The sequence below is a fragment of the Acidimicrobiia bacterium genome, assembly GCA_035471805.1.
Lineage (GTDB): Bacteria > Actinomycetota > Acidimicrobiia > Spongiisociales > JAHEDJ01 > JAHEDJ01.
In genome coordinates, this window is record DATIPS010000043.1 from 1 (window position 1) to 56,369 (window position 56,369).

General features: G+C 64.1%; 57 protein-coding genes and 1 pseudogene (1 of these 58 running past the window's edge). 34 read left to right on the forward strand and 24 right to left on the reverse strand.

Annotated features, from left to right (window positions below; genetic code table 11):
• Positions 1-671: 671 nt before the first annotated feature.
• Positions 672-2,636, reverse strand: a complete 1,965-nt coding sequence (locus VLT15_08965) for a M3 family metallopeptidase (protein ID HSR45345.1) — start codon at positions 2,634-2,636, stop codon at positions 672-674.
• Between the two features lie 37 nt (positions 2,637-2,673).
• Here VLT15_08965 and VLT15_08970 point away from each other — a divergent pair, with 37 nt between their 5' ends.
• Complete coding sequence (locus VLT15_08970) at positions 2,674-3,441, forward strand: SDR family oxidoreductase (GenBank protein HSR45346.1); 768 nt, start codon at positions 2,674-2,676, stop codon at positions 3,439-3,441.
• A 5-nt stretch (positions 3,442-3,446) separates the two neighbouring features.
• Here the strand turns inward: VLT15_08970 and VLT15_08975 are convergent, their stop codons facing one another.
• Complete coding sequence (locus tag VLT15_08975; GenBank protein ID HSR45347.1) at positions 3,447-4,187, reverse strand: sulfite exporter TauE/SafE family protein; 741 nt, start codon at positions 4,185-4,187, stop codon at positions 3,447-3,449.
• A 91-nt stretch (positions 4,188-4,278) separates the two neighbouring features.
• Between VLT15_08975 and VLT15_08980 the strand changes: the two genes are divergently transcribed.
• Both VLT15_08980 and VLT15_08985 read left to right on the forward strand, forming a co-directional pair.
• Positions 4,279-4,641 carry a VOC family protein gene (locus tag VLT15_08980; GenBank protein ID HSR45348.1) on the forward strand — a complete coding sequence of 121 codons (363 nt, stop codon included), beginning with the start codon at positions 4,279-4,281 and terminating at the stop codon, positions 4,639-4,641.
• An 88-nt stretch (positions 4,642-4,729) separates the two neighbouring features.
• On the forward strand, positions 4,730-5,827 hold the full coding sequence (locus VLT15_08985) for a CapA family protein (GenBank protein ID HSR45349.1): 1,098 nt from the start codon (positions 4,730-4,732) through the stop codon (positions 5,825-5,827).
• Here VLT15_08985 and VLT15_08990 read toward each other — a convergent pair.
• Complete coding sequence (locus tag VLT15_08990) at positions 5,813-7,393, reverse strand: amidohydrolase (protein HSR45350.1); 1,581 nt, start codon at positions 7,391-7,393, stop codon at positions 5,813-5,815. The genes VLT15_08985 and VLT15_08990 overlap by 15 nt on opposite strands.
• Positions 7,394-7,409: 16 nt before the next feature.
• Positions 7,410-8,204 (reverse strand): inositol monophosphatase family protein, encoded by a 795-nt coding sequence (locus tag VLT15_08995; protein ID HSR45351.1) that lies wholly within the window; start codon positions 8,202-8,204, stop codon positions 7,410-7,412.
• Positions 8,205-8,282: 78 nt separating this feature from the next.
• On the opposite strand from VLT15_08995, the gene lnt reads away from it, so the two are divergent.
• Positions 8,283-9,743, forward strand: a complete 1,461-nt coding sequence (gene lnt / locus VLT15_09000) for an apolipoprotein N-acyltransferase (GenBank protein HSR45352.1) — start codon at positions 8,283-8,285, stop codon at positions 9,741-9,743.
• Between the two features lie 44 nt (positions 9,744-9,787).
• On the opposite strand, the gene VLT15_09005 is transcribed toward lnt, so the two are convergent.
• From VLT15_09005 to VLT15_09035, 7 genes are all read right to left on the reverse strand, one after another.
• Entirely contained in the window at positions 9,788-11,065 is a 1,278-nt protein-coding gene (locus tag VLT15_09005; protein HSR45353.1) for an aminotransferase class III-fold pyridoxal phosphate-dependent enzyme, read from the reverse strand.
• A 168-nt stretch (positions 11,066-11,233) separates the two neighbouring features.
• The gene (purM, locus tag VLT15_09010; protein ID HSR45354.1) at positions 11,234-12,250 is read right to left on the reverse strand and encodes a phosphoribosylformylglycinamidine cyclo-ligase; all 1,017 of its coding nucleotides are present in this window, start codon (positions 12,248-12,250) and stop codon (positions 11,234-11,236) included.
• Complete coding sequence (gene purF, locus VLT15_09015) at positions 12,250-13,665, reverse strand: amidophosphoribosyltransferase (GenBank protein HSR45355.1); 1,416 nt, start codon at positions 13,663-13,665, stop codon at positions 12,250-12,252. Before purF ends, purM begins: the two co-directional genes overlap by 1 nt.
• 63 nt (positions 13,666-13,728) lie before the next feature.
• Positions 13,729-15,930, reverse strand: a complete 2,202-nt coding sequence (gene purL, locus VLT15_09020; GenBank protein ID HSR45356.1) for a phosphoribosylformylglycinamidine synthase subunit PurL — start codon at positions 15,928-15,930, stop codon at positions 13,729-13,731.
• Complete coding sequence (gene purQ, locus VLT15_09025; protein HSR45357.1) at positions 15,923-16,621, reverse strand: phosphoribosylformylglycinamidine synthase I; 699 nt, start codon at positions 16,619-16,621, stop codon at positions 15,923-15,925. The genes purL and purQ overlap by 8 nt, the downstream gene beginning before the upstream one ends.
• Positions 16,618-16,875 carry a phosphoribosylformylglycinamidine synthase subunit PurS gene (gene purS, locus VLT15_09030; GenBank protein HSR45358.1) on the reverse strand — a complete coding sequence of 86 codons (258 nt, stop codon included), beginning with the start codon at positions 16,873-16,875 and terminating at the stop codon, positions 16,618-16,620. The genes purQ and purS overlap by 4 nt, the downstream gene beginning before the upstream one ends.
• Positions 16,872-17,756, reverse strand: coding sequence for a phosphoribosylaminoimidazolesuccinocarboxamide synthase (locus VLT15_09035; GenBank protein ID HSR45359.1), 885 nt, complete (start codon positions 17,754-17,756; stop codon positions 16,872-16,874). The genes purS and VLT15_09035 overlap by 4 nt, the downstream gene beginning before the upstream one ends.
• 92 nt (positions 17,757-17,848) lie before the next feature.
• Here VLT15_09035 and VLT15_09040 point away from each other — a divergent pair, with 92 nt between their 5' ends.
• The gene (locus tag VLT15_09040; GenBank protein ID HSR45360.1) at positions 17,849-18,547 is read left to right on the forward strand and encodes a type 1 glutamine amidotransferase; all 699 of its coding nucleotides are present in this window, start codon (positions 17,849-17,851) and stop codon (positions 18,545-18,547) included.
• 86 nt (positions 18,548-18,633) lie between these two features.
• Here VLT15_09040 and VLT15_09045 read toward each other — a convergent pair whose 3' ends face one another.
• Positions 18,634-19,416, reverse strand: a complete 783-nt coding sequence (locus VLT15_09045) for an ATP-binding cassette domain-containing protein (protein HSR45361.1) — start codon at positions 19,414-19,416, stop codon at positions 18,634-18,636.
• Positions 19,417-19,433: 17 nt separating this feature from the next.
• Positions 19,434-19,880, reverse strand: coding sequence for a Fur family transcriptional regulator (locus VLT15_09050; protein ID HSR45362.1), 447 nt, complete (start codon positions 19,878-19,880; stop codon positions 19,434-19,436).
• A gap of 26 nt (positions 19,881-19,906) precedes the next feature.
• On the opposite strand from VLT15_09050, the gene VLT15_09055 reads away from it, so the two are divergent.
• From VLT15_09055 to VLT15_09065, 3 genes are all read left to right on the forward strand, one after another.
• The gene (locus VLT15_09055; GenBank protein ID HSR45363.1) at positions 19,907-20,806 is read left to right on the forward strand and encodes a metal ABC transporter substrate-binding protein; all 900 of its coding nucleotides are present in this window, start codon (positions 19,907-19,909) and stop codon (positions 20,804-20,806) included.
• Positions 20,803-21,627, forward strand: coding sequence for a zinc ABC transporter permease AztB (aztB, locus tag VLT15_09060; protein ID HSR45364.1), 825 nt, complete (start codon positions 20,803-20,805; stop codon positions 21,625-21,627). The genes VLT15_09055 and aztB overlap by 4 nt, the downstream gene beginning before the upstream one ends.
• A gap of 67 nt (positions 21,628-21,694) precedes the next feature.
• The gene (locus VLT15_09065) at positions 21,695-22,813 is read left to right on the forward strand and encodes an LCP family protein (GenBank protein HSR45365.1); all 1,119 of its coding nucleotides are present in this window, start codon (positions 21,695-21,697) and stop codon (positions 22,811-22,813) included.
• A 2-nt stretch (positions 22,814-22,815) separates the two neighbouring features.
• Here VLT15_09065 and VLT15_09070 read toward each other — a convergent pair whose 3' ends face one another.
• On the reverse strand, positions 22,816-23,475 hold the full coding sequence (locus VLT15_09070) for a DUF3159 domain-containing protein (protein HSR45366.1): 660 nt from the start codon (positions 23,473-23,475) through the stop codon (positions 22,816-22,818).
• Positions 23,476-23,521: 46 nt separating this feature from the next.
• Between VLT15_09070 and VLT15_09075 the strand changes: the two genes are divergently transcribed.
• Positions 23,522-24,415 carry an ROK family protein gene (locus VLT15_09075; protein ID HSR45367.1) on the forward strand — a complete coding sequence of 298 codons (894 nt, stop codon included), beginning with the start codon at positions 23,522-23,524 and terminating at the stop codon, positions 24,413-24,415.
• A gap of 56 nt (positions 24,416-24,471) precedes the next feature.
• Here VLT15_09075 and VLT15_09080 read toward each other — a convergent pair whose 3' ends face one another.
• The gene (locus tag VLT15_09080) at positions 24,472-24,735 is read right to left on the reverse strand and encodes a PLD nuclease N-terminal domain-containing protein (GenBank protein HSR45368.1); all 264 of its coding nucleotides are present in this window, start codon (positions 24,733-24,735) and stop codon (positions 24,472-24,474) included.
• Positions 24,736-24,753: 18 nt separating this feature from the next.
• Positions 24,754-26,079, reverse strand: coding sequence for an adenylosuccinate lyase (gene purB / locus VLT15_09085; protein ID HSR45369.1), 1,326 nt, complete (start codon positions 26,077-26,079; stop codon positions 24,754-24,756).
• Between the two features lie 193 nt (positions 26,080-26,272).
• Between purB and VLT15_09090 the strand changes: the two are divergent.
• From VLT15_09090 to VLT15_09105, 4 genes and pseudogenes are all read left to right on the forward strand, one after another.
• Positions 26,273-26,575: pseudogene (locus VLT15_09090) on the forward strand (YbjQ family protein).
• A gap of 117 nt (positions 26,576-26,692) precedes the next feature.
• Positions 26,693-27,169 (forward strand): heavy metal-binding domain-containing protein, encoded by a 477-nt coding sequence (locus VLT15_09095; GenBank protein ID HSR45370.1) that lies wholly within the window; start codon positions 26,693-26,695, stop codon positions 27,167-27,169.
• Between the two features lie 6 nt (positions 27,170-27,175).
• The gene (locus VLT15_09100; GenBank protein HSR45371.1) at positions 27,176-27,865 is read left to right on the forward strand and encodes a PrsW family glutamic-type intramembrane protease; all 690 of its coding nucleotides are present in this window, start codon (positions 27,176-27,178) and stop codon (positions 27,863-27,865) included.
• Positions 27,862-29,043 (forward strand): crosslink repair DNA glycosylase YcaQ family protein, encoded by a 1,182-nt coding sequence (locus VLT15_09105; GenBank protein ID HSR45372.1) that lies wholly within the window; start codon positions 27,862-27,864, stop codon positions 29,041-29,043. Before VLT15_09100 ends, VLT15_09105 begins: the two co-directional genes overlap by 4 nt.
• Before the next feature lie 41 nt (positions 29,044-29,084).
• On the opposite strand, the gene purE is transcribed toward VLT15_09105, so the two are convergent.
• From purE to VLT15_09120, 3 genes are all read right to left on the reverse strand, one after another.
• Positions 29,085-29,543 carry a 5-(carboxyamino)imidazole ribonucleotide mutase gene (gene purE, locus VLT15_09110; protein HSR45373.1) on the reverse strand — a complete coding sequence of 153 codons (459 nt, stop codon included), beginning with the start codon at positions 29,541-29,543 and terminating at the stop codon, positions 29,085-29,087.
• A 176-nt stretch (positions 29,544-29,719) separates the two neighbouring features.
• Positions 29,720-30,976 (reverse strand): phosphoribosylamine--glycine ligase, encoded by a 1,257-nt coding sequence (gene purD / locus VLT15_09115; protein HSR45374.1) that lies wholly within the window; start codon positions 30,974-30,976, stop codon positions 29,720-29,722.
• Entirely contained in the window at positions 30,973-32,247 is a 1,275-nt protein-coding gene (locus tag VLT15_09120) for an adenylosuccinate synthase (protein ID HSR45375.1), read from the reverse strand. The genes purD and VLT15_09120 overlap by 4 nt, the downstream gene beginning before the upstream one ends.
• A 95-nt stretch (positions 32,248-32,342) precedes the next feature.
• On the opposite strand from VLT15_09120, the gene VLT15_09125 reads away from it, so the two are divergent.
• From VLT15_09125 to VLT15_09170, 10 genes are all read left to right on the forward strand, one after another.
• Positions 32,343-32,951 carry a TetR/AcrR family transcriptional regulator gene (locus VLT15_09125; GenBank protein ID HSR45376.1) on the forward strand — a complete coding sequence of 203 codons (609 nt, stop codon included), beginning with the start codon at positions 32,343-32,345 and terminating at the stop codon, positions 32,949-32,951.
• Positions 32,951-34,153, forward strand: a complete 1,203-nt coding sequence (locus VLT15_09130; protein HSR45377.1) for an amidohydrolase family protein — start codon at positions 32,951-32,953, stop codon at positions 34,151-34,153. The genes VLT15_09125 and VLT15_09130 overlap by 1 nt, the downstream gene beginning before the upstream one ends.
• 15 nt (positions 34,154-34,168) lie before the next feature.
• Positions 34,169-35,368 carry a HAMP domain-containing sensor histidine kinase gene (locus tag VLT15_09135; protein HSR45378.1) on the forward strand — a complete coding sequence of 400 codons (1,200 nt, stop codon included), beginning with the start codon at positions 34,169-34,171 and terminating at the stop codon, positions 35,366-35,368.
• Between the two features lie 121 nt (positions 35,369-35,489).
• Positions 35,490-37,526: a polyphosphate kinase 1 gene (ppk1, locus tag VLT15_09140; GenBank protein ID HSR45379.1), complete on the forward strand. Its 2,037-nt coding sequence runs from the start codon at positions 35,490-35,492 to the stop codon at positions 37,524-37,526.
• Between the two features lie 20 nt (positions 37,527-37,546).
• The gene (locus VLT15_09145; protein HSR45380.1) at positions 37,547-38,425 is read left to right on the forward strand and encodes a CHAD domain-containing protein; all 879 of its coding nucleotides are present in this window, start codon (positions 37,547-37,549) and stop codon (positions 38,423-38,425) included.
• A 116-nt stretch (positions 38,426-38,541) separates the two neighbouring features.
• On the forward strand, positions 38,542-39,285 hold the full coding sequence (locus VLT15_09150; protein HSR45381.1) for a cytochrome c: 744 nt from the start codon (positions 38,542-38,544) through the stop codon (positions 39,283-39,285).
• Between the two features lie 229 nt (positions 39,286-39,514).
• Positions 39,515-39,655: a cytochrome c oxidase subunit 2A gene (locus VLT15_09155; protein HSR45382.1), complete on the forward strand. Its 141-nt coding sequence runs from the start codon at positions 39,515-39,517 to the stop codon at positions 39,653-39,655.
• Positions 39,652-40,164 carry a cytochrome c oxidase subunit II gene (locus tag VLT15_09160; GenBank protein ID HSR45383.1) on the forward strand — a complete coding sequence of 171 codons (513 nt, stop codon included), beginning with the start codon at positions 39,652-39,654 and terminating at the stop codon, positions 40,162-40,164. The genes VLT15_09155 and VLT15_09160 overlap by 4 nt, the downstream gene beginning before the upstream one ends.
• Before the next feature lie 16 nt (positions 40,165-40,180).
• Entirely contained in the window at positions 40,181-41,842 is a 1,662-nt protein-coding gene (locus tag VLT15_09165; protein HSR45384.1) for a b(o/a)3-type cytochrome-c oxidase subunit 1, read from the forward strand.
• Between the two features lie 54 nt (positions 41,843-41,896).
• Positions 41,897-42,265 (forward strand): cytochrome c, encoded by a 369-nt coding sequence (locus VLT15_09170; GenBank protein ID HSR45385.1) that lies wholly within the window; start codon positions 41,897-41,899, stop codon positions 42,263-42,265.
• Positions 42,266-42,379: 114 nt separating this feature from the next.
• Here VLT15_09170 and VLT15_09175 read toward each other — a convergent pair whose 3' ends face one another.
• Positions 42,380-42,811 carry a hypothetical protein gene (locus VLT15_09175; GenBank protein HSR45386.1) on the reverse strand — a complete coding sequence of 144 codons (432 nt, stop codon included), beginning with the start codon at positions 42,809-42,811 and terminating at the stop codon, positions 42,380-42,382.
• A gap of 215 nt (positions 42,812-43,026) precedes the next feature.
• Between VLT15_09175 and VLT15_09180 the strand changes: the two genes are divergently transcribed.
• The 11 genes from VLT15_09180 to VLT15_09230 all read left to right on the forward strand — a co-directional run bounded on the left by VLT15_09180 (position 43,027) and on the right by VLT15_09230 (position 52,889).
• Entirely contained in the window at positions 43,027-43,749 is a 723-nt protein-coding gene (locus VLT15_09180; GenBank protein ID HSR45387.1) for an SCO family protein, read from the forward strand.
• Positions 43,746-44,390, forward strand: coding sequence for an SCO family protein (locus tag VLT15_09185; GenBank protein HSR45388.1), 645 nt, complete (start codon positions 43,746-43,748; stop codon positions 44,388-44,390). The genes VLT15_09180 and VLT15_09185 overlap by 4 nt, the downstream gene beginning before the upstream one ends.
• Positions 44,391-44,403: 13 nt before the next feature.
• Positions 44,404-44,841 (forward strand): copper chaperone PCu(A)C, encoded by a 438-nt coding sequence (locus tag VLT15_09190; GenBank protein HSR45389.1) that lies wholly within the window; start codon positions 44,404-44,406, stop codon positions 44,839-44,841.
• A gap of 120 nt (positions 44,842-44,961) precedes the next feature.
• A complete protein-coding gene (locus VLT15_09195; protein HSR45390.1) occupies positions 44,962-45,357 on the forward strand; it encodes an arsenate reductase ArsC in 396 nt (131 codons plus the stop codon).
• 214 nt (positions 45,358-45,571) lie between these two features.
• Positions 45,572-46,597, forward strand: a complete 1,026-nt coding sequence (locus VLT15_09200) for a substrate-binding domain-containing protein (GenBank protein HSR45391.1) — start codon at positions 45,572-45,574, stop codon at positions 46,595-46,597.
• 55 nt (positions 46,598-46,652) lie between these two features.
• Entirely contained in the window at positions 46,653-47,618 is a 966-nt protein-coding gene (gene pstC, locus VLT15_09205) for a phosphate ABC transporter permease subunit PstC (GenBank protein HSR45392.1), read from the forward strand.
• Complete coding sequence (gene pstA / locus VLT15_09210) at positions 47,615-48,970, forward strand: phosphate ABC transporter permease PstA (GenBank protein HSR45393.1); 1,356 nt, start codon at positions 47,615-47,617, stop codon at positions 48,968-48,970. The genes pstC and pstA overlap by 4 nt, the downstream gene beginning before the upstream one ends.
• 60 nt (positions 48,971-49,030) lie before the next feature.
• Positions 49,031-49,801 carry a phosphate ABC transporter ATP-binding protein PstB gene (gene pstB / locus VLT15_09215; protein ID HSR45394.1) on the forward strand — a complete coding sequence of 257 codons (771 nt, stop codon included), beginning with the start codon at positions 49,031-49,033 and terminating at the stop codon, positions 49,799-49,801.
• Positions 49,798-50,481 (forward strand): phosphate signaling complex protein PhoU, encoded by a 684-nt coding sequence (gene phoU, locus VLT15_09220; protein ID HSR45395.1) that lies wholly within the window; start codon positions 49,798-49,800, stop codon positions 50,479-50,481. Before pstB ends, phoU begins: the two co-directional genes overlap by 4 nt.
• Complete coding sequence (locus VLT15_09225) at positions 50,471-51,169, forward strand: response regulator transcription factor (protein HSR45396.1); 699 nt, start codon at positions 50,471-50,473, stop codon at positions 51,167-51,169. Before phoU ends, VLT15_09225 begins: the two co-directional genes overlap by 11 nt.
• Before the next feature lie 4 nt (positions 51,170-51,173).
• On the forward strand, positions 51,174-52,889 hold the full coding sequence (locus tag VLT15_09230; GenBank protein HSR45397.1) for an ATP-binding protein: 1,716 nt from the start codon (positions 51,174-51,176) through the stop codon (positions 52,887-52,889).
• Between the two features lie 40 nt (positions 52,890-52,929).
• On the opposite strand, the gene VLT15_09235 is transcribed toward VLT15_09230, so the two are convergent.
• The 4 genes from VLT15_09235 to VLT15_09250 form a co-directional block, all read right to left on the reverse strand.
• Positions 52,930-53,604, reverse strand: a complete 675-nt coding sequence (locus VLT15_09235) for a PhoU domain-containing protein (GenBank protein HSR45398.1) — start codon at positions 53,602-53,604, stop codon at positions 52,930-52,932.
• Positions 53,605-53,614: 10 nt separating this feature from the next.
• Entirely contained in the window at positions 53,615-54,760 is a 1,146-nt protein-coding gene (locus tag VLT15_09240) for a Na/Pi symporter (protein ID HSR45399.1), read from the reverse strand.
• Between the two features lie 105 nt (positions 54,761-54,865).
• Positions 54,866-55,612, reverse strand: coding sequence for an amino acid ABC transporter ATP-binding protein (locus VLT15_09245; GenBank protein HSR45400.1), 747 nt, complete (start codon positions 55,610-55,612; stop codon positions 54,866-54,868).
• On the reverse strand, positions 55,609-56,369 hold the 3' portion of the coding sequence (locus tag VLT15_09250; protein ID HSR45401.1) for an amino acid ABC transporter permease. Its footprint extends 37 nt past the window's final position; 761 of the gene's 798 nt are visible here — the last part of the coding sequence; the start codon falls outside the window, past its right edge; it ends in the stop codon at positions 55,609-55,611. The genes VLT15_09245 and VLT15_09250 overlap by 4 nt, the downstream gene beginning before the upstream one ends.

The window sequence follows — 56,369 nt, forward strand, 5'->3', positions numbered from 1 at the left end:
GAATGTCGCGCGAAAAGCGGCCGGCTCGAGGCCTGAATTGCCGAAGCCCCGGGGAGGGTGGGAGTTCCGGGGCTTCGGCTGAAAGGCGCCAGCGGTTGTGGGGAGTGCCGAGGGCGCCAAGTCTGGAAGTACGAGCGGCTAGGTCCCTTCGGTGATGATTCGGCCGCGCACGCGCGGGAATTTCACCGGTGCGTGTGCGTAGCAGTGCTCCCGCCGATTGTATTGGGACAACTTCGTATCGCAGTCCATGTTGGCGCATACACGACCAGAAGTGAAGGTCTTCGAGGGGCGTACTCCGCCTCTCATGCGCCGTCCTTTGAGTGTGTTATCAGCCATGTTGGGCCTCCTTAGGCCGTTGTTCCCCATTCAACCCCGGCGAGTGGGGATCTATTTCCACTATCTCGCCAGTGTTAATCAATGTACCACCTCTATTCGGTGCCGGCGGTACCTTTGGATGACACGATATGGGTTTGATCTAACAGAAGCGTTAACGGCGGATGAAGTTCCCTTAAGAACTACTCCCGGCAAAGAGGAGGTTGCCTCGCCACCCGTCACGGTGGCGCACCGGGTTCCCCTGTGCCTCATATGTGCTTATACGCAGCGGACCCGCAAATGGTTCCCGGATGGGCGGAAACTGCGCGGGTAGGTCCCGTATCCGAGGACCCGTCCGGCTACTCCGTGACGTCTATGCCGAGTTTCTCCAGGAATGCCTCACTCGATGGTTCCCTCCCGAGGAAGGCGCGCAGCAACTCGGAAGCATCTCTCGATCCGTTCGGTTCGAGCACCGTCTCCCGATAGGATCGCCCGACCTCGGGGTTCGTCACACCGGCTTCGGCGAATCTGCTGAACATGTCGTCCCCGAACACCTCGGACCACAGGTACCCGTAGTAGCCGGCGTCGTAGCCGCCCATGAGATGCCCGAAACCGGACGGGAAGAAGGTTCCCTCATGCGGTGGGAAGAGCGTTATGGCCTGCGATTCGCTCAGGATCGCATCGAGGTCACGGTCGTCTCTTGGTCCGTGCATTCCCATGTCCAGCCATCCGAAGGAGATCTGCCGGAGAGTCGTCAGTGCAACATTGAGGTTCCTCGCCGTGACCAACTGCCGGACGAGTTTCTCGGGAATCTCCACCCCCGTCTCATAGTGCCCGGCGAATCGAGCGAGCACTCCGGCGTCCCAGCACCAGTTCTCCATTATTTGAGAAGGCGCTTCGACGAAATCCCATTCCGTGTTGGCGCCCGAGAAGCGAACGAAGTCCGCTTTGGTGAGGGACATGTGGAGTATGTGTCCGAACTCGTGAAAGAGGGTCACGACCTCGTTGTGAGTCAGCAGGGACGGCTTCCCATTCGCCGGCTTGGTGAAGTTGGCGACGATTGCCGAAACGGGGGCTTCGTATCCACCGGAGGGTATTCGATGACCGGGAACCAGGGGGAATGCGGCAGCATGAGTGTACTTGCCCTCCCTGGGGAACAGATCGGCGAAGAAGTGGGCGATCAGGGCATCCGTCGACGAATCACGCACCTCATAGAGCAAGACGTCTTCGTGCCACGCCTTGGTCGTCTCCAGGCGGGAATAGGTGAGTCCAAACACTTCGCCGGTGAGCGCGAACATGCCTTCGATGACTTGCTCGAGGGAGAAGTACTGCGACACCTCGTTCGGGTCGACTCCGTACCTCTCCTTGCGCAAGACCGTGTCGTAATAGCGGAAGTCCCAGCTCTGCAGTTCGCCCGGGTGGCCGTCCCGATGGAGCAGATCTGTCATTTCTCTGAGTTCCTCGGCGCCTTTGGCAGTCAACTTGGGGATGAGGCTCTCATAGAAGGCGAGGACGGCTTCGGGGCGTTTGGCCATCTTCACCTCCATCCCGTGGTGAGCCCAGGAAGGCTGGTCGAAGATGGCGCCTATCCTCTCCCTTATCTGGATTGCCTCTTCGAGGATCGGGCGATTGGACTCGACTGCCTGCGAGTTGAACTTGAACGTGAGTTTCTCCCGCAGGTCTCTTCTGGTGGCGCTCTCCATGAACGGGACGACGTCGGGGTAGTCCATCGAGATCTTCAGGGTTCCCTCTTGCTCCCCCGGCTTCAGGTGGTCTGCATAACCGCCGGGTAGCCCGTCGAGGTCGGCCTCGGTGACTTCGAGGTAATCCTCGTACTCGGCCAGGTTCTTGGAGAAGGCAAGAGAGAGTTCAACCATCCGCTCTTGCAGCTCTTTCAACTCGGATCGGTCGCGCTCGCCGAGTTCATGGCCGGCACGACGGAAGTCCCGCATCATGAACTCGAGAAGCCGCCTTTGCTGAGGTTCGAGTCCCCGGGCTTCATCGGTCTCGGAGAACTCCTTGACGGCGGTGTAGACGTCTTCCCGGAACTCGACGTCGACCTGCCATTTCGTGAGCCGTTCCTCGGCGGCTCGCGCGACGTCGCGCAACTCGGAATCGGTCGACACGTTTCCAAGGAAGGGGCCCCGACCGTAGGCAAGGCTGGTTAGAACCGCCATTTCTTCCAGGGGCTCGATGGTGTTCGAGAAGGTTCGGTCGCCGGATGTTTCGACGACTTTCCTGATCAGTTCGTTTCCTTCGGCGATGGTTCGATCGACGACCGCATCAATGGTCGCGTTGTCTACCGACGTGTAATCGAAAGGCATGCCGGAACGATAGTGTCAATTCGCTACCGTGAAACCTATGGATATGGGGTTGAGCGGCAAACGGATACTGGTCACGGGTGGCGCGGGTGGAATCGGTGCCGCCGTTGTGAGGGCATTCGCTGCCGAAGGTGCGGCAGTGGCCGTTCACTACAACTCGGCGCGCGGCCGGGCCGAAGCGTTGGCGGCCGAGGTCGACGGCGTAGCACTGGCAGCCGACCTCACCGTCGAGGAGCAGGCGGCCGAGTTGATTCCGGCCGCCGTGGCAAGTCTCGGAGGACTCGATGTCTGTGTGGCCAACGCCGGGGCCTACCCGGCCGACCCCACGCCCCTTTGGGACATTCCACTCGACAGGTGGAGAGCGGTGCTCGACGCCAACCTGACGTCGACGTTTCTCACCGCGCGGGCCTTCCTCAGGCATGTACGCCGGACGGGTACAGGGAACCTCGTGCTGGTCGGGTCGACCGCCGGTTTGTTCGGAGAGGCCGGCCATGCGGATTACTCGGCGGCCAAGGGGGCGATTGCATCCGGCTTGCTGGCGTCGTTGAAGAATGAGGTGGTGGCGCTCGGACCGAGGGTTCGGGTCAATGCCGTCGCTCCCGGATGGACGGCGACGCCGAGCCGGATCGAGGCAGGCATAGAGCCGGCCAGCGTCGAGCGTGCGACTGCCACGATGGCACTCAAGAAACTCGCGACCCCGGAGGACGTTGCTGCCCAGATCGTCGTTCTGGCCTCAGACAATGTGTCCGGTCACGTGACCGGGCAGGTGGTGACGGTGGCCGGCGGCATGGAAGGCAGACTCATCTGAGAGAATCAGAAGAAGAGCATTCTTCCCGCGGCCACGAACGCCATCACTATCAGCACCCACCGAATCCATCCCGCACCCTTTGCCACAGCCAGGCGTGTGGCGAGTACGGCCCCGGTTACGTTGCCGATCCCCATGACAAGACCGTACGCCCAGTCGACCTGAGCTGCAGAGGCAAACAGAACCAGTGCAACCGGTGTGTAGACCAGGATCAGGAACACCTTGGCGGCGTTGCCGCGCACCAGATCCAATCCGCCTCCCACCACCAGTGCCGCCAGCAGCAGGAACCCGACGCCCGCCTGTACGAAGCCGCCGTAGAAGCCAACCCCGAAGAACACGAGGCTTCTGAGCGGCTCCCTCATCGACTGCTCGTGTCCGCCGAGCCAGCGCGAAGGCTTGATGAGAACCGACAGCGCCACCAGCACCAGGACAAACGCGAATACCTTGGTCATTGCCTCCGAGTCGAGGCGAGTGGCGATCCAGGCACCCGCGACGGCTCCGGCAACGGTGGCGGGTACCAGAGGCGCGATCTTCCTCCAGTCGAGCTTTCCGGCCCTACGAAACCCGGCCGTGGCAGCGACCTGTGCCATCAGAATCGCGATCCGGTTGGTTCCGTTGGCGAGGCCCGCATCCCCCAGAGCCTCGAGCAGAACCGGGATGGTGATCACGGAACCGCCACCCGCCACGGTGTTGACGAAACCCGCTGCGAAACCGACGGCGATGAGCAGCACTGCGGTTAGCGGTTCCATGAGCCGGGATCATAGGCGCGGCAGGCACCGCCGGTTTCCGTCGGATCGGGAATGAATGGAATCGCCGGCCGAGCCGTCATAGGATCGCGTCATGAGTGACGAGATACGCGTGACGACCGTGATGCACGACACGGTCGACCTCGAAGGTGCGGTTGCCTTCTGGACTGCGATCCTCGATATCGAGGTTCTCGAACGGACCGGAGCCTACGCCTATCTCGGACGTCTCGGCAACGAAGGCCCTCACCTTGCGTTTCAACTGGTCCCCGAGACGAAACAGGTCAAGAACCGGCTTCACCTCGATATCAAGGTCCCAGATCGGGTGGCCTTCGCATCCACGGTCGAGGGCCTGGGCGGCCGGCGTCTCGGCGAGCATCAAGAGGGTGACTTCCCGGCCTGGATCGTCATGGCGGATCCCCAGGGAAACGAGTTCTGCATATACGACGGGAACTCATAGGAGACCCCCTGGGATCGCCGCCCACACCCCAGGGGTCCAAACCGCCGAAACCCTTGGATCGGCGTGCACCTCCGAGCACACTATGAACGTGTCCCGACTTCTCCTGGTGTTTGTGCTGCTGGCCGCCGCCTGCGGTTCCGAAGCGCAGGCTGTGGTGACCGCACCGCCCCCGTTGCCTGTCACGACGACCGTCGTGCTTCCGGCCGAGGCAACGACCACGACTACCACGGTCACCGTTGATCCGGTAACTCTGGTGTTCGGCGGCGACGTTTCGCTCACCCACGGGCTGGTCGACGCAGACCCGTTCGCAGATGTCGCAACGGTGCTCCAGGCTGCGGACCTTTCATGGGTGAATCTCGAAACGGCCGTCGCCGAGGAGAGCTTCGGATTCGCCCACGACAAAGAGTATCTGTTCCGGTCACCGCCGGCCGCGGCCGGGTTGCTGGCGGCAGCCGGCATCGACGGTGTCGCGCTTGCCAACAATCATTCCCTCGATGCCGGCACCGCCGGTCTGGAGCGCACCATCGAACTGCTCGACCAGGCCGGCGTGAAACATGCAGGAGCCGGCATGAATAGCGACCAGGCCTATGCGCCGGTCGTGGCGCAGGTGGGCGACACGACCGTCGCGGTCGTGTCCTTCTCACGGGTCCTGCCCGACTCCTCGTGGGCGGCTACCGCCGGCAGTGCGGGACTGGCGTCCGCATACCATCCCTTCATCGAGCGTTCCGCGGCCGCCGTAGCTGAGGCGGCCGAGGAGGCCGAGGTGGTCGTTGTGATGGTTCACTGGGGAATCGAGCTCTCCGCGTGCCCGGAGCAGTATCAACGGGACCTGGCCGCCCTCTGGTCCGAGGCAGGAGCCGACCTCATCGTCGGCAGCCACCCGCACGTCCTTCAGGGAATCGAGCAGATCGGCGGCACGTGGGTGATGTATTCGACGGGGAACCTCGCCTTTCCTTCCGCCTACTCCGAGGCCACCACCCGGTCGGTGCTGTTCGAAGCCGCGATCATCGGAGACGAGATCTCGCTCATGGTCCGGCCGGTCAGGCTCGTCGATGGGCGCCCGACGCCGGCCGACGAAGCCGACCGGGTCTCGATCATCGAGTCGTTGAACGAGGCATCATGGAGTGCGTCCATCGGTGACGGGGGTCTGGCCGTCTCCGCGGGTGGTGACTCATCCTGCGGTTGAAGGAGCTCTCCAGACGATGGGCTCGGCCGGCACCTGAACGGGCTCACCCTCTATCCAGGTGGCAACCGACCGGGTGTCGCGCAGTTCGTCGGGTGCCACCTCGAGCGGGTCCCGGTCGACGATGGTCAGATCGCACGCTTGTCCGATTTCCAGCGTCGGCGAGCCGATGGCCGCGGCCGCACCCGTCGTGAAGAGGGCGAGAGCCTGAGCCGCATCGAGTTGCTGAGCGGGGGTGAGGCCGCCACGGTCCCGTGCTGCTGCCATTCCCCACCAGGGCGACGGAGGCTCGACCGGGCAGTCGGAGCTGCCGGCGAGTGGGACTCCGGCCTCCAGCAGCGACCGGAAGGCGTAGGTGCGGTCGAGCCGGTCCGGCCCTACGCGCTCCTCCAGCCAGGCCGTTTCGGACATCAGGAAAGCCGGCTGTACGACGGCGGTCACTCCGAGAGCCGCCATGCGACCGAGGTCCCGGCGAGAGAGAACGGAGGCGTGTTCGACGCGCAGGTCGGCCGGGTCGGCCCCATCCCCGATCAGTTCCTCGAACAGGTCGAGCACGGCCTCGTTGGCTCTGTCGCCGATGGCGTGCACGGCGACCCGGCTACCCATGGCCAGGGCCGCCCTGGCCATGCGCTCGGTGCCGGCGTCGATGCGCATGGTGCCGACTGCAGCCCGGTCCGAATACGGGTGGTGCATCGCAGCGGTGTGCCCCCCGAAGCTTCCGTCTGCGAACTGTTTCACGCCCAGGAACCGGATCCAGGGCCCTGCGGACGAGAGTCGGGCGGCTGCCGATTCCAGTGCCTGCGGATCGTTGGTTGTCACCAGTACCGACATGCGCAACGGAAGGTCGGGTCCGATTTCAGTCAGGAGCTCCAGTTCGTTGCCCACCCCGCACCAGAGGTCGCCGCTCAGGTCGATGATGGCCCCTATCGCGGTGAGCCCGAGGGAGGCCAGACCCTGCATGGCGGCGAGCACTTCGCCGGGTTCGAGGTCGCCGGTGCGACTCCCGACCGGGCCGGCCGCAAGTGAGATGGCGGTCTCTCGAAGGACCCCGGTCGGTGTCCCGTCGCCGTCGCGGTCTATCGACCCGCCGGGCGGATCCGGTGTCGAACCGTCGATTCCTGCCAGTTGAAGCGCATGAGTGTTGGCGACGGCCACATGACCGCAGTAGCGGTAGACGAGTACCGGCCTGTCGCGCACGGCAGCATCCAGCTGCGTGCGTGTGGGCAGCCGCCCGAGGAGCTGATCGTTGAGGCGGGTTCCGACGACGGCCCGCCCGGGTTCCAGGTTGGCCGCAGCTGCCTCTATCAGTTCCGCCAGGTCGCTCATGCTCTGTGCGCCATCGAGATTCAAACGGGTCAGGGCCGCCGTGTATCCCAGTGGATGGAAGTGAGCGTCGACCAGTCCCGGCGTGATGACACAGCCCGGATAACGCTCTTCGGTGATGCCGGGGATCCGAATGTCGTCCGCCTCCCCGATGGCATCGATCGAACCGTCCGTCACCCGCACGGCGTTTCCGCGGGCACCGGCGGCGGTCATCAGGCGGTCGGCGACGATCAGGCGCCGGCGCATACAGCCTCCGGCTCGTTCACAGGACTCTCTCGATCGAAGGCTGCAGAAGGATCTCGAGCGAGCGATGGATTCCGCCGTTGGTGGCGATGACGAACCGGTCGTTCACCCCCGAAGGCAGTCCGCTCTCGTTGGTGACGCGCCCGCCGGCTTCTTGCACGATGAGGATCCCCGCCGCGACGTCCCACGGTTTGAGCCCGAACTCCCAGTATCCGTCGAGACGCCCGGCCGCTACCCAGGCGAAGTCGAGCGCGGCAGTTCCGAACCGCCGGACACCCCGTGCCACCCGGAGCGCATCGGTGACGGGTGCCGTGTAGGCGTCGGCGCGGCTCCGGCGATCATATGGAAACCCGGTGACCAGGAGGCTCGATCCGAGGTCGGTCCGTTCCGACACCCGAATCGGTTTGCCGTTGAGCAGCGCCCCCTCTTGGCGGGCGGCTGCGAAGACGTCGTCGCGCATGACGTCGACTATGACCCCGACCAGCGGGATGTCCCCTTCCCACAATCCCACCGAGACTGCAACGTGCGGCACGCCGGAAACGAAGTTCACGGTGCCGTCGAGCGGGTCGATGATCCACCTTCGTCCCGCGCCTTGCGCGTCCCCTCCGCTCTCCTCTCCGAGCACCGTGTCGTCCGGTCGCCGGGCATGAATCACGGTGAAGATGGCTTCTTCCGATTGACGGTCTGTGGCGGTTACGGGGTCGACCACCCCTTTCATCTCCGGGTCCCCCGGTGTTCCGAATCCGTTGCGCACGACCTCGGCGCCGGCCAGGGCGGCCTGAACTCCCACTTCGAGATCAGTTGGTGATGTCATGTCCCCGAGGCTAGGTGAAGTGGAGCCGGGAGGCCTCCGTTGTGGTGTGTGGGCGAAGAAGCCATACAATCTCAGGCCATGGTGTCGTTGCTCGTCGCTCTACTGGCCGCCGTCGTCGCCGTCCTCGGCTTTCCGCCCTTCGGACTCGGCTTCCTGACGGTGCCTGCTGTAGGGCTGCTGCTCTGGGCGCTCCGCCGGGCCCCTTCCGGGTCCGTCGCAGCGCTGGTCGGCGCAGCATACGGGATCGTCTTCTTCGGTCTGCTCATGTGGTGGATCAGCCGGACCGAGGTTATAGCGCTTCTGGCATTGGTCATCACCCAGGCGGCTTTCACAGCCGGGTTCGGCTGGTTTGCGTTTCGCCGGCGCCGGTTGCCGCTCTGGCCCTGGGTCGTGTCGATGACCGGCGGATGGGCCGTGATGGAGCTACTCAGAGGTTGGATCCCGACCGGCGGCCTCGCCTGGGGAGGCCTCGGGTATTCGCTGGCCCCATATGCGCCTGCCCGCGGCGCGGCGGCCCTCATCGGGGTCGCCGGCTGGGGTCTGGTCATCGTGATGACTGCGGCCCTCGCCGTGCAGGTGCTGACGCAACGAGAGGACCGTCGCTGGATCCTCGTGCCGACGGGGATATGGATCGTCCTGCTGGGAGCCGGCTGGTTGTGGCCGGCCGTGGCCGACGGTCCGGAACTGCGGGTGACGGTCGTGCAAGGCAACACGCCGTGTGTCGAGCACTGTGCCGGAGACAGGGTGGCCATCTACGAGAACCATCTGCGCCTCACGGAAACCCTGCCGGCCGGTTCGACCGACCTCGTTGTGTGGGGCGAGAGCGCGACCGGATACTCCACCGACCCCCTCACCGCGCCGACCGTCGCCGCCGAAATCGACGCTCAAGTGCTGCGAACCGGCTCTCATTTCCTCATCGGCGGCGATCGCCCCGTCGGCGATTCCAACTTCGTGAATGCCAACATGCTGTTCGGTCCGGACGGATCGTACGTCGGTGAATACAACAAGCGGCACCCGGTTCCGTTCGGCGAGTACGTTCCCTGGCGACCCGTTTTTGGATTGATTCCCGCCACGAGCCGGGTTCCACGTGACATGCTGCGAGGAGACGGACCGGTGGTGTTCGACATCGGTTCGGGAGTGATCGGCTCGGTCATCTCCTTCGAAGGTTCCTTCTCCAGGTACACGCGCGACCATGTGAGAGAGGGGGCGCAGCTCATGGTCGTGGCTACGAACGAGCGGAGCTATGGAGTCGGACCGGCTGCCGACCAGCTGATCGACATGACGCGCATGCACGCGGCCGAGAACGGAATCGATCTCGTTCAGGCGGCCATCACGGGGAAGTCGGCGATCATCACCGGCGGGGGAGAGATTGCCGAGATCACCGGACTCTACGAGGAGGCAGTAATCAGCGGAACGGTTCGGTTCCGGTCTTCCGGCCGGACGCCGTCGGGCCTCTGGGGGGACTGGGTGTCGGTGGTCGCAGTCGTCGCCCTGCTGGCCACTCTCGGATGGGCCCGCCTCAGCGGGACCCGGGAATAGACAACGACCCGCCGCCCCGGGCGAAGTTGCCGATGAGACCGTGTTCAGCTGCTCTCGTACGCGGTGAGCGCCGCATCCACGACATCGATCGCCGTGTCGAGTTCTTCGACCGTCGCGGTGAGGGGAGGAATGAAGCGGATGACGTTGCCGTCCGGTCCACAGCCGATGACGATCAGTTCGTGTTCGAGTCCGTATGCGGAAACGAACGACATCGCGGCGGCGTCGGGGGTGCGCAGCCGGCGATCGCCGACCAGCTCGACGCCGATCATCAGGCCCAATCCCCGAACATCCCCGATAGTCGTGTGGCGCGTCTGCAAATCTGCGAATCGTTCGAAAGCCCGCTTCGAGAGGTCCCTGGCGTTGGGAAGCAGCGGCTCCATGACGTCCACGACCTTGGCGGCGGCCGCGCAGGCGACCGGGTTTCCACCGAACGTGGTGCCGTGGGCACCCACCGGCCACTGATTGATGATCTCTGCCGAGGCGCCGTACGAACTGAGCGGCAGGCCGTTGGCGATGCCCTTTCCCATCACGAGTATGTCGGGCCGGATACCGTAGTGGTCGGCCGCGAACCAGTTGGCCGTGCGGCCGAATCCGGTCTGCACCTCGTCGAAGACCAGCATGATCCCGTGCTCGTCGGCGAGATCACGGAGAGCCTGGAGGAAGCGCGGCGGGGCCGGGTAGTAGCCCCCCTCTCCCTGGACCGGCTCGACCAGGAATGCTGCGATGTTGTGCGGCAGGACCTCGTGCTTGAACTTCCTGGCGAGTTCGTCGAGTGCTAGATCGGTTGCTTCGTCGGCGGACATTCCCCAGCGGTATGGATGCGGAAACCCGGTGACGAAGACCGAGCCGAGGATCGGGTGGTAGTTCTCCCTGTACTTCGCATTGGAGGTCGTATAGGCGACCGATCCCATCGTCCGCCCGTGGAAGGCGCCGCGGAATGCAACGACACCCTGGCGCTTCGTGAAGTATCGAGCCAGCTTGACGCCCGCCTCGACTGCTTCCGCACCGGAGTTGGCGAAACCGAACTTGTCGATGCCCTCGGGGGTGATCTTCCGAAGACGTTCTGCGAGATCGACCATCGAGTCGTACCGGAACACGCATCCCGCGTGGGCGAGCTTGCCGAGTTGCGCCTGCGCGGCGGCAATCACCTCGGGATGGTTGTGGCCCAGATTGGCCACAGCGGTTCCACAGGCGAAGTCCGCCCACCTGTTGCCGGCCGCGTCGTAGACCCACGGTCCCTCCGCATGGTCGACGTGAACGTCGGTATCGAAAGCCAGCATGGGCGCGACGCTGCCCTCGTACCGGCGCAGTAGATCGCCCATCGTCGGCTCCTTTCGGTCGCCTTCAGGTTCAGCCGTGTGCGGTCGGCGGGACTCGCAGGACCGGGCGGGAAGTGGCCGCCTTCCCTCATTGTGCCACAGGAGAACCTGGGCCGATTCGGCGGTGAACCGGCGGGTGAAGTCCCGGGGGCCTCCGGCTTTCTGACTGCGTCAGCCGATCAGCCGGACTCCGGACGATCCGCCGACGATGGTTCCGATTCTGTGTGTGGGGTGGCCGCGGGTTCCGAAAGCATCCACCACGGCGTCGATTCCGTCGGAGGCCACGACGGCCAGGTAACCGATGCCCATGTTGAACACCCGGTACATCTCGTCATCCGGCACCGCTCCCCAGTGCTGGATGACGTTGAATACGTTCGGCCGCGCCCACGTCCCGGTGTCGATCTCCGCCCCCAGGCCGTCCGGAATGACACGGGCCAGGTTGCCGGGAATCCCGCCTCCGGTCACGTGGGCGAAGGCGTGCACGAATCCGGTGGACGCGGCGTCGAGCACTCCGGGCGCGTAGATGACCGAAGGTTCCAGCAGAACTGCGCCGACCGAGCGCTCATCCCCCGGGAAGGTTGCGTCGAGCGGGCGTCCATCGACCACGGCGCGGACCAGGGAGAACCCGTTGGAGCGCAGATTCGGGCTCTCCACCCCGATGATCGCGTCGCCGGCGTCGACGAGCGAACCGCCTATCTCCCTCCCGGCTTCGACGATCCCGAGAGCCGCGCCGGCCAGGTCGACATGGCCGACGTCCACGACCCCGGGATGCTCGGCGGTCTCCCCTCCGACCAGCGCACAACCGGCCAGCGAGCAAGCGGCCGCCACGGACGCCACGATGACCGTGTCGCGGTCCGGCTCGAGCCGTCCCACCGCCAGATAGTCGGTGAAGGCGATCGGTCGGGCGCCGACCGCGGCGAGATCGTCAACGCACATTGCGACGAGGTCGTGGCCGACCCCCTCGTATCGTCCCGTCCGCCTGGCAAGTTCGAGTTTCGTCCCGACACCGTCCGTGCTCATCATCAGCACCGGGCTGGTGTAGCCGTCGGGGATGGTCACGCCGGTGGCGAATCCGCCGAATCCGCCCACGACGTTCGGCCCCCAGGTGGACGTCACCGCGTCCGCGATCAGGGCCACGTGGCGATCTGCCTGATCGAGGTCGACGCCTGCATCCCGGTAGGTCGCCACTACCGCCTCTCCAGGACGAACTTGTCACCCCGTCCGACGGGTGTCGGATAGGCCCCGCTGAGGCAAGCTTTGCAGAAACCCAGTTCGGTCCCGCCGGCAGCCTGCTCGAGCCCGTCCAGTGAGAGGTAGGCGAGCGAATCGGCATCCAGGAACTCTCGAATCTCATCGGTCGAGAGCTGTGCAGCCAGCAACCCGGAGATGTCGGATGTGTCCATGCCGTAGTAGCAGGGCCAGCGATAAGGGGGCGAGGAGATACGGAGATGCACCTGGACGGCCCCGGCTTCGCGCACCATCCTCACGAGTTGACGGGTGGTGGTGCCCCGCACGATCGAATCATCGACCAGCACGATTCGTTTGCCGTCGAGGTTCTCGGGAATCGGATTCAGCTTGAGCCGGATACCGCGGTCGCGGAGCATTTGCGTCGGCTCGATGAACGTTCGCCCGATATAGCGGTTCTTCACCAGACCGTCGGCATAGGGAATGTTGCTCTCGGCCGAGAATCCCTGGGCCGCCGGAATGCCGGACTCGGGAACGGGGACTACGACATCCGCCTCGACCGGTGCTTCTGCGGCGAGTCTCCTGCCCATCCGCTGTCTGGCACCGTGCACGTTCTGCCCGTACAGGTTGCTGTCCGGTCTGGCGAAATAGACGAACTCGAAGATGCAGAGGCGCGGGTCCACCTCTGTGAACGGATGCAGGCTCCGGACGCCGCCCGCGTCGATCACAACCATCTCCCCGGCCTCGATCTCCCGAACGAAGGCTGCACCCACCAGATCGAGAGCGGCCGACTCCGAGGCGAGGACCCAGCCCCCTTCGGGGAGCGATCCCAAACAGAGCGGGCGGTAGCCGTGGGGGTCGCGTACGCCGACCAGGTGGCCCTGATCCATGACCACGAGGGAGAAGGCACCTTCCAGGTGAGGAAGCACCTCCGTCAGGGCTCTCTCGAGCTGGCGCCCGTCCGATCGTCCGTCGTGAATGGCGCCGGCAACGGCGTCGAGCATGAGCATGGAGTCGGTGGTACTGGCGTCGTCGCCGATCCTGGCGGCCAGCTCGACCGTATTCGTCAGGTTTCCGTTGTGGCCCAGAGCTATACCGGTGTGTTCGACCTGGCGATAGGCCGGTTGCGCGTTCTCCCAGACGGTCGATCCGCTGGTGGAGTAACGGGTGTGGCCGATGCCGAGGTGGCCGGGAAGCGCGGCGAGTGTCGTCTCATGGAACACCTGGGAGACGAGCCCCATGTCCTTGAAGACTGTGATGGTTTGACCGTCCGAGGCGGCGATCCCGGCGCTCTCCTGCCCGCGATGCTGGAGGGCGAGAAGGCCGAACGAGATTATGTGTGCGGCGTCCTGACCCGGCGCATACACGCCGAAAACGCCACATTCCTCGCCCGGGGTGGTCTCGAAGGTCCCGTCCACTTCGACGGCGATTGTAGGCGTCCCGGGGAGAGGAACTGCGCCGGACGCGACCGCCGGCCCGTCTCAGTGGTCCATCCGGTCGCGGATGGCACCGCGCCAGGTGGCTGCCGCCGCATCGAGAGGTACGGAGGCCTCGACCCGGCCATTCCGCGCGAAGTCGATCGATGAGCCTCCGAGCGACCCGATGCGCGCTGCCGCAACCCCGGATTCCTGTGCGGCAGTGCGGATCGAGGCGGCGGCCGCGGGCGGCGCAACTGCGATGAATCGATGCGGATCCTCACAGAACAGGTTGGGCCAGTCCGAGAACGTGATCGTGGCCCCCACATCCGAGCGTATGCAGATTTCGGCAATCGCGACGGCCAACCCGCCCTCGGAGACGTCGTGCAGGACGGGGGCGACTCCGCCGCCGGCCAGGTCGACGGCGAGGCCGATGACGGCGCCGGCCGTCGCCGGGTCGGGTTCCGTCGGCCGGCCCCCCAGGCGGCCCGACACGAGTTTCTCGAATGCGCTTCCGGCCAGGTTGGTCCCGTTTCGTGGCCCCACCAGCCAGACGTCCATGCCTGCCTCACCCGCTTCGAGGCGGGGCGGCGTTTCGGGCAGCGGGTCGGCGAGGCCCAGCATGCCGACTATGGGAGTCGGGTAGATGTCGACGCCGTCCGTTTCGTTGTAGAACGAGACGTTGCCGCCGATCACGGGTATTCCAAGGGACTCACAAGCCTGTGAGATGCCTTCAACGGTCTCAGTGAACTGCCACATCACTTCCGGCTTCTCCGGGTTGCCGAAGTTGAGATTGTCGACAACCGCCATCGGTCGAGCTCCGACCACGGCCACATTGAGGGCGGATTCGAAGACGAGGCGGGCCCCGCCGCGGCGCGGGTCCAGATAACAGAGTCGACCGTTTCCGTCGGTGGAGACGGCCAGGCCTTTCGTGGTGCCTTTGATCCGCAGGAGGTTGCCGTCGTCGCCCGGTCCGACGACGGTGTTCAAGAACAGCATGTGGTCGTACTGCTGATAGACCCACGACGGGTCACCCAGCGAGGGGTCGCCGAGCATTGCCAGCAGGCTCGTCCCGATGTCCGGCGGCAACTGGGAATCGGCCGTGCTCGCCCATAGGTCAGCCAGCCAGGAAGGTTCGGAAAGGGGTCGGTCGTAGACGGGGGCATCCTCTGAAAGCGAGGCGGCCGGGACCTCCGCGACCAGATCGCCGTCCTTGAAGACCCGCAACGTCCCGCCGGGCTTGACCTCGCCGACGACGGAGGCATCGACCTCCCACTTCTCCGCGATCGTCAGCACCTCGCCCAGTTGATCCGGGTGAACGAAGGCCATCATCCGTTCCTGCGACTCCGACATCAGCAGCTCACCGGGAGTCATGTCGCTCTCACGGACATGTACCCGGTCGAGGTCGACGTCCATCCCCACGCCCGCCCGCGCCGCCGGCTCCGACGTCGAACACGACAGGCCGGCCGCGCCGAGATCCTGTATGCCGACGACGAGTTTCTTCTGATACAGCTCCAGGCAGGCCTCGATCAGCTTCTTCTCCTGGAACGGATCTCCGACCTGCACGGAGGGCCGTTTGGTGCTGCTGTCCTCGTCGAAGCCGGCCGACGCCAGAACCGATGCGCCGCCAATGCCGTCTCGACCGGTCGAGGAACCGAGCAAAACGGAGATTGTCCCGGGCTCGCCGGCGGTGCCGAGAACGAGCTGTTCGGAACGAAGGATTCCCAGGCACATGACGTTGACGAGGGGATTGCCCCGATAGCAGTCCTCGAAGGCGACCTCTCCTCCAACCGTCGGCACTCCGACCGCATTGCCGTAGCCGGCGATGCCGGCCACCACCCCTGAGAACAGATAGCGGTTGTGGGGGTCATCCAGGTGTCCGAATCGGATCTGATCCCAGAGCGCGATCGGTCTGGCGCCCATCGTGAAGACGTCGCGCAGAATCCCCCCAACCCCGGTTGCAGCGCCCTGATAGGGCTCCACGAACGACGGGTGGTTGTGGCTCTCGATACGGAGGGCGGCCAGCCAGCCGTCTCCCAGGTCGACAACGCCTGCGTTCTCTCCGGGGCCGACCACGACCCAGGGCGCCTCGGTGGGGAAGCGACCGAGATGCGGGCGGGATGACTTGTACGAGCAATGTTCCGACCACATCACCGAATACATGGCCAGTTCCGCAATCCTCGGCTCCCTGCCGAGCAGCCCGACGACACTGGAGAACTCGTCGTCCGTCATCCCGAGTTCCTGGTGGAGGGGACGCCTATCAGACACGCGCCGGCCGCCCCTCTGCAAAAGCCGCGACGGAGGCGGCAAAGGACCTCAACAGGACCCGACCATCCGTCGAGCCGAGTAGGGAATCGATCGCCCTCTCCGGGTGTGGCATCAGTCCGGCGACGTTGCCCGCCCCGTTGGCGATACCGGCGATGTTGTCCATCGACCCGTTGGGGTTGGTCGCCGGAGATACCTTCCCCGCACGATCCGAATAGGTGAGAAGGACTCCGGCGGCCTCGACAGGATCTGCCGTGTAGTTGCCTTCGTAGGAGTTGAGCGGGACCTCGAGGACGTCGCCGACCGTTGCCAACCTCGTCAGGATCGACTCGGTCGACTCGACCCGCAGGTGAACCGGCCGGCAGATGAAGCGGAGGTCACGGTTGGCCAGCAGCACGCCGGGCAGCAGGCCCGCCTCGGTGAGGATCTGAAACCCGTTGCAGATCCCCAGTACCGGGGCGCCCTCTTCGGCCATGCGGCGGACCTCGGCCATGACGGGGGAGAAGCGAGCGATAGCCCCGGTGCGGAGATAGTCGCCGTGCGCGAATCCGCCGGGCAATACGACCCCGCTGAACCCGGTCAGGTCCACATCCCTGTGCCAGACCAGCTCGGCCTCGCATCCGAGGCTCCCGAGAGCGTATACGACGTCGTGTTCGCAGTTGCTCCCCGGGAACACGACCACGGCAACGGTCATGCCGTGTCTCCGTCCTCCTCCAGGACGATCTCGTAGTCCTCCATAACCGGATTGGCGAGGAGCTTCTCGCACATGGCCTCGATATCTGCCCTGGCCCGAGCCGGGTCGGTGGCGCCGACCTCGAGGGTGATGATCTTGTCGATCCGCACCGATTCGACATTGGAGTAGCCCAGGTCGCGGACGCCGCGCAGGACCGCGGTGCCGGCCGGATCTGCAATGTCCGAGCGTCGCTTCACGCGCACAGTCGCCCTCATGTCCCCATCTCCTGCAGGTATTCGTCGAACCGCCGGCCGGTGATTCGCTCGAATGCCTCCGTGTACTTGGCCCGTGTCTCGGCTACCACCTCAGGCGGTAGTGGCGGGGCCGGCGGCGTGTGGTCCCACTTCACCGAATCGAGCCAGTCACGAACGAACTGCTTGTCGTAGGAGGGGACGGTGTTGCCCGGCTCCCACCGGTCCCGCGGCCAGTAGCGAGAGGAATCGGGGGTGAGCACCTCATCGATCAGCAAGAGGTCGCCGTCGGCGAAGCCGAACTCGAACTTGGTGTCGGCGAGGATGACCCCGCGCTCTGCCGCGAACCGCGCTGCCGTCAGGTATATGTAGATCGATGTCTGTTTGAGGCGCTCGTACAGCTCGTCTCCCAACAACCGTCTGGTGTCCGACTCCGTCAGGTTCTCGTCATGGCCCGATTCCGCTTTGGTAGCCGGAGTGAAGATGGGAACCGGCAACTCGTCGGCCATTCGCAGTCCCTGCGGGAGGTGCTCGGTGGTCGGCCCGCCCCCGGCGCGGTACTCCTTCCAGGATGACCCGTAGAGGTAGCCGCGGACGACACACTCAACCGGGATGACCTCGGCGCGTCGGACGACCATGGCCCGACCCGCCAGCGACTCGCGCTGGTCCGTGGTCAGCTGCTCGATGCCGGACAGGTCTGTGGCCAGCAGATGGTTGGGGACGTCCAGCAGGTCGAACCAGTGCAGCGAGAGCCCGGTCAGCACCCGGCCCTTGTCCGGGATTGGGTCCGGGAGGATGACGTCGTACGCCGAGATCCGATCGGTGGCTACGAATAGGAGCCGTTCCCGGTCGATCTCGTAGATCTCGCGCACCTTGCCCGAGGCGAGATGTTTCAGTGCCAGCACGACGCGAGATGGTAGCGGCCGGTCGGAGCCGGACGGGTGATCGCCCGGTCAGGGCTGGATGAGCCGCAGTCGACGGCGGTAATCTTCCGCCGATGACTGCTACGAATGACTCGATCCTGCTGCTGCACCATTCGGAGGGGGTCGGCCCGGGTTGGCTTGGAGAGGCCATCGAAGCGGCCAGGATCGACACTGTTTCGGTTCGGTTCTTCGCCGGTGATCCTCTTCCGGACTCGATCGACTGGAAAGCCGTCGTCGTGCTCGGCGGGTCGATGGGCGCCTATGAGGAAGCCGACTATCCGCACTTCGTTGCCGAGAAGGCGTTCCTGGCCGAGGCCGTGGCCGCTGATGTGCCTCTCCTCGGTATTTGCCTGGGCAGCCAGCTCCTGGCCGACGCGCTGGGCGGCCGGGCGTACAAAGCGCCGAGTCCGGAGGCGGGCTTGATGGAGATGACGATGACCGACGCCGGGCGAGCGGACCCCGTGTTCGCGAACCTCCCGGACCGGGTTCTGGTGACACACGGCGACACATTCGACCTGCCGCCGGGCGCGGAGCTGCTGGCCTACACGGACGGCTACCAGCACGCCTACCGGTCGGGTTCGGCTCTGGCGGTCCAGTTCCACCCGGAAGCGGGAGCGGATCTGGTCGAGTTGGCGGTCGGTCGACCGGGCGGCGGGAACATCGTTGCGGCCGGCGTTGATCCGATAGGACTGGTCGCAGAGTTGCGTGAGAACGAGGATTCGATGAGGGAACAGGCGCTGCGCTTCTTCGGCGCCTGGCTGGACACCCTCTGATTCGTTTCTCAGCAATACTGTGACTCTCCGGCAACAACAGTATTGCTGAGAAAATATCTGGCGCCCGGGGCGGGTGCTTCTGGCCCTCAGTGCTCGGCGTGTCCCGTCCGGTCGAAATGCTGGTGCCGTTCGTCAACGGGGTGATGGGCAGAGTCGTCGAGTATCGGCACCCCGGCTTCGCTCTCAACTACCTCGATCCCGTAGGCCCGGGCAAGGTGCTGCGAAGTCAGGACCGCGGATGGTTCACCTTCGGCTACAACCCCTCCGGATAGCAGCAGCACGTGGCCCGCTCTGGCCGCTTCGCCGAGATCGTGTGTGGTGGCGATCACCGTCCGGCCCTTGCGCTGCTCTTCGAAGATCACCTCCAGGATCACCTCCTTTGAGACGAGGTCGAGTGCGTTCAAAGGCTCGTCCAGGAGGAGAAGTTCTGCTCGTTGCGCAAGCCCCTGCGCAACGAAGACGCGTTGCCTCTCTCCTCCGGAGAGTTCGCCGAGGTGACGGCTCGCCAGTCTGGCCACGTCGAGGCGCTCGAGAGCATCATCGACGATGTCCCTGTCACTGTTGCGAATCAGTCCAAAGGACCCTTTGTCGACGTACCGGCTCATCGTCACCACCTCACGGACGGTCACCGGCAGGCGGTCGTTCACCTTCGTTGCCTGCAACACGAGCGAGGTCTTCGACCGGGCACCGAGGGGGTCGGTTCCGAGTACCTCCAGTGCCCCGTCGGCCAGCGGGATGAGGCCGGCGATGGCGTTGAGGAGAGTTGACTTCCCGGACCCGTTGGGCCCGATCACCGCCGTGAACTCGCCGGAAGGAACGGCCAGGTCGGAAGAGCGGAACGCGACACGATCCCCATGGATGAGAGTCACGCCGCTTCCGCGTACTGCTATCGGCACTGCGGGCACAGCCCCTCCAAATCGATCCTGTGGCCGGTCACCGCGAAGCCGGCGGTCGCGCCGGCGCCGTCTGAGATGCGCCTTATCGTCGACTCCGTTTCGGAGCTGAAGTCGATGTCCTGTGTCGACCCGCAGTTGCTGCACGTGATGTGGTGGTGGTGCCCGGTCAGCCACTCGGCCAGTTCATATCTGGCAACGCCTGCACCATCGTGGAACCGCTCGAGCACCCCGCTCGCCGTGAGCACGCTCAAGGTTCGATAGAGGGAGGAGAGAGGCACCGCAGATCGAAGAAGTGTGCCGATCTCTTCGGCCGTGTGCGGCCCGTCGACCCGGATGAGCTCCTCGATGACCAGTCGACGCGCCCGGGTCGTTCTGACTCCGGCCGATCTGAGCCTTTCCTCGGCCAGGTCCACCGTCGGTTGGCGTTGCGTGCTCATGGTGGTGATGGTACCGTAGAATGATTATGAGAACAACTCTCATTCTCATGTTGCTCGGGCCGGTGATGATGGTGTCTTCCGGCTGTTCGGCGAGTGACGAAGGAGGTTCCCTTCCGGCCGTCGTGGTGACGACTTCAATTCTGGGAGACGTTGTCACCAATGTCGTAAACGGCGGCGCAGAGGTCCAGGTGATAATGCCGATCGGAGCCGATCCCCACGACTTCGAACCCTCGGCACGGCAAGTGGCCGCCATCAGGTCCGCCGACTTGATAGTCGCCAACGGCCTCGACCTCGAAGAGGGCCTCTCAGAGGTTCTCTCTGCTGCGGTGGAAGACGGCGCCGACCTGCTCGAGATCGGTCCTGATGTCGATCCGCTTCCTCTCGAGGGTTCCGGCGCTTTCGATCCCCATGTCTGGCTCGACCCGATCCGGATGGTGAACGCGGTCGACTTGCTCGTGAAAGCCCTGGAAGATCTGAACGGTTCGATCGACTGGGCGGGTCGGGCCGCGCCCTACCGCCAGGAGTTGCTCGAAACCGACTCATCGATACGCGATAGCCTGGCCTTCATCCCAGGCGATTCGCGAGTCTTGTTCACAGGTCACCAGGCGTTCGGCTACTTCGCCGACCGGTACGACTTCGAAGTCACTGCGACGATTCTCCCCGGGGCGACCACGATGATCGAACCGAGCGCGGCGAGCTTCGCCGAGGTCGTCGAGGCGCTCGAGGAGTCGTCGGCTCCCGCCGTGTTCACAGACCGGGGGGAGAGCCAGGCGCTGGCGGAACAGTTGATCGAGGAGGTGAGCCGGGAGGTCGTGCTGGTGCAGCTGTACACGGGCTCGCTGGGTGGGCCGGGATCGGGTGCCGAGACATACATCGACATGATGAACTGGAATGCCGAGGCGATCGCGGAAGTGTTCTCGCCGTGAGCTGGCTGACAGAACCATTCTCGAACGACTTCATGATGCAGGCGCTGCTGGCCGGTGTTCTCGCCGTCGTCACCACCTCGCTCATCGGCACCTGGGTGGTCCTGCGCGGCTTGAGTTTCATGGGCGACGCGATGGCTCACGGTGTGCTGCCCGGCATCGCCCTGGCGTTCGTGTGGGGTTTCGACCTCACCATCGGTGCGGTCCTGAGCGCGTTGATCATGATTGCCGGCATCGAGTACGTGCACCGGCGTGCCCGGCTCAGCGAAGACACGGCCATCGGGCTCTTGTTCGTGGGGATGCTCGCTCTCGGCGTGATCATCATGTCGAGAGCCCAGTCATTTGCCGGCAGCCTGACGGGATTCCTGTTCGGGAACATCCTCGCCGTCGGTCGATCGGACCTGCTGATTCAGGCAGTCGCCGCGGGTGTGACTGCGCTGGCGGTTGCCGTCTTCTATCGCCCCTTCCTGGTCCTGTCCTTCAACGAGGACAAGGCGGAAGTTCTCGGCCTGCGGCCGCGCCTGGCGCACTCCGTGATGCTGGCGTTGCTGACTCTCGCCATAGTCACGTCTTTTCGCGTGGTGGGCAATCTGCTCGTTTTCGGACTGCTGGTCGCACCTGCCGCATCGGCCTCACTGATCGTACGGCGCGTCCCGACGATGATGATCACCGCGGTGGCTATTGGTGTGGCAACCGTGGCGGGAGGTTTGCTGCTGACCTGGCACGCCGATACTGCCGCCGGGGCCAGCATCGCAGGTGCGTCCGTTGCCGTGTTCTTCCTCGTCCTGATTACCCGCCAGGTCGTCGAAGCGGTTCGCCGTTGATCATCGGTCGATGTGCCGCACTTCTCCTGTGCGTCTACCATCTAGCACTCCCGCTTCGAAGTTCCGCATGACCCCATCGCGAACAACCCGCATCCTGCTTTCCGTCGCCTCCGGCCTCTTGTTCGTCGTGGTCGTTGCCGGCCTCCGCGTCGGAATGGCCTACTGGTCGATCGATCGAGACGAGTTCGATCCCGATGCCGCCCGGGACCGTATCGATGCTGCCGGGGCGGATGTTTCCCGGGGCGGCGAATCAGATGCGGACGGTACCGGGTCGGATTCCGATCCCCCCTTCCTTGCCGACCTGGATTTCGAAATCGCAGACGACGGCCTGTCTCCGGAGAAGCCCGATGCCGGGGAGACCGTCGTGCTGCCCGACATGAGCAGCCCTCCGCTGCCGGACGGGATGTTCACCGCCTATACGCTGATCGGTGCCGACCTCAGCGGCTACCTGGCCGACACCATCATCCTGGTACTGCTGCCGTCCGACGGTTCTGTGCCCATCCTTGCCAGCCTCCCGAGAGATCTGTACCTGCCCACCCCCTGTGGTGGTTCGTACTCACGAATCAACTCGACGCTCGGTGGGTGCAAAGGCGTTGCCTCGGGACCCGAACTCCTCTCGCTGACCATCGAGGATTTCACCGGCATCTCCGTCGACCACTTCGCGATGGTCGGATTCTCCGGTTTCACCCAGATAATCGATGTGCTCGGCGGCGTTCAGGTCTGCGTCGACTATCCGACCAGGGACATCAAGGCCGGGTTGGACATAGAGGCCGGCTGCACACAGGCCGACGGAGCTACGACTCTCGCCTGGGTCCGGTCGCGACAACCGGAGCAGTTGGTCGACGGTGAATGGGGTCGGGTCACCGGAGCCAGTGACTTCTCACGGCAGAGCCATCAGCACGATGTTCTCATGCAGTTGTTCTCGAGGATGACCTCGTTCGGGTCCTTGACCTCTCTCGGTGAGGTTGCCCAGCAGGTCGCCAGTTCGACCCGGCTCGACAGTGCCTTTTCCATCGGCGATGCCGTGTCTCTGGCCTGGTCATATCGGAATGTAGATTCGTCCAGCCTCAAGATCGTCCGGCTCTCCTACGAGGACTACCGCACCGCAGACGGAGCCCAGGTGCTGCTCCCGTCGATCAAGTTCGCCGAAGCTCTGGCCAAGGTGTATCCGGCCGTCTCCGGCTGACGTCAGAAACCCGCCTGCTGTCCCTCCCAGGGGGCCGGGGCGCCGGATTCGAACTCTGCAACCGAAGGTCCGGCCAGGGACCGGAGGAACCGCCGGCCGAGCGTGTAGGAAAAGATCAGGAGAGCCAGCAAGGCGGGCCACCCTGCGACGGTCCGGAAGGCGACCGCCCATCCGGTGGCGTCGATCGTCAGCCACTGACCTGTTGTCTTCAGCGCGAAGAAGGCCAGCCAGATCCAGGAGACCCTGGTGTATGCCGGCCGCACCTGCGGATGCCAGTACCAGCCGATCGGCCAGTCCCGGGCGAGCCAGCTGGTCCACGCTACGAAGGGCCGCCGGATCGTGATGCTGATGAGTATCGCCAACGTCGTCGCAGCTCCGCCGGCGATGGTCGGGATGAAGAACCCATCAGGACCCCACCACGCTGCCGCCGTTGCCGCGATGACGACCCCCGCAAGCCCGGCGAGGGCAAACTTCAGAGACCGGCCCATCGCCAGTCGTCCCGCAACGATCATCAGGGCAGAGAGGACGGCCAGAGCCGCCGCCCAAGACGTTCCGATCGTGGCGTTGCCGATACCGAATACCAGCGGCGGAACGATTCCGTCGACAATCGAGGCGCGACCCAGTACGACCGTACGCATTTCGGCGAGAATCTCTGAAGCCATGTTCTGAGGGTAGGTGACCCCGGCCCATATCAGTAGAGTCCGCCGCATGCGCATCGGAGTTGATCTCGGCGGGACGAAGATCGAGGCGGCTGCTCTCGACGATTCCGGACGGGTGGTAGCCCGATACCGGCTGCCGACACCGGCGCCCGACTACCGGCAGATAGTCGGCACGATCGCCGAACTCGTGGAGCGGCTCGAGAGCGAACTCGGGGGAGCGGAGAGCGTCGGTATCGGTCACCCCGGGTCCATTTCACCAGCCTCCGGCTTGATAAAGAACTCCAACTCGACGGTGCTGCTCGGACGAGCACTCGATCAGGACCTGGAAGCGGCTCTGGGGCGCCCGGTTCGCCTTGCGAACGACGCAAACTGCTTCGCTCTCTCCGAAGCAGTGGATGGTGCGGCCGCAGGAAGCTCTCCCGTTTTCGGAACGATTCTCGGGACGGGCGTCGGCGGCGGGGTGGTGATAGACGGGCGTCTGGTGGGCGGCCCAAATGCCATCGCCGGCGAGTGGGGTCACAACCCGCTTCCGCCCAATGCCGCAGGTCCCGTGGCGCGGCTGAAGTGTTACTGCGGCAAGACGGGGTGCATCGAGAAGTACCTCTCTGGTCCGGGTTTGGCCGCCGATCATGCCCGGGCGACGGGCGAGCGCGTCGATCCCCCCGAGATCGTCCGTGCTGCTCTGCGGGGCGAGGCGGAGGCGGCCGCTTCGCTGGATCGTTACATCGAGAGACTCGCCGCCGGACTGGCGGTCGTCATCAATATCCTCGACCCGGAGGTGATCGTTCTCGGCGGAGGCCTCTCGAACGTCGATGCACTCTACGACGAGGTGCCGGAAAGGTGGGGTGACTACGTGTTCAGCGACCGGGTCGACACGCGAATCGTCAAGAACCTCCACGGCGACTCGAGCGGCGTCCGCGGTGCCGCCTGGCTCTGGCACTGAAGAGGTTCTGGGTTTCGGGTTCGAGTGGTCATGCTCGGACCGGAACCCAGGACCCCCTACTTCTCCCGCCCGGCCATGATGTAGAAGATCAGCCCTATGAGGGGAGCGAATGCCACGACGAGGATCCACAGGACCTTCGTGCCGGTTGACTTTCCCTGAGACCCGACGATATCGACGACGGCCCAGATGATCACGATGAGGTGGATCAGGCCGAAGAAGCCACTGTAGGTATTGGGCCGCAGCGCCTTCGGGAAGGGACTGCACGCCGCCAGAGTCATCGAGGCCGCCGCCAGGCTGAGCGCATACTTGTATGTCTTCACCCGTCCGAGGCTAGCGAATTACGACGAACTGCGTCCGACCCGCTGGGCGGTCGGCTCGAGATCCTCCAACCGTTCAAATACGACTCCCGCGTTGCGCAGGAAACGCTCGGGAGAGAAACACCCGGCGAGGACTTCGGAGGTGAGGTTCACTTCCTCGTCGGCGGCCAGGAGTTCCTGAAGTTCGGCGCTCTCCTCCCAGCAGCGCATGGCGTTGCGCTGGACTATCCGGTAGGCCTCATCGCGGGTCTTGCCCGCTTCGATGAGGCTCAGCAACACGGCCTGGCTGTAGACCAGGCCGTGCGTGGCGGCCAGGTTCGCCCTCATGCGGTCGGCCTCGACCACCAGACCGTCGATCAGATCGTTGAACTTGACCAGCATGTAGTCGAGGGCGAGGCAAGCGTCCGGAAGCACGACCCGCTCCGCGGATGAGTGGCTGATGTCGCGTTCGTGCCAGAGAGCAACGTTCTCGAGACCGACCTGTGCGTAGCCGCGCAGCAGCCTCGCCATGCCCGTCATCCGCTCGGACAGAATCGGGTTTCGTTTGTGCGGCATCGCCGAAGACCCCTTCTGTCCCTTCCCGAAGGATTCGCGTGCCTCACCGACCTCGCTGCGCTGCAGGTGTCTGATTTCGGTAGCGAAGCGCTCGATCGATGCCCCGGTCAGAGCGATTGCCTGAAGGAACTCGGCGTGACGGTCGCGCGGCGTGACCTGTGACGAGGCCGGCTCCGGGAGCAACCCCAGACGGTCACAGACGTACTTCTCGACGCTGGGCGGCGTGTGCGCGTAGGTGCCGACCGCTCCGCTCATCTTGCCGACGGCGACGGCTTCCCTGGCGCGGCGCATTCTGGTCAGATCTCTATCGACCTCGAATGCCCAGGTGGCCAGTTTCAAGCCGAACGTGGTCGGCTCGGCCCAGATTCCGTGAGTTCGCCCGAGCATCAGAGTGTCGCGATGCGCGAGGGCCTTTCGCTTGATCGTCTCGAACAGGGCGTGGATGCGGCCGATCAGCAGATCCGCCGCGGAGGCCATCCGGGCGCCTCCGGCGGTGTCGAGAACGTCGGAGGACGTGAGTCCGTAATGCACCCATTCACCGCCGCTTCCGGCCGATTCCGCAAGGAGGTCGACGAAAGCTGCCATGTCGTGATTGGTTGTCTTCTCGCGTTCGTCGACGTCGACCGCACGGACCGGTGGTGCGGCTCGAACGGCCTGGGCGGCGCCTGCGGGGGCCACTCCGAGGTCGGCCCAGGCCTCGACGACCAGGGCCTCGACCTCCTGCCAGATCTCGAACTTGCGGTCCTCCGACCAGATGGCGGACATCTCCGGGAGCGAGTAGCGCGGAATCATGAGGCCATGATCGCACACCGGGCCGATCCTCCGCCCTCTCAACTCCGATGCGTGGCCGCCTTCCCGATCGGCCTCGCACCGGCCCTTACGGAACGGGTCGCGCGCGAGCAGTCGCTGCACAACGCTCGAAGCACCGGCTGCCCGACGGGAATCAGTTAAGGTTGCCCGAACGTTGCGTTAGCGAAGGATCCACATGATCGTTGTCAATACCGAGACGATTCCCGGCCACGAGATCGTCGAGGTCAAGGGACTGGTACAGGGAAACACGATACGGGCCAAGCATCTCGGAAGGGACATCACCGCCAGCCTCAAGAACCTGGTCGGTGGTGAGCTGACTCAATACACGGAGTTGCTCACCGAGTCGCGCCGCCAGGCAGTCGAGCGGATGATTCAGCAAGCTCAGCAGCTCGGGGCCGACGCCGTAGTGAACGTGCGGTTCACTACCTCGTCGATCGCAGCGGGCGCGGCGGAACTGTACGCCTATGGAACGGCCGTCAACTTGGTCCGGGTCCCGTCTCCGGGGGTGGCACAAGCTGCCTCGGCTCCGGCAGAGCCGCCCCGCGGCGCAGGCGGGGTGGGTTCTGCTCCACCGCCTCCTCCAGTGGTGGGCTGAATGGAAGTCGTCCTCCAGCTGGCGGTTCCGTTGGTGGTGGTCGTCTCGCTGCTGCTGCTCGGATCAACTGTCGGCCGCAGCAGAGAGCGCCGGCACTTCGCCGAGCTCGATAGGCGTGAAGAGGCCAACAGAGGTTTCGTGCTGACCGACCTCAGGACGGTCCCGGTCGGTATGGCGCCGGGGGGTGCAGCCCTCGTGACCGGGGCAACGGTGATCGCCGCCGACTATCTCAAGACGTTTCTGTCGGGATTCCGCATGATCTTCGGCGGCGAGATGCGCTCCTACACGCCGATGATCGAGAGGGCTCGTCGTGAAGCCCGCCTCCGCATGGTGGAGGACGCCCGTCGCGTGGGGGCCATGGCCGTGATCAACGTCAGGTTCGAGACGTCTCCGATCGCCCTCAACTCGGGTCGCAACACGGCCCCGATGGCCGAGATCCTCTGTTACGGAACGGCGCTGCTTCCGGCGGATCGCTGAGTGCCGATGGAGCGGGCACAGGGAGAAGAGCCACAACCCGTCCACCGCGCCGAGGTGCCGGGCGGGGAGAGCTATTGGGAGGCGACCGGGGAAGAACCGGCGCTGCGATGGACCGGGCGGACCGATCTGCCCACCTTCTCCTCGATCTACTCGGCCCGCAGACTCGCAACCCCCACGGCGCGTCGATGGGTCGCCGTGGGCGTCGCAGTCGTCGTGGCGGGCCCTTTTGCGATCCTTGGTGCGCTGGTCGGCGCCGGCGGCACGATCGGGTTCGGCCTGCTGCTCGCGGCGATCACGATCGGTCCTCTGGTCGAAGAGGTGCTCAAAGCTTCCGGTGCGCTCTATCTCGCCGAGCAGCGTCCCTGGCTCGTGCCGGCCGGATGGGTGCTGCCGCTGACTGCGTTGGCGGCAGGCCTGGTTTTCGCCGCCATCGAGAACTCCGTCTACTTGAACGTCTACATCGCCGACCCGACTCCCGAGATCATCAGATGGAGATGGATTGCCGGACCGTTGCTGCACGGTGGTGCGTCGTTGATCGCAGGTTTGGGTGTCCGCAGGATGTGGACGATCACCGATCGAGATCTCACCGCACCGCGGATCAGGCACGCGGCTCCCTATCTGATCGCGGCGGTCGCCGTACACGGGCTCTACAACCTGACGGTCACGCTGCTCGAACTGACGGATGTCATCTTTTGAGGAGCCTCAGTTCCGCGCAGGCTCGGCGAACGGCGCTCGCCGCCCAGGGGTTCGGGGGGCGCCGCCGGAGCGAGCGAGTCGACGTGCGCCATGTCAGAAGGCTGTTTCGCCTGGTCTCACTCGTTCAGATCGACTCGGTCAACGTGACCGTGCGCGCCCACTACATGCCTCTCTTCTCCCGCTTCGGGCCGTACGCAACCGACCTGATGGACGAGTACGCCTACAAGCGAAGGGAGGCATTCGAGTACTGGGGCCACGAGGCGTCCTTTCTGCCGGTCGAGCGCTATCCGCTGATGCGGTTCCGCATGGGTGCGATTCGTCCCTGGCAGCCGGTTCGGGCCCTGAACGAGGAGCACCCCGACTACATGAGGCAGGTGTTCGAAGAAGTCGTCGAGTTCGGCCCGATCACCGTCTCGGATCTCGCAGATCCCGGCAAACGCACGGGCCCGTGGTGGGGATACGGGAAGGGAAAGATTGCGCTCGAATGGCTGTTCGCGACCGGCAAGGTGGCGATTGCCGACCGACTCAACTTCACCCGCTACTACGACCTCCCCGAGCGGGTCCTGCCGGCCGGGGTGCTCGACGTCGAGCCCCCCGGGAAGGAGGAGGCGCAGCGGCAGCTCCTTCTGCTGTCCGCACAAGCGGCGGGAGTGGCGACCGCCGCCGACCTCGCCGACTACTACCGCATCCGCATGCCTGATGCGCGGCCCCGCCTCGGGGAGTTGGTCGAGTCGGGAGCCCTCGTAGAAGTGAGTGTCGAAGGGTGGGACAAACCGGCCTACATGCTGCCGGGGACCAAAGTCCCACGATCGTTTGGCGCCAGGGCACTGGTCAGTCCGTTCGACTCGCTCATCTGGTTCAGAGAACGAACCGAGAGGCTCTTCGATTTCCACTACCGGATCGAGATCTACGTTCCGGAGGCCCAGCGGAGGTTCGGCTACTACGTCTACCCCTTCCTGCTCGGCGATGAACTGGTCGGCCGGGTCGACCTGAAGGCGGACCGAGCTGCCGGCAGACTGCTGGTCAAAGGGTCGTTTGCGGAAGGCGGCCGGGATCCGGTCGGGATTGCGCTCGAGCTGGCCGAGGAGCTACACCTCATGGCCGGCTGGCTCGACCTCGAGGAGGTAGAAGTGGCGAGGAACGGCGATCTCGCCGACCTGCTGCGGAAGATGATCTGACCGTCTCGGGCCGGATACCCGGGACCCTCGATACCCGGGGTCTAACCGTCCAGCGTCTGCCGTCGCAACTCATCCCGGTACTGTCTCAACCCTGCCCCGAGTCTCGCGTCGCTCAAGGCGAGGATTGCCACCGCCAGCAAGGCGGCATTGGTCGCACCGTCGATGGCGACGGTTGCCACCGGGATGCCCGTCGGCATCTGCACGGTGGCGAGGAGAGCATCCATGCCGTCCAGTGACGCCGAGAGCGGTACCCCGATGACGGGAAGAGTTGTCTTGGCCGCCATGACGCCTGCCAGATGGGCGGCCTTGCCGGCCCCGGCAATGATCACCGAGTAGGTGTCCGAGGCCTTCGATGCGAATTCGAGGGCATCGTCGGGCGTCTTGTGGGCAGACAGGACGCGCATGTCCCAACCGACATCGAATAGATCGAGGGTGTCGGCGGCCTTCTGCATGGTGGGCCGGTCTTTGCCTGATCCCATCACGATTGCCACACGCGCCATGACGACTGCTCCCTTTTCGTATTCCACGGATTCATCTTCTTCGGATCCTCCCTCTCTGGCAAACCGGAGGGCGGTCTGTGCCGACGCAGTAGGCAGCTTCCGGTTTCCACCCCGCCGTGCCGGGCGGTGGGGTTCGGGCGGATGAATCAGGGGGCCGATCGCCGATTGCTTCCGGCCTATTTCGCGATATCCCTGCGGTACTGCATGCCGTCGAACGCGATCTTCCCGGCGGCGGCATAGGCGCGAGCGCGGGCGCTCTCTGCGTCGGGTCCGGTTCCCACCACGTTGAGCACACGCCCACCGGCGGTTGCCAGCCGGCCCTGGTGCATTGCGGTCCCGGCATGGAAGATGATGACACCCTCTTCTCGTGCCGCCGCCTCAACACCCGTGATCGGGTCGCCTTTGCGCGGTGCCTCGGGATATCCACTCGCGGCCAGAACCACGTCCACCGCAGTCCCGTCGTGCCAGCTGATCGATCGCCCGCTCAGGGTCCCGTCGAGTGCGGCAAGCAGCAGTTCCAGGAGATCGTCGCTCATGCGCGGCAGTACGGCCTGTGCCTCGGGATCACCGAGGCGGCAGTTGAACTCGAGCACCCTGGGTCCGTCCCCGGTCAGTACGAGCCCGACGTAGATGAAGCCGACGTATGGAGTGCCGTCGGACGCCAGTGTCCGCAGCACGGGGTCGATCACCCCGGAGAGGACGTGTTCGACGAGTCCGTCCGGAAGGTCCGCGACCGGCGAATAGCAGCCCATTCCCCCCGTGTTCGGCCCGGAGCCGCCGTCGGCCAGCCGCTTGTAGTCCCTGGCCGGTTCCAGGGGTAGGGCGGTGGTGCCGTCACAGATGGCGAACACGCTCAGCTCGGGTCCGTCCAGGTAATCCTCGATGATGACCGTGTTCCCGGCTGTGCCGAACCCGCCCTCGAGGCATCTATCGACCCACGCTTCGGCCTCGGTTCGGTCATCCGTGACCAGCACGCCTTTTCCGGCGGCCAGCCCGTCGGCCTTTACGACGTACGGTCCGGCATTGCCGGCAAGGTAGGCGAGGGCAGGTTCCCGATCGGTGAAGGACTGCCAGGATGCGGTCGCCACCCCGGCCCGGTCCATGATCTCCTTGGCGAACTTCTTCGAACCCTCCAACCGGGCCGCGGCCCGCGTGGGTCCGAAGGCCGGGACTCCCTTTTGCCTGAGGGCGTCCACGATGCCGGCGACCAGAGGTGCCTCCGGACCGACGATGACGAGATCGACCTGCTCTGCCGCGGCCACATGAGCGACCGCACCAACGTCGGCAGGGTCGATTCCTTCGATTATTCCGCCGAGTTCGGCCAGTCCGGGATTGCCGGGCAGCGAGATGAGCTCGTGGACGAGCGGGCTCTGCGTCATCATCCAGCCGAGGGCGTGTTCCCTGCCGCCTCCTCCAATGAGGAGGACTTTCACGTTCGCTCCACCAGCTGGCTGCGCTCCGGTCCCACCGATACCCAGCGGACCGGTACTCCGATCGTGTCCTCGATGAAATCTACGTAGTCCCGGGCCTCCGGGGGCAGATCGCCGCTGGAGCGGGCGCCCGTGATGTCCGTGTTCCAGCCGGGGAACTCCTCGTAGACGGGGGTGCAGTTGTAGAGGACCCGTTGCTGGCGCGGGAACTCGTCGTACCGTTCGCCGAGCGACGTATATCCGACCGCAACCTTGATGGTTTCGAAATGTGAGAGCACGTCGAGCTTGGTGAGGAACAGGTCCGTGAGGCCGTTGACCCGCACCGCGTAGCGCAGCGCCACCAGGTCCAGCCAGCCGCATCGACGGCGCCGTCCGGTCACGGTTCCGTATTCACCGCCGATGTCGACCATGCGATCACCGATCTCGTCGGAGAGTTCGGTGGGGAAGGGGCCCGTGCCCACCCGGGAGATGTAGGCCTTGGCGATGCCGACCACGCGGTGGAGATCCTTTGGTCCGATGCCGACGCCGGTGAGCACGCCGCCGGCGGTGGGGCTCGACGACGTGACGAAGGGATAGGTGCCGTGGTCGATATCGAGCAGCGTGCCCTGGGCGCCTTCGAAGATGACCTCCTTGCCGTCGCGGATCGCTTCCCACAACAGCAAAGAGGTATCTGTGACAAGCGGCAACAACCGCTCCGCGTACGCCAGGTATTCATCGGCGATGGGATCGGGATCGATCGGGAGCTGGTTGTAGACGCGGGTCAGGAGCTTGTTCTTGTCCTCGAGCGCCACTTCGAGCTTCTCCCGGAATATCTTCGGGTCGAAGAGGTCCTGCACCCTGATTCCCTGGCGGGCGAACTTGTCGGTATAGGCAGGCCCGATGCCCTTCTTGGTCGTTCCGATCTGACTGCGCCCGAGGAAGCGCTCCATCACGGCATCGAGTTTGCGGTGGTAGGGCATTATCAGGTGAGCATTGGACGAGATACGGAGCCTGCCGGTGTCGATTCCTTTCGTTGCCAGCATGTCGATCTCGGCCAGCAGAACCCTGGGGTCCACCACCATCCCGGAAGCAATCACCGGGACGACTTGCGGATACATGACCCCGCTCGGGATCAGCGACAGGGCGAGCTTCTGGTCGCCCACGATGATCGTATGGCCGGCGTTGTTGCCGCCCTGATAGCGGACGACGTAGTCCGCCTTTTCGGAGAAGTAGTCGGTGACCCGACCCTTCCCCTCATCTCCCCACTGAGCTCCCAGAACTGCCGTGGCGGGCATGGATCCTCCTCGTGAGCCGCCGCAGTCATCGTAGCGACGTGATCCGACCGGGCAGATAAACAGGATGCCACGTACACTGTGTCGCTGGAGGGACGATGCCGAGAATTCGCGCAAGCAACATCGAAGAACACAAAGAACTGACTCGCGTCCAGATACTGGAAGCAGCTCAGGACCTCTTCAGCGAGCACGGCTACCAAGACACTTCGCTCGGCGACATAGCCGCCTTCGTCGGCATAGGTCGCACCACTCTCTATGAGTACTTCAAGGACAAGGAAGACCTGCTGGCCTCGCTCGTCGACGAAACCCTTCCGGAAGTGTTCAAGGAGATGGCCGAGCAACTCGACACGTCCGATTCCTTCCTCGACCAGCTCGCCGATCTGGCGGTTCGGCTCACCGAGTGGGTGGTCACGGACCCGACGCTGGGATTGTTGCTCCACCGAGAGGTACCTCGCCTCTCCGACACGACGCAGGAACGTATTCGCGTTGCCCACGAGAACCTGTCGAAGGAGTACGCGCGGATCTACCGGGGTGGTGTCATGGGCGGCGAGATGCGTCCTCTGCCGTGGGACCTGGCCGGCAGATTCGTTCAGGATGTCGTGATGTCGGCTTCGAAGGTCCTGCTCGATTCCGAGGACCCGCAGAAGCGGATGCGCGAGGTCTGCGATGCCATGGTCGACTTCCTCAAGAACGGCATCGGGACCTGATGCCGCGCACCGTCTTCAGCGGCGGCGCCCTATTCGACGGAACCGGTGCACCGATCACAGCCGCCGATGTCGTGGTCGACGACGGCCGGATTGTGGAGGTTGGTGCGAACCTCGACGCAGACGCGGAGATCGACTGCTCGAACAAGACTCTCCTGCCAGGACTCTTCGATGCCCATGTTCATCTGGCAATCAGCCACATCAACCTGTGGAAGCACATCCAGACCCCCTTCTCCTACCGTTTCTATGAGGCCATTCACAATCTGGCCGCCACCGTCCGGGCAGGAGTCACGGCCGTCCGGGATGCAGGCGGCGCCGATCTGGGTATGAAGGAAGCCGTGCAGAACGGCTTGGTTCTCGGCCCGCGGATGCAGATCTCGCTTGCGATGCTGAGCCAGACCGGTGGTCACGGCGACGGCTGGCTGGCGTCCGGCGCCGAAGCCGAGCTTCTCCCTTCGTATCCGGGCATTCCTTCAACCGTCGTGGATGGGCCCGAGGAGATGCGCCGGGCGGTGCGCGAGCTCGTGAGAGCCGGTGCCGATGTGATCAAAGTTGCCACGTCGGGAGGCGTGCTGTCGCCGCGCGACGAGCCAACTCACGCCCATTTCAGTCCCGAGGAACTGGCGATGCTCACGGCCGAGGCCCGAGCAGCCGGCATCTGGGTCATGGCGCACGCACAGGCAACCGACGGTATCAAGAACGCCGTTCGAGCCGGCATCCGATCGATCGATCACGGCATCTATCTCGACGAAGAAGCCGTTGAGATGATGATCGAGCACGGAACCTACCTGGTCCCCACTCTGGTCGCGCCGAGAGGAGTGACCCGTGCGGTGGCGGCGGGTGCGCAGGTTCCGGAGGCATCGATCCGCAAAGCCGAAGAGGTCGTCGAGGCCCACATGGAATCGTTCCGCCGAGCCGTGCAGGCAGGGGTCAAGATCGCAATGGGCACGGACTCCGGCGTCACTCCCCATGGAGAGAACCTGAAGGAACTGACCCTGATGGTCGAAGGGGGAATGACGCCACTCGAGGCCCTGACCGCGACGACGAAGACGGCCGCCGAGCTGATGGGATTGGATGCCGATCTCGGCACCGTGGAAACGGGCAAGCTGGCCGATCTCGTGGTGGTGGAGGGCGATCCATTCGACTTCGACACGCTGGGGGAAAGGGTCGAGCAAGTGTGGATTGGCGGCTCCCGGGTGGTGTGAGGAGTGGAACACCGAATGCAACCAGACCCGCTTCCGCGGTTGGAGAGGCGCATCACGCCGAGAAGGAGGGCCCCCGGGTGGTTGACCTGGATCGAGCCGATAACTCCCGTATTCCTCTCCGTTCACGGCGCCGTGTTCATGGTGGAGTCTGGAGAAACGGACCCGGCTAAATGGGCGCTGGTCGTGCTGACCGCTCTGGCGGGCACAGCCGGTCTGGCGGGCTGGCGCACGCAGCAAGCCGTCCGGGTGCGTGCCTTCGGGTTGCTGCTGGTCACCTGGGTGCTACTGATCCTCGGCGGCGGCGTTCAGGCCTTCTTCACCCTCTGGTTCTTCATGCTGGCGCCGGTATATGCACTGGCACTCGGTGGTCGAATCGCCTTTGTCTATCCCGTCGTGATCGGCCTCGCCTACCCGGCGCTCACTCTCATCACCGAGGGAGTGCTGCCCGCGTCGGTTCTCTGGGGGCGCACCGGAGTGATTGCCGGAACCGGCCTGATCGTCGCCGCCATCTCCCTGGAGCGTCGCCTCTCCGCGGAGGATGCAATGGGAGCGAAGGATGAGTTCGTTGCATCCGTCTCGCACGAGTTGCGCACCCCGCTCACGGCAGTAGTAGGGCTGTCCGCCGAGCTCAGGGACCGGGTGAGCGATTTGACCGCCACAGAGGTCGCCGAGTTCGCCGGCATGGTGCACCGCCAGTCGATAGAGGTGGTGAACATCGTCGAAGACTTGCTGGTAGCGGCGCGAGCGGAGGCCAGCACGGTCAGCATCAAGGTCGAGGCCGTCGACCTGCGCGTCGAGGTCGATGCAGTCGTGCGGGAAGTCGCCCAACTCAATCCCGCGTTGCCTTTCGACATAGTTGTGCGAGGCGGCGCAGTCACCGGCTCCGGCGACCCCGTTCGAGTCCGTCAGATCTTGAGGAACGTCCTGACCAATGCCGTCAGGTACGGCGGAAGGCAGATCGAGGTGCGCCTGCTCGGTGAACCTCCACTGGCCGTCGTGGAGATAGCCGACGATGGGCCCGGTGTCCCGACGGAAGATCGGGAGGTGATATTCGAACCCTACGGCCGCGCTCATGCCGACTCGACGCAGCCGAGTTCGATCGGCCTCGGGCTGGCCGTGTCACGGACACTGGCCCGGCTCATGGATGGGGATCTCAGCTACGGCCGGGTTGATGGCTGGAGCGTCTTCCGGTTCGAGTTGCCTGGGGCCGACTGACGGCGTTCCGGCGCTCTCCGAGCCGTTGTGCCGGACGCATACCCGCTCTCAGATCAGCGGCACTCGACGGGGCCCTCCCGGATCTGCATTCCTTCCGGTCCGCTAGCTTGGTCGGCAGATCATGACCCGCGCCAGCAAGTTCAACGACAGGGAGCTCTCGTGGCTCGATTTCAACTCCCGGGTTCTGTCGATCGCAGAGGACCCTGAAACTCCCCTGCTCGAGCGGATCAAGTTCCTCGCCATTTTCACGACCAACCTCGACGAGTTCTTCGAGATTCGGGTGGCCGGGATCCTCGAGCAAGTGGCTGCCGGGATCAGGCGCCCGGCCCTCGGCGGCATGTATCCGACTGCGCAGTTGAAGGCCGTCCGTGCGCGCGTCGCGGATCTGTACCAGCGGGTCGACAAGACACTGCGCGACGACATCGTTCCCCGTCTGGCTGCCGCCGGCGTGCACTTCAGGTCATGGGACGAGCTGAGCGACAGCGATAAGGCCTATCTGACCCTGCAGTTCCACTCGCGGGTCTTTCCCGTCGTCACGCCGCTATCGGTAGATCCCGGCCACCCGTTTCCGTACCTCTCGAACATGTCTCTCAATCTGGCCGTCACGGTGCGGGATCCGTCCACGAATGTGGCGCGCTTCGCCAGGGTCAAGGTCCCCCCGATCCTGCCGCGTTTCCTCGTTCTGCCGGGCGGCGACCAGATCGTTCCCCTCGAGGATGTCATCGCCGCTCATCTCGATTCGCTCTTCCCGGGCATGGAGGTCGTGTCGCACGTTGCCTTCCGGGTCACTCGCAATGCCGACCTCGAGATCGAGGAGGAGGAAGCCGACGATCTCCTGGAGTTCATCGAGAGCGAGCTCAGCCGGCGCCGATTCGGACGCGTTGTCCGGCTCGAAGTCGAGCCGAATATCACCGAGGACGCCCTGAGCCTTCTGGTCAGGGAGCTCAATATCGGCCCGGATCAGGTCTACATGACCGACGGTCCGCTCGACATGACCGGCTTCTGGGGACTCTACGAACTCGACCGCCCAGATCTGAAATGGGATTCGTACGTGTGGGTTACTCCCCGGCAGCTGGCCTCCAAACCAGGCGAGCGGATGAACATCTTCGATCGGATCAGGGAAGGAGATATCTTCGTCCAGCACCCCTACGACTCTTTTGCCGCCTCGGTAGAGGAACTGGTGACGCAGGCGGCATCGGACCCGAAGGTGCTGGCGATCAAGCAGACTCTCTACCGGACGACGGCAGACTCGCCTTCGATGCATTCGCTGATCGCGGCCGCCGAAGCGGGCAAACAGGTGGTGGCGCTGGTCGAACTCAAAGCCCGCTTCGATGAACAGGCCAACATCGAGTGGGCCCGGCGCCTGGAGGAATCCAGCGTGCACGTCGTCTACGGTCTGGTCGGCCTCAAGACCCACACGAAGACGACCCTGGTGGTCAGGGACGACGGCGACGAGATCCGCAGGTACTCGCATGTGGGGACGGGCAACTACCACAACAAGACGGCCCGGATCTACGAGGACGTCGGGCTTCTCACGGCAGATCCGGATATCGGGGCGGATCTGTCTGATCTCTTCAACTACCTGACCGGATACAGCAAGCAGGTCGAGTATCGAAAGCTCCTCGTGTCGCCCATGACGCTCCGGAAGCGCATGGTGAAGCTCATCCGCCGGGAAGCCAAGCGCGAAGACGGGCACATCGTCATGAAAATGAACGCTCTCGTCGATGGAGGCATGATCCGGGAGCTGTACAAGGCCTCGCAGGCCGGAACGCGGATCGACCTGATAGTGCGCGGCATTTGCTGTCTGCGGCCCGGTGTGGAAGGACTCTCAGAGAACATCACCGTGCGATCGCTGGTGGGCAAGTACCTGGAGCATTCCCGCATTTACCGATTCGGAACCAGAGAAAGAGGCTACGAATACCTCATCGGTTCGGCGGACCTGATGCCGCGCAACCTCGACCGGCGTGTCGAGGTTGTCGGCCCGGTCACAGACCCGGCGCATCAGGATCGTCTCGACGAGGTCTTCGAGATCCTCTTTGCCGACGATGAGCTCGCCTGGGAGTTGCACCCGGACGGAGTGTGGCGCAAGATCGAGACCGTGCAAGGACTGAATGCACACAAGCGCCTCCAGAGTCTGGCCATCGAACGCACGAGGTGACAGTTCCGGAGAAATGGGGCGTGAACATCGAACCCGATCGGCAACCGACCATTCGCCGGGTCGTGCAGACTTCGATCGCCGTCACGGTTCGCCGCTATCTGGACAACGCCCCCGCCATCGCTCGCCACGATGAGCCGGAGGGAGTTCATCAGGCGAGGGTGGCTACCAGAAGGCTACGTTCCGACTTTCGCACATTCCGCAGGTTCCTCGATCGCGACTGGGCGGACGGGCTGCGCAACGACCTCCGGGCGCTCACCGACCTGCTGGGGCCCGTGCGCGACCTGGACGTGCTGCACATGCACCTGGGCGGTCTCATCGAACAGGTGCCAGACTCCGAACGCCGGGCCGCGGAAGAGATTCTCGAGATTCTCGAAAAGGAGCGTCGGGATGCCCGGAGCCGCCTCGTCCGAGGATTCGCCGAACCGTGGTACCCGGAATTGCTGGTTCGTCTCACCGAAGCCGGCGAAGCACCGCGGATCGTCGAGGCCGCCGACCTCCCCGCCGGTCCGATCCTGGTGAAACTGGCCGGCAAGCCCTTGCGCAAACTGCGCGCGGCGGTGCGTGATCTGCCTGTGGAACCAACGGCCGCCGAGTTGCACCGGATCCGAATTCTGACCAAACGGGCCAGGTATGCGGTCGAGGCGGTTTCGCCGGTTGGCGGAGAGGCGGCGGAGGTTCTCGCCTCTTCGCTCTCCGAGCTCCAGGATGTGCTCGGCGAGCATCAGGACGCGGTGGTGGCGGGCCGGTGGCTGCGGAAGAGTGACTCTTCCCTGGCGCTGGCGGCGGGGGAGCTGATCGGTTTTGAGATCTCCAGGGCGAACAGGGCAGCCGCCGGATGGCGTGACATCTGGGATTCAATCGACGGCGGCCAACAGGCACGCTGGTTGGAGCCGCACTGACCCGCGACGGATGACCGGCGCCCCCGAACCGACATGTTGTCGGTTTCCCCCCATGGCCTTGCGCGATCTATGATCCGCCCAGTCGATTGACCCAGCGCCAGTAGGAAGGGATGCCGATGCCGGTGGCGAGGACAACGTTGCGCAGTGTCGCCGTCCTTGTGTTCGCCCTGCTGCTCAGCGCCGGGCTTGCCTCGATTGCCGTCGCCCAGGACCAGACGACCGGATCGACGTCGGATGGGGCACAGGTTCGAGAGGTCAACGAGGCCGGCCGGGCCGTTTACGAATCTGTGTGCTCGGCCTGCCATCAGCCGGACGGAGAAGGTTCGGCCGTCTTTCCTCCGCTCTATCCGAATCCTCACGTCGATGACGCCGGATATGTCGAGGATGTGATCAGAAACGGCCGCAGCGGCGAGATCGTGGTCGGCGGGGTGACCTACAACGGCCGCATGCCGGCCCAGAACCTGACCGACGAGGAGATCACGGCGGTGATCGACTACGTCCAGTTCGATCTCGGCCGTCTACCTTTCACGCCGGGCGGAGTAGTCGAAGAGGACGCCTTCCCCTGGGGCCTCCTCATCCTGTTTGCTCTCGTGTCGGCGCTGGCGGTCGGGATTGCCTACATTGTCGTTACGCCCGGCGGCGAGGGGTTCACCTGGCCGCGCGCCTGGTGGTTGGCCGTTGTCGTCTTCTTGTACTTCGCGGTCGCCACCGTCTGGCTGCCCGATTACGTGATCAACGAGCCGTCGCTGTCCTCGATGCCCGATCTGGTGAAGGATCTGGCCGCCTCCGGTGCGTGGTTCGTTGCGCTGGCGGCCGGTATCTACTCGCTGCGGATCCTGCAGAAACGCAACCGGATTTGAGCCATCCCCCTCAGCCGAGGGAGGTACTCGATAGCCGGCCCCCGACTGCGGGTGCTGAGGATCCCGCCCCGGCACCGACCGTTTCCGACGCCGTGTTGCCATCGTCGCCGAACGTCCTCTAAGCTCGCTCGCAGCGCGGAGGGGTGAGGATTCGACTACCTGCGAGTCGGGTCGCTCTCGGGCCCGACCCGCGTTTCGGGCAGTGCACGACCGGTGGAGAGCTATCACCATGGAAGAGATCAAGTCCACTGAGGAGGAGTTCCACCCAAAGGGCACGGCTCTCGTTCTCGCCATCTTCGTCGTCGTTCTGATTCTGCTGTGGGGGATCGTGTACCTGATTCTTCTGTCGAGAGGGATGACCACGGTATGAGTGAAGAAACCCCCGAAGTCTCGGCGGAGACCTCACTTCACATTGATCCGTACGAGAGAAACTGGATGCGCCTGACCGTCGTGCTCCTGGTCGTGTTCGCCACGGCCGTCACGATCGCAGGATTCGCGCTGGGTTTTCAGGTTCCCAGCCCCGAAGAGAGGGTCGATCCGGAGACCGTTGCCATCGGCGACGGCCCGTTCGCCGATCCCGGCCTCCGGGAATACCCCGACGGTAGCTACGACCTCTACATCGTCAGTCAGATGTTCTCATTCAGTCCGAGCGCGGTGACGGTGCGAGCCGGATCTGAAGTGACCTTCTATGTGACCTCGACCGACGTCCAGCACGGTTTCAAGCTTCAGAACACCAACGTGAACATGCAGATAGTTCCCGGCCAGGTGTCCAAGCTGACGGTGACGTTCGACGAACCAGGAACATACGACTACATCTGCACCGAGTACTGCGGTAGCGCCCACGCGCAGATGTACGGAACGCTGACGGTCGAGAAGTGAGCATGGAGGGACTCAGATGCTGACCACACCGACCTACGAGCTCACCAAGTCGGAGAAGAGCTTCGTTTCTATCCACCTGTTGTTCGCCTTCGTTGCGCTTGCGATCGGAACGCTGTTCGGACCGCTTCAGGCATTCGAATTCAGCGGAGTCGACCTCTATCCGCTCCTGGAGCCGGTCATTCAGTCCTACTACCAGGGCCTCACGCTGCACGGCGTGCTGAACGCGCTCATATTCACGACGTTCTTCATAACCGGCTTCTTCACGCTCACCACCGTCTACGGGCTAAAGCGGCCCCTCAAGTACCCGCTTCTCAACCAGATCGGGTTCTGGACGATGGTCGCCGGTCTGGTGATGGCAGCCGTTCCGATTCTGCTCAACCAGGCGAGCGTCCTCTACACCTTCTACCCGCCTCTCAAAGCGAACGTCTTCTTCTACTTCGGGCTCACGCTGGTGGTGGTAGGCAGCTGGATCGAAGGCTACGGATTCATCTTCACGTGGCGTGAATGGCGCAAGGAGAATCCTGGCGTCCGCACGCCGCTGATGACCTTCGGTGGTCTCCTCACGATGGTGATGTGGCAACTCGCCACACTCGGTGTCGCGGTTGAGATCCTGACGATGCTGATCCCCTGGGCGCTCGGTTGGATCGACGGCGTCGATCCGCAACTGGCACGAACCTACTTCTGGTTCACAGGTCATCCCCTGGTCTACTTCTGGCTCCTACCCGCCTACGTGTCGTGGTACGCGATGCTCCCCAAACAGGCCGGCGGCAAACTCTTCAGCGACTCGCTGGCGCGGATCGCCTTCTGGCTGTTCTTGCTTCTCTCGGTCCCGCTCGGTTTCCACCATCAGTTTGTGGATCCGGGGGTACCGGCCGGGTGGAAGTACATCCACGCAGTTCTCACCTACTCGGTGTTCTTCCCGTCGATGATCACAGCCTTCACCGTTATCGCATCGCTCGAGCGGGCGGGCCGCGCCCGCGGCGGCAAAGGCTGGCTCGGCTGGATTCCCAAACTGCCGTGGAACGATCCGTCGGTCAGTGCCCAACTGCTGGCCGGAATCCTGTTCTTCTTCGGCGGGATCGGCGGCATCACCAACGCCTCGTACAACATCAATCTCGTCATCCACAACACCGCCTGGGTCTCCGGTCACTTCCATCTGACGGTTGCGTCGGCTGTGGCGTTGTCCTTCATGGGTATCTCCTACTGGCTGGTCCCCTATCTGCGCGGTAAGACGCTCTGGAGCCGCAAGTGGGCCGTCATCCAAACGTGGCTGTGGTTCGTCGGCATGCTGATCTTCTCCAACGCCATGCACGTCCTGGGGCTGCTCGGCGCTCCCCGACGAACACCGCTCGGTGAAGCACCGTACATCCCGGAGGAATGGAGCGGGCACCTGCTTCGCACCAGCATCGGAGGAGCGATCCTCATGGTGTCGGCATACATGTTCATCTACAACATCGCCAGGACCTGGTGGTCGAAGAAGCTGAACGCCGGCCCTGGTGAGATGGTCGAGATTCCCGCCGCCGAGTCGGTCCATCCCGCTCAGCAGACGCCGGCCAAGCTGGACTGGTGGACTCCGTGGCTGATCGCGACCGTGGCCCTGATCGTCGTTGCCTACGGACCTCAGTTGATCGACCAGATCGGCAACATCGATCTTTCGTCGCCCGGAGTGATGCCCTGAGGGAGTAGGAGGTTCTGGGTTTCTGCCCCGGCCGCCTGCATTGAGGAAACCCATGTGAAGCGACTTGTCGTGATGCTGCTCCTTTCGACACTCGTCGCGGCCTGCGGCGGGGAGTCGAGCGATGGACCGGAACTGCTGGGGCGAGAACTCTTTCATCAGATAGTGGTCGGCGGGAAGGCCGGCTGCGGCTCGTGCCACCCGGTCGAGGCAGGCAAGGACGGCGTCGGCCCCTCACTGGCAGGTGTGGGAACCGCCGCGGCCGGACGGGTCGGTGGCTTGACCGCCGTCGACTACCTCCGGCGGTCGATTACCGAACCGGACTCGTTCGTCGTCGAGGGGTTCAACGCAGGTGTCATGCCGGGAGGCTGGGACCTCAGCGATGAGCAGATCGAATCACTGGTGGAGTACCTGCTGGACCTCTAGCGGACCGACGAGAAGCAGTAGGCAACCGGCCGGCGGGTTCGGTCATCGCGCCTCCGATGAGGGCACCGTTACGTCCGGAACCCGCAACCAAGGACCCGGAACCTGCCGAGCCTGCTATCTGCCGGCTACCGGGTAGGCCGTTTCGCGCCACCGGCCGTCATAGCCGTCCACCATCTTCGAGCCGTAGAGCTCGCCTTCGACGGTGACGGTGAACGAAGCTGTGCCGGCGACGTCGAGTGCCGCCTGATCCGATGTCTGCCACTCGATCTCGAGCGTATTGCCTTTCAGGTTTCCGGTGCCCTCCTGGAACGCTTCGGTGACTATCCACTGGAGTTCGTAGTTGCGCGAGTTGGCTCCCCGTCTGATTTCGAGGTGCCCGGTGTATTCGCGACCGTGCGGGTCGATGCCGTTGAGAACGTAGGCGCCGGCGAGGTCGGCGATTGACCCGGGTCGGGCATCTGCTGCATGCATGAGCGGGTCGTCGTCGCCGCAAGCGGAGAGGAGGAGGGCAAGGGCGATCAGGAGCCGGGTGATCCGAAGCAGCATGGGTCCAAGGATCGCTCGCATCTCGACCGCATGCGAATTGTGAGCCGGCCGGCTGCGGGCTGCCGGTGTCGGATTCCGGGGGTGAACGGGTGCGACCCGCCGGCGATCCGAGAAGCGGAGAGCTGCTGCAAATGTCTGTTGCCGGTTGCCGGCGCCCCGGATTTCGTGCGGCGTGACCATGCCTACCATTGATGGTGCGGACGGTAGGAGACGCGATGGCGATCACGATCGATTCGCCCGGAACAAACCAGGGACCGCGCCTCTCCCGGAGAGGACGGAGATGGTTGACCGCCGTCTCCGTCTTCACTGCGCTGGCGATTGCATCCGTCTTCGCCTTCGTTACTTTCCAGCCCATTCAGGTGCTGCCCCGGGTTCGCCTGGCGCCGGGATTCAGCCTCATCGATTCGGAGAACCGGACCCTGACCAGTGAGGATCTGCGCGGCCGTTTCGTTCTCTACGCTTTCAGCTACTCATCCTGTGAGAGCTGCAGTTCGATCGATGAGACGATGCTCGAGATCCAGGAAGGCCTTGCCACGGCGGACCTCCGCGGTCTGCCGGTTCGGCTCGTGACGATATCGGTTGATCCCGACGACACCCCTGAGACCCTGGCGGCCTACGCGGCTGCGACGGGGGCCGATTCGTCCGTCTGGACGTTTGCGGCCGTGGAGGACGACCGTTTCCTCGCCGATGTCGTCGCCGGCGGCTTCAACACCTACTACGCCGTTGACGGTGACGGAGCCATCACTCTCGATCGGAACTTCGTGCTGGTCGACAACGCCGGCATCATCCGCAATGAGTACAGGTATCAGACCCAGACATCCGATGCGGAGCGGATTCTTCGCCACCTCGGCGTTCTCGCCGCGGAAGTCGAGAACAGCAAGGGTGCCGCCAGCCTCGCGTACGAAGCCGCTCATCTGTTCCTCTGCTACGCCCCATGACAGAGTCGCCGATCTCCGAGGAACCAACCCCTTCTCGCCCCAGGTTTCCGTGGCAGTACGCCCTCGTGGCCGTGCCGCTCGTGATCGCCGGTCTCGTCTTCTGGTGGGGATACAACCGTGCGCAGCCGCATCAGTTCAGCGGGGCGGTCATCCAGAGCCCGACGGCCGCGCCGGACTTCACTCTGTCCTCCGACACGGGCCCGGTCTCACTGAGCGACTATCGGGGAAAGCTCGTTGCGCTGTACTTCGGCTACACGTTTTGTCCGGATATCTGTCCTACCACCTTGCAGGATGTCGCCGACGCGATCGAGATCCTCGACGACGGCGATGCGACAGATGTGCAGTTGATCTTCGTGACGGTCGATCCGGCCCGGGACACCGCAGAACGCCTCGGTGAGTACGTGCGACACTTCGACGAGAGCTTCCTCGGGGTGACCGGCACCGAGGAGGAGATCGGGTCGGTCGCCACCCTCTACGGCATCTACTACCGGGCCGGTGAAGGATCCGAGGCAACGGGCTACCTGATGGAGCACACGGCCACGCTGCTGGTGATCGATAGAGAGGGAAACCTCAAGGAAGTCATTCCCTTCGGCGTCGACTCGGATGGGATCGCCGCCGATCTTGAATACATGCTGCGATAGGAACGGAGAGATCATGCGACGCATGTCGGCCTGTACCTCGGCCGCGCTCCTGCTGCTTCTCGCCGCAGGATGCGGCGACGGCTCCGACATCGAAGTATCGGGGGCCTGGGGCCGCCCTGTGCCGGCTGTTGCCGCGAACGGCGCGTTCTACATGGTGATCAGCAACAACGCGGATACGAGCGACCAGCTCGAGAGAGTCTCGTCTGCAGCCTGTGGTGCGGCCGAGCTCCATGAGTCGATGATGACTGATGGCGTGATGAGCATGAGTCCGGTGGGAGCCGGAGGGATCGAGATTCGCGCCGGTAGCGAGGTCGTTCTGGAGGCGGGCGGTTTGCACGTGATGTGCATAGACAAACAGGTCGATTTCGTGGTGGGGGAAACCTACGAGCTGACGCTCGAGTTCGCCGAGGCCGGCTCGGTGGTGGTCGATGTCGAGATCCGCGAGGGCTGACAACTGCGGCTCGCCGCCAACCCAGCCCCCGGTATCGGCTCGCCGGTACATCTCCTCCCGAGGGGGGCCGCCACCGGAAGAGACGCACATTGCACGTTGTGCCGGGTACGTTATGCAGCTATGACTCCTCAGGTCCTCTTCGTTTGCGTGCACAACGCCGGCCGCAGCCAGATGGCAGCCGCGTTCCTGCGGCACTACGCAGGTGATCGAGTTGCCGTCGGCTCGGCGGGGTCGATGCCGGCTTCCGAGATCAATCCGGCTGTGGTCGAGTCGATGGGCGAACTCGGCATCGAACTCGCCGATGCCTCTCCAAAGAGACTGAGCGACGAGTCGGTGCTGGCCTCCGATGTTGTGATCACGATGGGTTGCGGCGACGCGTGCCCCATCTATCCGGGTAAGCGCTACCTCGACTGGGATCTGGAAGATCCTGCCGGAAGGTCGGTCGACGAGATCCGCCCGATCCGCGACGAAATCGGGCGGCGGGTCGAGGCTCTCATCGAGGAGTTGCTCGAGTAGGCACCCCGCCCGGCTCGATCCCTCGGGAGCGAGCGTATCGCCGCGCGAAACCCCATTCTTTCCGGTACTCAGCGCCGATCAAACGTTCATCTCCCGTTCACCACGGCGCCCGATCGCGGTTACCCCACCTCTCTACCGTCCTGGTAGGAGCCGGGAGGCTCGGCGTGAGGCTTCACCGGCAGCTCCCGTTGATGAGTCGCACACGGAGTACAAGATGTTCACGAAGACAGGGAAACTGGTGACGGCGTTGGCGGCCGTTGCCATCATCACAACCGCCTGCGGGGGTGCGGCCGAGGACACGACGGCCGCGGAAACGACTACCCAGACGCCTGCTCCGGTCGAGTCCGGGGTTCTCCCGCTCGTCGACCCGCTCGAGGTCGAGGGTGCCATCGCCGCGGCGGGCTCGTCGACCGTGTTCCCGCTGGCTGAGGCGATGGCGGTACGGTTCCAAAACGAGGGATACTCGGGTCAGATCACGATCGACAGCATCGGGTCCGGTGCCGGGTTCGAACGATTCTGCGTCGAGGGCGAGTCGGATATTGCGAACGCGTCCCGTCCGATCAAGGAGGGGGAGATCGAGTCGTGCCGGGCGATCGGGCGGGACCCGATCGAGCTTCGTTTGGGAACCGATGCCCTGGCGGTGACTGTGTCGATGGGCAACAACTTCGCTGCCGACATCACGCTCGAGGAGTTGGCCGTGTTGTTCTCCACCGCGCAGACCTGGCAGGACGTTCGGTCCGACTGGCCGGCAAACCCGGTAGTCCGGTTCATTCCCGGCACCGACTCGGGTACGTTCGACTACTTCGTAGAGGAGATCTTCGACGGAGACGAGGCCCCGATCCTGGCTGCTGCGGAAACGCAGAAGTCCGAGGATGACAATGTGCTGGCCCAGGGCATCACGGCCGACGGTTGCGACCCCGGCGACGTGTCGACGACCTGTGCGGTCGGGTTCTTCGGATATGCCTACTTCGCCGAGAACTCTGACGTGCTGAACGTCCTGGCCGTGGAGGGAGTCGAGGCCACGGCAGAGGCCGTAGATGCCGGCGACTACCCGCTCGCCCGACCCCTCGTCATGTACACCACGGCGAGCATCATCGCGGAGAAGCCCCAGGTGGGAGACTTCCTCAACTTCGTGCTCACCTATGTGAATGAGGAGATAATCGAGGTCGGCTACTTCCCGGCTCCCGCGTCCGATCTCGATACCGCCACGCGCGCTCTCGCCGAAGCCCTCGGGGGCTAGGCCGACGCCGGAGCGGGTGAGGAGATTCTCTACGACATCCGGTCGAAGAAGGACTATGGACACCAGCGCCGCTGCAAAGCTTGAAACAATCGACCTGACCGGGAAACCACGCCCTTTGGAGGTACTCGTCCAGGGGTCGATGTTCCTGGCCGGCATGATCTCGATCCTGACGACGATCGGAATCGTCTTCGTACTGGGCCGAGAGGCGCTGCTGTTCTTTCAGACCGATGAGGTCACCCTCGGGGAGTTCTTCGGATCGACCACCTGGGAGCCGCAACTACTGGAGTTCGGGATCTGGCCGCTCGTCCGCTCGACGATGATGGTGAGCCTCATCGCCGTTCTGGTGGCGGTTCCCCTCGGTCTGGCGACCGCCATCTACTTGAGCGAGTACGCCTCGGAGCGGGCCAGGGGGATCCTCAAGCCGATTCTCGAGGTGCTCGCCGGAATCCCGACCGTCGTGTACGGCTACTTCGCCTTGACGTTCATGACCCCGATGCTGAGATCGATCTTCGGGGTGTCGGTCGTCGAGATATTCAACGTTGCGTCGGCAGGCATCGTGGTCGGGATCCTGATCATTCCCCTGGTCTCGTCGATGAGCGAGGATGCACTCCACGCCGTGCCGCTGTCGCTGCGCGAAGCGGCCTACGGACTCGGGGCAACCAAGCTGGAGGTCTCGTTGCGCATCGTCCTGCCGGCCGCATTGTCGGGGGTCACTGCCGCCTTCGTCGTGTCGGTATCGCGGGCAATCGGTGAGACGATGGTCGTCGCCATCGCCGCCGGGGCCTCGCCGCGCAACTGGAACCTCGGTCGGGACGGTGTGTTCTCCACCGTTCTCAACCCGTTCATCTCGGGCGAGACGATGACCGGTCACATCGTGCGGATCTCGGGCGGCGACCTCAGCTACAACTCCATCGACTACAACAGCGTGTTCGCCATCGGCCTGATGCTGTTCCTGATGACTCTTGGACTCAACCTGCTCAGCCGCCGGTTCGTTGCCAGGTTCAGAGAGGTCTACGAATGAGCAAGGGCACGTTCCCCGAAGGTGCGCAACTGGAGGCGCAGATCAGCGGGCGACGGCGAAAAGGCGTCTACCTGCGCCTGGCCTTCCTCGGTTCGCTCATGCTCGCCATTCTGGCTCTCCTGACACTCCTCGCCAACATCATCAACAGCGCTTTCGGCCTGGTGGCTTTCGAGAATGCCGTGGCACCGGCCGCGCTCGTCGAAGAGATCGGACTCGATCCTGCCCGTATCGCTCTGTCCGATCTCTCCAAGGACGACCTCCTCGCCGTGCTCGAAGGAGGTATAAACAACAACGTCGGCCGGCGCCTCGAGAGAGAGCGGCGCTTCTACTCCGACAGGCTCGTTTTCGAGACCCGGGCGAAATGGGATGAGGTCTGTGCGCGGGAGGTCGACCGGCCGGCCGGGTGCGACGGCAGGGTGCGCGGGCGGGAAGACGTGTACTCGCTGGTTGTCGAGCAGGTCGTTCAGCCGAAGGCCCTGGAGACCTGGTCGCTGGTCGACTCGGTTTTGCACCGCGCGGAGATCGAGGCTGCGGCCGCCGTCTCATATCCCGATGCCGAGATCGTCTTCCGATCCTGGTTGTCGATGGATTTCGTCACCAACCCGCAATCCCCAAGGGCCGAGGTGGCCGGAGTTCGGACCGCCGTCCTGGGCTCGCTCTGGATCGTCCTGGTCACGATCGTGTTCTCCTTTCCGGTGGGAGTCGCCGCAGCCGTCTACCTGGAGGAATACGCGCGTCGCACACGGCTGAATCGTCTCATCCAGACCAACATCAACAACCTGGCCGGCGTGCCGTCGATCATCTACGGCATGCTCGGCCTGGCCATCTTCGTCCGGGTTCTCGAGACCTTCACCAGCGGTGCGGTGTTCGGGGGAGTCGACGGTGGAGTGACGGCCAACGGCAGGACGGTTTTGTCGGCGGGACTCACCCTCGGGCTGCTGATCCTTCCAATCATCATCATCAACGCACAAGAGGCGATTCGGGCCGTCCCGCAATCTCTTCGCTCGGCCGGAATGGCGCTCGGCGCAACCCAGTGGCAGACGATAAGGGCCCACGTGCTCCCCAATGCCGTTCCCGGGATCCTGACGGGTGCGATTCTCGCCGTCGCCCGCGCCCTGGGAGAGACGGCACCTCTGGTCGTCGTCGGTGCTTCGACCTTCATCACAGCCGACCCGGGCGGCCCGTTCGGCAAGTTCACCGCTCTTCCGATTCAGATTTTTCAGTGGACGTCGAGACCCCAGGACGAGTTTCGCAACATCGCCGCGGCGGCGATCATCGTGCTCTTGATCATGCTCCTGGCATTGAACGCCACGGCAATCGTTCTTCGCAACCGGTACGCAAGGAGAGCCTGAATGTCCGACAAGCAAGCGTTCGTCAGGACGGCAGTGGCGTCCTCGCCGAACTCCGACGAGATGCCCCTCACTTCGGCGATGGAGACCCGTTCCCTGAACGTGTTCTACGGCGCCTTCCGTGCCGTCAAAGACGTTGACCTGACCGTCTACGACAATCAGATCACCGCCTTGATCGGGTCGTCCGGTTGTGGAAAGAGCACCCTGCTCAGGTCGTTCAACCGGATGAACGACCTGGTTGCAGGCGCCAGGGTGGACGGTGAGGTCCTCTATCACGACCGCAACATCTACGGCCCGGGGGTGGATCCGGTTGAGGTGCGCCGCAGAATCGGGATGGTCTTCCAGAAGCCGAACCCGTTTCCCAAGAGCATCTACGACAACGTGGCGTGGGGAGCGAAGGTCAACGGGTACAAGGGCAGCCTGGACGATCTCGTTGAGGAGGCACTGGGGCAGGCAGCCCTGTGGGACGAGGTGAAAGACAAACTCCATCAGAGCGGATACTCACTCTCGGGCGGGCAGCAGCAGCGGCTCTGTATCGCTCGGACCATCGCGGTGAAGCCCGAGATCATCTTGATGGACGAGCCGACCTCGGCACTCGACCCCGTCGCTACCCTGCGTATTGAGGAACTCATTCAGGACCTGAAAACGCGGTACACGATCGTCATAGTCACACACAACATGCAGCAGGCGGCCCGCGCCTCAGACTTCACGGCGTTCCTCAACATGGATGAGGATCGGGCCGGCAGGGTCGTAGAGTTCGGGAAGACCGGAGACATCTTCACGAGACCCGAACACGAGGAGACGGAGAACTACATCACGGGGCGGTTCGGATGATTCAAGCCAGGCGTCACTTCCACGAAGAGCTCGACCAGCTGGTCGGGCAGCTCACCTCGATGGCCCAGCTGGCCGGAGATGCCGTAGGCAAAGCCGTTCACGCCCTGCTGTCGGGTGACGTCGATCTGGCCGACCTCGTCGTGACAGAAGACCAGGCGGTCGACGATCTCTACTCGTCGATTCACCAGGCATGGCTGGAAACCATGGCGCTGCAAACGCCGGTGGCGGTCGACCTACGGTTGATGTCGGCGATACTCCACCTCGTCGTGACCCTGGAGAGGATGGGCGACCAGGCCACGAACATCGCCAAGATCGTCCGCTCCATCGAAGGTTTGCCTCAGGAACCGATGATCCTGGAGCACCTGCGCGAGATGGGCGACCTGGTACAGCCGATGGTCTCCACGGCGATGGAGGCCTTCGTTCGGAGGGATCTGGGTATGGCCATGCGTCTGCCCGAGATGGACGAGCCGGTCAACCGGCTCAATCGCAGCATGGCGAGAGAGATCGCCAACTGCGGACGTGACCACGATCTACTCGAGTGGGCGGTGCCGATGCTGATGGTTTCTCGAGCCCTCGAGCGAGTAGGTGATCAAGCCGTGGATATCGGCGAGCAGGTCGCCTTCCTGCTCACCGGCGAGTTCCAGGAGTTCACCCGTCCCGACACCGATGATGGCCGCTGACCCGGCTCCCGCCGTGCTCATCATCGAGGACGAGGAGGCTTTGGCCGAGTCCATCCGGTACAACCTCGAACGAGAGGGCTATGCAGTCGAGATAGTGGCCGACGGCGTTTCGGCCGTGCGGCGATTCCGGGCCGTTCATCATGATCTGGTCTTGCTCGACCTGATGCTGCCGGGGATGTCCGGACTGGACGTATGCAAAGCCCTCCGGGCGGATTCGGTGGTTCCGATCATCATGGTTTCGGCCAAGGACGCGGAAGCCGATGTGGTCGCAGGGCTCGAGATCGGGGCCGACGACTACGTGACCAAACCGTTCTCCATGCGCGAGTTGGTGGGCCGCGTACGGGCCCTCCTCCGCCGCGCATCCTTTCGAACGTCGCCCGACGCCGAAATCCTGGAGAGCGCCACCCTGCGCCTGGATCTCAGCCGGCACGAGCTGACCGTCCGCGGGGGGTCTGTGGAACTCCGTCCCAAGGAGTTCGAGCTCCTGGAAGCGCTCATGCGTCGAAGTGGAAGGCTGGCCACGCGGGAGGCACTGATCGAGGAGGTCTGGGGCCCCGGCTATTTCGGCGACACGAAGACCCTCGACGTACACATCAAGCGGGTTCGCCAGAAGATAGAGGAGGACCCGCACCATCCACGCCTGATCCTCACGGTGCGCGGGCTCGGGTACAAGTTCGTTGACGGATGACTCCATGAGGACCAAACCCGGCCTGGCCCGACGTCTGCTCGCCTGGTACACGGTGACCGTGATCGTCCTGCTGGTGGTCCTCGGGTTCATCATCAATGAGCAAACCAGCCGCCTCCTGCTCGACGAACTCACCGACTCACTCGTCGAGGAAGCCCAGACGGTCCGGTTCGCTCTTCAGGGTTCCCCCGACATTCAGGCAGATGCGGTCTCCCTGGGAGACGAGATCGGGAGTCGCATCACGGTGATCGCCGTCGACGGCACGGTCCTGGCAGACTCCGAGCGGGATCCGCTGACCATGGAAAACCATGCGGCTCGGCCGGAGGTGGTCGCGGCACTGGCGGGCGGCATCGGAGTGGACTCACGGCTCAGCGAGACGGTCGGCATTTCGTTCCGGTACGTGGCGATCCCGGAGGCCGGCGGCGTCGTCTACCGGATGTCGGTGCCGTTGACCGACGTTGAGGATTCTCTGGGCCGCCTGCGGTTTGCGATCGTGGGGAGCGGGCTGTTCGTGGTGTTGCTCGGGGTGGGTGCCGTCTGGCTGATTGCACAGCGAATCTCACTCCCGCTCGTGCAGATGACGAGAGCGATCGTGTCGATCGCCGACGGTGACCTCGACACGCGAATGCCCGACCCCAACCTGGCCGAGTCGGCCCAACTGGCGCGGGCGGTCGATCAGATGGCGGATGAACTAGGGCGCCGGATCGTGGAAGCTGATGAGGCGAGCAGTCTTCGGGATCGCGTGCTTTCAACCCTCGACGAATCCATCCTGCTCGTCGGCCGGAGCGGCGTGATCGCGTACACGAACCAGGCGGCTCGTGAGCTGTTCGGCGATCCCGGCGATGTCGGCGGCCTGACTCCCAGGACACTGCGAGATGCGGTCGAAGCGGCGCTGGCCGGCCGCGTCCGATATGACGTCGACTTCGCACGCGGGAGGCCGAAGACCGAGTTCTCGGCGAACGTCATCCCGATCGAGGGTGAGATGGTGGTGGCGGTCGTCCGCGACATCACGGAGTCCAAACGTGTGGAGGCCATGCGCAGGGATTTCGTTGCCGATGCCTCCCATGAGCTGAAGACGCCTGTGGCCGCAATCAGTGCCGGCACCGAGACGATTCTGCGCGCCATCGAGGATGGCGATCAGGAGGCCGTTGCTCGCTTTGCCGGACAGGTCGACCGGACGGCCGCCAGGCTCGCCAGACTGGTCTCCGATCTTCTCGATCTCTCCCGCCTGGAGTCGGAACCGCCCGAAGTAGAGCTCATATCGATCGATCGCCTGGTTGCCGACGAGGTGCGAATGGCGACGCCCGAGGCGAAGCAGCGATCGATCGAACTGGTACTGGATACCGATCCCGTCAACGTTGCCGCGAACCGGCGAGAGCTGGCGCTGGCGGTGAGAAACCTCCTCACCAACGCGCTGCGCTTCACCGAGAGCGACGGTTTGGTGCGGGTTGATGTCGGCCGCGAGGGCGGGTGGGCTGTGGTGGTCGTCGAAGACACGGGTCTGGGGATTCCAATCCGCGATCTGCCACGCATATTCGAACGTTTCTACCGTGTCGATTCGGCACGCGCCCGCGACACCGGAGGGACGGGACTCGGGTTGGCCATCATCAAACACGTGGTGGATCGCCACGGCGGCTCTGTGGACGTCGAGAGCGAGCTCGGCAAAGGTTCGAAGTTCACGATTCGGTTGCCGGTGACCGATCGGCCTCCGGTTTCCTCTTGACATGTCTCGTCCGGGTGTGCCGCCCGGCCGAGCCGGCGGACTACCAGCGGTCCGCTTTGTCCTCGTCGTAGTAGTCGAGGCGGTCGAGGGGCATCACCAGTGAGGTGAGCACGTTCATGGAGTGGGCGGTGATTCGCTTCAAGTAGCGATACAGCAAAGCGATTGGGACGGCGGTGCCGGCAGGTGCGTCGGAGTTGATCTGGGTGATGACCAGGTTGTCGTACTCGATGAGGTTCTCGTCTTCCGCCTGGAGGATCAGGTGGGCAGCCTCGGTGTCACGATCACCGAAGATTCGGGCCGTTTCTGCGATCAGGCGCGATACCTGATCGCGGTGTTTGACGAGCTTGTCGATGTCCGGGGTGGAGGAAAGGTCAACCCCTGCCGCCGCCAGGTCGAAGATGTTCTTGGCGTAGTCGCCGATTCGTTCGGCGTCCTTGACGATGCTCATCGAGGCAAGCACCATCGGAATGTCCGCCTGGGCCCCCCTCACGCTTGCGTGAACGACGAGCTCGCGGCGCACTTCCCGTTCCGCCTTGTTCACCTGACGGTCGGTCCTCTTGATGTCTTTCCTGACGAGATTGGGGTCCGTGCCCCCGAGGAGAGCGTTGATCGCCGCGTCGAAAGTATGACGGCAGTCGACCAGCATCTGCTGGATCGTGTGCTCGATCTGCTCGAGTTCCTTGTCGGCCCCACCTCGAAAGAATTCCATCACCATTGTTCGCTCCTCAGTTCAGTACCAGTATGCCCAATAGAGGCACGACGATGAAGGCTCCGATCACATAGACCAGCACTGCCGACTTTCGCACCTCCGCGACGCCTGCCAGTCTCTGGGCCAGGATCAGGGGGATCCTGCGCACTACCGGGATCGGGTAGAAGACCAGAATGCCGCCCACATTGAAGAGGGTGTGAGTAAGCGCAATAACCAGCGCTTCCGGCCGTTCGGCCGCCAGAGAGGCGAGCAGCGCCGTCACCGTCGTACCGACGTTGGCGCCGAGCGTCACCGGGAAACCGTTCTCGAGAGTCAGGACTCCGGCTGCGATCATCGGCACGAGAACCGAAGTGGTTATGGAAGATGACTGCACTGCCACGGTCATGAGCAAACCGATCAGGATGGCCGGGATGCCGCCTCCCCTGGAGAGGACGGCATTCATCGACCGCTCGATACGCCCGGCCATGACCAGCCGCATGTTCTTGGTGATGTAGGCGAGTGCCAGGAAGATGAGGGCCAGTCCCAGCACCAGCAGCGCGACGCCCATGGCGTTCTCGTTGTCCGTGAAGCGCTCCACGATCGATTCGAACCAGGCGACCGGCGCCTTGACCGCGGATTTGATCGGGCTGTCCGGGTTCTCGAACTGAATTGACGTATTGCCGCCCAGGATTCCTGCGAGCCACTCGGCGCTCCTCGAGAGGAACTTGGTGGCGATCTCGAGCGGGAGGAAGAGGGCAACCGCCAGGATATTGAAGAAATCGTGCATAGTGGCACCGGCGAATGCTCGCTTGAACTCCGAGCTGCGACGGAGGAATCCGAGCGAGGCAAGGGTGTTGGTGACCGTCGTCCCGATGTTGGCGCCCATGATCATCGGCACCGCCAGCGGTATCGCCAGTGTTCCCGCGCCTACCAAACCTACGATCGTCGCCGTCGATACCGAGGACGATTGGACGAGCACGGTGGCGAGTATTCCGACGAATAGCCCGGCCAGTGGATTCGAGACCCTGTCGAAGAGGCTATCCGTGAAGTCGGAGCCGAAGGACTTGATACCCGACTCGAGCGCTTTGACGCCGACGAGAAAGAGGTAGAGCAGGGCAAAGACGTAAATGAAACGCACCCAGTTGGGCACATTCCACGACACGCGAGTTTCAGCGCTGCTCACGGCTTGCTCCTCCGAAGGTACGGCCCCCGTCCACCATCCCGGAGACTAGCCGGGTGTTCGGTGCCGGAGGGTCGGCGAACGAAGCCCGCCGGAGAGGCAGGAGGGCTAGTCCTCCTGGGCGACTGCGCGAAGGAACTTCCGGGTTCGTTCGTGCTGAGGGTTGTCGATGATCTGCGCGGGCGGCCCTTGTTCGACGATGACCCCGCCGTCCATGAAGACGATGCGATCGGCGACCTGGCGGGCGAACTCCATCTCGTGGGTGACGGCCATCATGGTCATTCCTTCGTCGGCCAGGACGCGCATGGCGTCGAGCACCTCACCGACGAGTTCCGGGTCGAGAGCACTCGTGACTTCGTCGAACAGCATCATGTCGGGGTCCATCGACAACGCTCTGGCGATGGCCACCCGCTGCTTCTGACCGCCGGATAGCAGGCCGGGATACCTGCTGATCATGTTGAGAAGGCCGACCCGTTCGAGATTCTTCCTCGCGACTTCCTCGCTCTCCTCATCAGAACGTTTGAGGACCTTTCGTTGCGCAATCGTGAGGTTCTCGAGCACGGTCAGGTGGGGGAATAAGTTGAAGAGCTGAAACACCATGCCGATCTTGCGGCGAACCTTGTCGACGTCACAGTCGGGGTCGAGGATGTTGAAACCCTCGATCTTGATTTCGCCGGAATCCGGGGTCTCGAGCAGGTTCACGCAGCGGAGCAGTGTCGACTTGCCTGAACCGGACGGCCCGATCACCGCCACGACCTCTCCCTGGCCGACGGAGAAGTCGATTCCTCTCAGTACCTCCAGGTCTCCAAAGGATTTGTAGAGATTGCGGATTTCGATAGCCGGTACTGAACTCATACCCGGCCCTGCTTGGTCTCGAGACGGCGCGCCACCTGGGTCAGAGGGATCGTCAAAGCGAGGTAGACCAATCCGGCCACGATGAGAGGTGTCGCGTTGGCGTTGGAGATGACCTCTTCCCTGGCAAAACGCGTCAACTCCTTGGTCGAGGCCGTCACGCCGAGCACCGAAATCAGGGACGTGTCCTTGATGAGTATGACGAACTCGTTGGTCAGCGGTGGAATGATCGTGCGCAGCGCCTGGGGGAGGACGATCCATCGCATGGTTTGGCTCTTCGAGAGCCCGAGGGACCGTCCTGCTTCGTTCTGCCCGGGTGGAACCGATTCGATGCCTGCCCGGATCGTCTCCGCCATGTAGGCACCCGTCACGAGGGCGAGAGCGATGACACCACGCCAGAAGATCGGCATCTGGCGAAAGCCGGCGATACCGATCGGCAGCCCCAGTCCTATCAAGATGATCGTCAAGAGAAGGGGCAGACCCCGGAGAACTTCGATGTAGACCGTGGAGACGATCCGGAATGCACGGATCTTCGAGATCCGCATCAGAGCCATCGTCATGGCGATCACGAATCCACCGGCAAACCCGACGGCGGTGAAGATCAAGGTGTTGCGGGCGGCCAGCAGGATGATGTCGGGGAACAGGCCGGCTGCCACGTCCGGGTTCGCCAGTGTCTTTTGCAGGTTGGGCCAGTCGGCGATCAACGCAAGACCGGCAACCAGCGCGACGGAACTCACGTAGATCGCCCACCGGATCCGAG

Bases quoted from the DNA above. Each gene is read 5' to 3' on its own strand.
- VLT15_09200 (HSR45391.1), top strand. From the start codon at position 45,572: ATGTTCACGAAGACAGGGAAACTGGTGACGGCGTTGGCGGCCGTTGCC.
- purB (HSR45369.1), bottom strand. From the start codon at position 26,079: ATGATTCCGCGCTACTCGCTCCCGGAGATGTCCGCCATCTGGTCGGAG.
- VLT15_09095 (HSR45370.1), top strand. From the start codon at position 26,693: ATGGAAGTCGTCCTCCAGCTGGCGGTTCCGTTGGTGGTGGTCGTCTCG.
- VLT15_09165 (HSR45384.1), top strand. From the start codon at position 40,181: ATGCTGACCACACCGACCTACGAGCTCACCAAGTCGGAGAAGAGCTTC.
- VLT15_08990 (HSR45350.1), bottom strand. From the start codon at position 7,393: ATGCGCCGGCGCCTGATCGTCGCCGACCGCCTGATGACCGCCGCCGGT.
- VLT15_08970 (HSR45346.1), top strand. From the start codon at position 2,674: ATGGATATGGGGTTGAGCGGCAAACGGATACTGGTCACGGGTGGCGCG.
- purS (HSR45358.1), bottom strand. From the start codon at position 16,875: ATGAGGGCGACTGTGCGCGTGAAGCGACGCTCGGACATTGCAGATCCG.
- VLT15_09040 (HSR45360.1), top strand. From the start codon at position 17,849: ATGACTGCTACGAATGACTCGATCCTGCTGCTGCACCATTCGGAGGGG.
- VLT15_09150 (HSR45381.1), top strand. From the start codon at position 38,542: ATGCCGGTGGCGAGGACAACGTTGCGCAGTGTCGCCGTCCTTGTGTTC.
- pstA (HSR45393.1), top strand. From the start codon at position 47,615: ATGAGCAAGGGCACGTTCCCCGAAGGTGCGCAACTGGAGGCGCAGATC.
- VLT15_08975 (HSR45347.1), bottom strand. From the start codon at position 4,187: ATGGAACCGCTAACCGCAGTGCTGCTCATCGCCGTCGGTTTCGCAGCG.
- VLT15_09245 (HSR45400.1), bottom strand. From the start codon at position 55,612: ATGAGTTCAGTACCGGCTATCGAAATCCGCAATCTCTACAAATCCTTT.
- VLT15_09225 (HSR45396.1), top strand. From the start codon at position 50,471: ATGGCCGCTGACCCGGCTCCCGCCGTGCTCATCATCGAGGACGAGGAG.
- VLT15_09180 (HSR45387.1), top strand. From the start codon at position 43,027: ATGGCGATCACGATCGATTCGCCCGGAACAAACCAGGGACCGCGCCTC.
- VLT15_08980 (HSR45348.1), top strand. From the start codon at position 4,279: ATGAGTGACGAGATACGCGTGACGACCGTGATGCACGACACGGTCGAC.
- VLT15_09135 (HSR45378.1), top strand. From the start codon at position 34,169: ATGCAACCAGACCCGCTTCCGCGGTTGGAGAGGCGCATCACGCCGAGA.
- VLT15_09050 (HSR45362.1), bottom strand. From the start codon at position 19,880: ATGAGCACGCAACGCCAACCGACGGTGGACCTGGCCGAGGAAAGGCTC.
- VLT15_09190 (HSR45389.1), top strand. From the start codon at position 44,404: ATGCGACGCATGTCGGCCTGTACCTCGGCCGCGCTCCTGCTGCTTCTC.
- pstB (HSR45394.1), top strand. From the start codon at position 49,031: ATGCCCCTCACTTCGGCGATGGAGACCCGTTCCCTGAACGTGTTCTAC.
- VLT15_09005 (HSR45353.1), bottom strand. From the start codon at position 11,065: ATGGGCGATCTACTGCGCCGGTACGAGGGCAGCGTCGCGCCCATGCTG.
- VLT15_09075 (HSR45367.1), top strand. From the start codon at position 23,522: ATGCGCATCGGAGTTGATCTCGGCGGGACGAAGATCGAGGCGGCTGCT.
- purE (HSR45373.1), bottom strand. From the start codon at position 29,543: ATGGCGCGTGTGGCAATCGTGATGGGATCAGGCAAAGACCGGCCCACC.
- VLT15_09125 (HSR45376.1), top strand. From the start codon at position 32,343: ATGCCGAGAATTCGCGCAAGCAACATCGAAGAACACAAAGAACTGACT.
- VLT15_09230 (HSR45397.1), top strand. From the start codon at position 51,174: ATGAGGACCAAACCCGGCCTGGCCCGACGTCTGCTCGCCTGGTACACG.
- pstC (HSR45392.1), top strand. From the start codon at position 46,653: ATGGACACCAGCGCCGCTGCAAAGCTTGAAACAATCGACCTGACCGGG.
- VLT15_09155 (HSR45382.1), top strand. From the start codon at position 39,515: ATGGAAGAGATCAAGTCCACTGAGGAGGAGTTCCACCCAAAGGGCACG.
- VLT15_09185 (HSR45388.1), top strand. From the start codon at position 43,746: ATGACAGAGTCGCCGATCTCCGAGGAACCAACCCCTTCTCGCCCCAGG.
- ppk1 (HSR45379.1), top strand. From the start codon at position 35,490: ATGACCCGCGCCAGCAAGTTCAACGACAGGGAGCTCTCGTGGCTCGAT.
- VLT15_09120 (HSR45375.1), bottom strand. From the start codon at position 32,247: ATGCCCGCCACGGCAGTTCTGGGAGCTCAGTGGGGAGATGAGGGGAAG.
- VLT15_09100 (HSR45371.1), top strand. From the start codon at position 27,176: ATGGAGCGGGCACAGGGAGAAGAGCCACAACCCGTCCACCGCGCCGAG.
- phoU (HSR45395.1), top strand. From the start codon at position 49,798: ATGATTCAAGCCAGGCGTCACTTCCACGAAGAGCTCGACCAGCTGGTC.
- VLT15_09065 (HSR45365.1), top strand. From the start codon at position 21,695: ATGACCCCATCGCGAACAACCCGCATCCTGCTTTCCGTCGCCTCCGGC.
- lnt (HSR45352.1), top strand. From the start codon at position 8,283: ATGGTGTCGTTGCTCGTCGCTCTACTGGCCGCCGTCGTCGCCGTCCTC.
- VLT15_09195 (HSR45390.1), top strand. From the start codon at position 44,962: ATGACTCCTCAGGTCCTCTTCGTTTGCGTGCACAACGCCGGCCGCAGC.
- purQ (HSR45357.1), bottom strand. From the start codon at position 16,621: ATGACCGTTGCCGTGGTCGTGTTCCCGGGGAGCAACTGCGAACACGAC.
- VLT15_08965 (HSR45345.1), bottom strand. From the start codon at position 2,636: ATGCCTTTCGATTACACGTCGGTAGACAACGCGACCATTGATGCGGTC.
- VLT15_09175 (HSR45386.1), bottom strand. From the start codon at position 42,811: ATGCTGCTTCGGATCACCCGGCTCCTGATCGCCCTTGCCCTCCTCCTC.
- VLT15_09055 (HSR45363.1), top strand. From the start codon at position 19,907: ATGAGAACAACTCTCATTCTCATGTTGCTCGGGCCGGTGATGATGGTG.
- VLT15_09235 (HSR45398.1), bottom strand. From the start codon at position 53,604: ATGGTGATGGAATTCTTTCGAGGTGGGGCCGACAAGGAACTCGAGCAG.
- VLT15_09070 (HSR45366.1), bottom strand. From the start codon at position 23,475: ATGGCTTCAGAGATTCTCGCCGAAATGCGTACGGTCGTACTGGGTCGC.
- VLT15_08995 (HSR45351.1), bottom strand. From the start codon at position 8,204: ATGACATCACCAACTGATCTCGAAGTGGGAGTTCAGGCCGCCCTGGCC.
- VLT15_09130 (HSR45377.1), top strand. From the start codon at position 32,951: ATGCCGCGCACCGTCTTCAGCGGCGGCGCCCTATTCGACGGAACCGGT.
- VLT15_09160 (HSR45383.1), top strand. From the start codon at position 39,652: ATGAGTGAAGAAACCCCCGAAGTCTCGGCGGAGACCTCACTTCACATT.